This window comes from Methylophaga sulfidovorans, from assembly GCF_900114205.1.
GTDB classification, from domain to species: domain Bacteria; phylum Pseudomonadota; class Gammaproteobacteria; order Nitrosococcales; family Methylophagaceae; genus Methylophaga; species Methylophaga sulfidovorans.
Map to the genome: position 1 here is coordinate 1 of NZ_FOSH01000006.1, position 57,671 is coordinate 57,671.

The 57,671-nt window shown below is 43.5% G+C and carries 45 protein-coding genes and 2 pseudogenes (1 of these 47 running past the window's edge); 37 read left to right on the forward strand and 10 right to left on the reverse strand.

Annotated features, from left to right (window positions below):
• From BM232_RS14880 to BM232_RS06180, 12 genes and pseudogenes are all read left to right on the forward strand, one after another.
• A pseudogene (locus BM232_RS14880) lies at nt 1–307 on the forward strand (hypothetical protein); the annotation flags it as partial.
• A 368-nt stretch (nt 308–675) separates the two neighbouring features.
• Nucleotides 676–2,868, forward strand: coding sequence for an oxidoreductase (locus tag BM232_RS06130; protein ID WP_091712415.1), 2,193 nt, complete (start codon nt 676–678; stop codon nt 2,866–2,868).
• 93 nt (nt 2,869–2,961) lie between these two features.
• Nucleotides 2,962–5,094, forward strand: coding sequence for a heterodisulfide reductase-related iron-sulfur binding cluster (locus BM232_RS06135; protein WP_091712418.1), 2,133 nt, complete (start codon nt 2,962–2,964; stop codon nt 5,092–5,094).
• On the forward strand, nt 5,060–6,460 hold the full coding sequence (locus BM232_RS06140; protein ID WP_143092267.1) for a HEAT repeat domain-containing protein: 1,401 nt from the start codon (nt 5,060–5,062) through the stop codon (nt 6,458–6,460). The genes BM232_RS06135 and BM232_RS06140 overlap by 35 nt, the downstream gene beginning before the upstream one ends.
• Before the next feature lie 48 nt (nt 6,461–6,508).
• Complete coding sequence (locus BM232_RS06145; protein WP_091712423.1) at nt 6,509–7,306, forward strand: electron transfer flavoprotein subunit beta/FixA family protein; 798 nt, start codon at nt 6,509–6,511, stop codon at nt 7,304–7,306.
• Nucleotides 7,306–8,265, forward strand: coding sequence for an electron transfer flavoprotein subunit alpha/FixB family protein (locus BM232_RS06150; protein ID WP_091712425.1), 960 nt, complete (start codon nt 7,306–7,308; stop codon nt 8,263–8,265). Before BM232_RS06145 ends, BM232_RS06150 begins: the two co-directional genes overlap by 1 nt.
• 70 nt (nt 8,266–8,335) lie before the next feature.
• Nucleotides 8,336–8,809: a 6,7-dimethyl-8-ribityllumazine synthase gene (ribH, locus tag BM232_RS06155; protein ID WP_091712837.1), complete on the forward strand. Its 474-nt coding sequence runs from the start codon at nt 8,336–8,338 to the stop codon at nt 8,807–8,809.
• Between the two features lie 165 nt (nt 8,810–8,974).
• Complete coding sequence (locus tag BM232_RS06160) at nt 8,975–10,108, forward strand: aminomethyl transferase family protein (protein ID WP_218153304.1); 1,134 nt, start codon at nt 8,975–8,977, stop codon at nt 10,106–10,108.
• Between the two features lie 57 nt (nt 10,109–10,165).
• Complete coding sequence (locus tag BM232_RS06165) at nt 10,166–10,768, forward strand: dimethylamine monooxygenase subunit DmmA family protein (protein WP_091712427.1); 603 nt, start codon at nt 10,166–10,168, stop codon at nt 10,766–10,768.
• Nucleotides 10,765–11,718 (forward strand): PDR/VanB family oxidoreductase, encoded by a 954-nt coding sequence (locus BM232_RS06170; RefSeq protein ID WP_091712430.1) that lies wholly within the window; start codon nt 10,765–10,767, stop codon nt 11,716–11,718. The genes BM232_RS06165 and BM232_RS06170 overlap by 4 nt, the downstream gene beginning before the upstream one ends.
• Before the next feature lie 9 nt (nt 11,719–11,727).
• Nucleotides 11,728–12,768, forward strand: coding sequence for a heme-dependent oxidative N-demethylase family protein (locus BM232_RS06175; protein ID WP_091712432.1), 1,041 nt, complete (start codon nt 11,728–11,730; stop codon nt 12,766–12,768).
• Nucleotides 12,769–12,809: 41 nt separating this feature from the next.
• Nucleotides 12,810–13,592 (forward strand): TorF family putative porin, encoded by a 783-nt coding sequence (locus tag BM232_RS06180; RefSeq protein ID WP_091712434.1) that lies wholly within the window; start codon nt 12,810–12,812, stop codon nt 13,590–13,592.
• Between the two features lie 45 nt (nt 13,593–13,637).
• Here BM232_RS06180 and BM232_RS06185 read toward each other — a convergent pair whose 3' ends face one another.
• Nucleotides 13,638–15,020 (reverse strand): PAS domain-containing protein, encoded by a 1,383-nt coding sequence (locus BM232_RS06185; protein WP_091712436.1) that lies wholly within the window; start codon nt 15,018–15,020, stop codon nt 13,638–13,640.
• Nucleotides 15,021–15,068: 48 nt separating this feature from the next.
• On the opposite strand from BM232_RS06185, the gene BM232_RS06190 reads away from it, so the two are divergent.
• Together BM232_RS06190 and narL are read left to right on the forward strand one after the other, a co-directional pair.
• Entirely contained in the window at nt 15,069–16,892 is a 1,824-nt protein-coding gene (locus BM232_RS06190) for a histidine kinase (protein ID WP_091712438.1), read from the forward strand.
• A gap of 26 nt (nt 16,893–16,918) precedes the next feature.
• Nucleotides 16,919–17,557, forward strand: coding sequence for a two-component system response regulator NarL (gene narL / locus BM232_RS06195; protein WP_091712440.1), 639 nt, complete (start codon nt 16,919–16,921; stop codon nt 17,555–17,557).
• 52 nt (nt 17,558–17,609) lie between these two features.
• Here narL and BM232_RS06200 read toward each other — a convergent pair whose 3' ends face one another.
• Nucleotides 17,610–17,951 (reverse strand): cupin domain-containing protein, encoded by a 342-nt coding sequence (locus BM232_RS06200; protein ID WP_091712442.1) that lies wholly within the window; start codon nt 17,949–17,951, stop codon nt 17,610–17,612.
• Nucleotides 17,952–18,204: 253 nt separating this feature from the next.
• Here BM232_RS06200 and BM232_RS06205 point away from each other — a divergent pair, with 253 nt between their 5' ends.
• On the forward strand, nt 18,205–18,618 hold the full coding sequence (locus BM232_RS06205; RefSeq protein ID WP_091712444.1) for a hypothetical protein: 414 nt from the start codon (nt 18,205–18,207) through the stop codon (nt 18,616–18,618).
• Between the two features lie 171 nt (nt 18,619–18,789).
• Nucleotides 18,790–20,154 (forward strand): ammonium transporter family protein, encoded by a 1,365-nt coding sequence (locus BM232_RS06210; protein ID WP_091712446.1) that lies wholly within the window; start codon nt 18,790–18,792, stop codon nt 20,152–20,154.
• A 171-nt stretch (nt 20,155–20,325) separates the two neighbouring features.
• On the opposite strand, the gene BM232_RS06215 is transcribed toward BM232_RS06210, so the two are convergent.
• Nucleotides 20,326–20,973 (reverse strand): glutathione S-transferase, encoded by a 648-nt coding sequence (locus BM232_RS06215; protein WP_091712448.1) that lies wholly within the window; start codon nt 20,971–20,973, stop codon nt 20,326–20,328.
• A 95-nt stretch (nt 20,974–21,068) separates the two neighbouring features.
• Between BM232_RS06215 and BM232_RS06220 the strand changes: the two genes are divergently transcribed.
• Together BM232_RS06220 and BM232_RS06225 are read left to right on the forward strand one after the other, a co-directional pair.
• On the forward strand, nt 21,069–22,148 hold the full coding sequence (locus BM232_RS06220; RefSeq protein ID WP_091712450.1) for an efflux RND transporter periplasmic adaptor subunit: 1,080 nt from the start codon (nt 21,069–21,071) through the stop codon (nt 22,146–22,148).
• The gene (locus BM232_RS06225) at nt 22,135–25,323 is read left to right on the forward strand and encodes an efflux RND transporter permease subunit (protein ID WP_245752828.1); all 3,189 of its coding nucleotides are present in this window, start codon (nt 22,135–22,137) and stop codon (nt 25,321–25,323) included. The genes BM232_RS06220 and BM232_RS06225 overlap by 14 nt, the downstream gene beginning before the upstream one ends.
• Here the strand turns inward: BM232_RS06225 and BM232_RS06230 are convergent.
• Both BM232_RS06230 and BM232_RS06235 read right to left on the reverse strand, forming a co-directional pair.
• The gene (locus BM232_RS06230; protein ID WP_245752833.1) at nt 25,310–25,924 is read right to left on the reverse strand and encodes a PilZ domain-containing protein; all 615 of its coding nucleotides are present in this window, start codon (nt 25,922–25,924) and stop codon (nt 25,310–25,312) included. The two genes, BM232_RS06225 and BM232_RS06230, sit on opposite strands and share 14 nt — an antisense overlap.
• 91 nt (nt 25,925–26,015) lie before the next feature.
• A complete protein-coding gene (locus BM232_RS06235; protein WP_091712454.1) occupies nt 26,016–27,425 on the reverse strand; it encodes a PhoH family protein in 1,410 nt (469 codons plus the stop codon).
• A gap of 580 nt (nt 27,426–28,005) precedes the next feature.
• On the opposite strand from BM232_RS06235, the gene BM232_RS06240 reads away from it, so the two are divergent.
• The 3 genes and pseudogenes from BM232_RS06240 (at nt 28,006) to BM232_RS15065 (ending at nt 31,260) form a co-directional block, all read left to right on the forward strand.
• Nucleotides 28,006–28,440: a hypothetical protein gene (locus BM232_RS06240; RefSeq protein WP_091712456.1), complete on the forward strand. Its 435-nt coding sequence runs from the start codon at nt 28,006–28,008 to the stop codon at nt 28,438–28,440.
• A 468-nt stretch (nt 28,441–28,908) separates the two neighbouring features.
• Nucleotides 28,909–29,715: a cache domain-containing protein gene (locus BM232_RS06245; protein ID WP_091712459.1), complete on the forward strand. Its 807-nt coding sequence runs from the start codon at nt 28,909–28,911 to the stop codon at nt 29,713–29,715.
• A gap of 237 nt (nt 29,716–29,952) precedes the next feature.
• Nucleotides 29,953–31,260, forward strand: a pseudogene (locus BM232_RS15065) (putative bifunctional diguanylate cyclase/phosphodiesterase).
• A gap of 69 nt (nt 31,261–31,329) precedes the next feature.
• Here the strand turns inward: BM232_RS15065 and BM232_RS06260 are convergent.
• Entirely contained in the window at nt 31,330–32,028 is a 699-nt protein-coding gene (locus BM232_RS06260) for a matrixin family metalloprotease (RefSeq protein ID WP_177207269.1), read from the reverse strand.
• A 122-nt stretch (nt 32,029–32,150) separates the two neighbouring features.
• On the opposite strand from BM232_RS06260, the gene BM232_RS06265 reads away from it, so the two are divergent.
• From BM232_RS06265 to BM232_RS06300, 8 genes are all read left to right on the forward strand, one after another.
• Nucleotides 32,151–32,459, forward strand: coding sequence for an MGMT family protein (locus BM232_RS06265; RefSeq protein WP_245752829.1), 309 nt, complete (start codon nt 32,151–32,153; stop codon nt 32,457–32,459).
• Nucleotides 32,460–32,565: 106 nt separating this feature from the next.
• Complete coding sequence (gene rarD / locus BM232_RS06270) at nt 32,566–33,456, forward strand: EamA family transporter RarD (RefSeq protein WP_091712466.1); 891 nt, start codon at nt 32,566–32,568, stop codon at nt 33,454–33,456.
• 622 nt (nt 33,457–34,078) lie between these two features.
• Nucleotides 34,079–35,053 carry an AAA family ATPase gene (locus BM232_RS06275; RefSeq protein WP_091712850.1) on the forward strand — a complete coding sequence of 325 codons (975 nt, stop codon included), beginning with the start codon at nt 34,079–34,081 and terminating at the stop codon, nt 35,051–35,053.
• A 9-nt stretch (nt 35,054–35,062) separates the two neighbouring features.
• Nucleotides 35,063–35,968, forward strand: coding sequence for a DUF58 domain-containing protein (locus BM232_RS06280; RefSeq protein ID WP_091712469.1), 906 nt, complete (start codon nt 35,063–35,065; stop codon nt 35,966–35,968).
• A gap of 4 nt (nt 35,969–35,972) precedes the next feature.
• Nucleotides 35,973–36,434 (forward strand): DUF4381 domain-containing protein, encoded by a 462-nt coding sequence (locus BM232_RS06285; protein WP_091712472.1) that lies wholly within the window; start codon nt 35,973–35,975, stop codon nt 36,432–36,434.
• Nucleotides 36,422–37,447: a vWA domain-containing protein gene (locus BM232_RS06290; RefSeq protein WP_091712474.1), complete on the forward strand. Its 1,026-nt coding sequence runs from the start codon at nt 36,422–36,424 to the stop codon at nt 37,445–37,447. The genes BM232_RS06285 and BM232_RS06290 overlap by 13 nt, the downstream gene beginning before the upstream one ends.
• Nucleotides 37,437–39,530: a VWA domain-containing protein gene (locus BM232_RS14885; protein ID WP_091712477.1), complete on the forward strand. Its 2,094-nt coding sequence runs from the start codon at nt 37,437–37,439 to the stop codon at nt 39,528–39,530. Before BM232_RS06290 ends, BM232_RS14885 begins: the two co-directional genes overlap by 11 nt.
• A 38-nt stretch (nt 39,531–39,568) precedes the next feature.
• Nucleotides 39,569–41,341 carry a BatD family protein gene (locus BM232_RS06300; protein WP_177207270.1) on the forward strand — a complete coding sequence of 591 codons (1,773 nt, stop codon included), beginning with the start codon at nt 39,569–39,571 and terminating at the stop codon, nt 41,339–41,341.
• A 320-nt stretch (nt 41,342–41,661) separates the two neighbouring features.
• Here the strand turns inward: BM232_RS06300 and BM232_RS06305 are convergent, their stop codons facing one another.
• Both BM232_RS06305 and BM232_RS06310 read right to left on the reverse strand, forming a co-directional pair.
• The gene (locus tag BM232_RS06305; protein ID WP_091712482.1) at nt 41,662–43,242 is read right to left on the reverse strand and encodes an FMN-binding glutamate synthase family protein; all 1,581 of its coding nucleotides are present in this window, start codon (nt 43,240–43,242) and stop codon (nt 41,662–41,664) included.
• 56 nt (nt 43,243–43,298) lie between these two features.
• Complete coding sequence (locus BM232_RS06310) at nt 43,299–43,769, reverse strand: Lrp/AsnC family transcriptional regulator (protein WP_091712485.1); 471 nt, start codon at nt 43,767–43,769, stop codon at nt 43,299–43,301.
• Nucleotides 43,770–44,082: 313 nt separating this feature from the next.
• Between BM232_RS06310 and leuA the strand changes: the two genes are divergently transcribed.
• The 8 genes from leuA (at nt 44,083) to BM232_RS06350 (ending at nt 57,145) form a co-directional block, all read left to right on the forward strand.
• The gene (gene leuA / locus BM232_RS06315; RefSeq protein WP_091712487.1) at nt 44,083–45,780 is read left to right on the forward strand and encodes a 2-isopropylmalate synthase; all 1,698 of its coding nucleotides are present in this window, start codon (nt 44,083–44,085) and stop codon (nt 45,778–45,780) included.
• Nucleotides 45,781–46,006: 226 nt separating this feature from the next.
• A complete protein-coding gene (locus BM232_RS06320) occupies nt 46,007–46,276 on the forward strand; it encodes a hypothetical protein (RefSeq protein WP_091712489.1) in 270 nt (89 codons plus the stop codon).
• Nucleotides 46,277–46,457: 181 nt separating this feature from the next.
• Nucleotides 46,458–46,934, forward strand: coding sequence for an LEA/WHy family protein (locus BM232_RS06325; protein WP_091712493.1), 477 nt, complete (start codon nt 46,458–46,460; stop codon nt 46,932–46,934).
• 75 nt (nt 46,935–47,009) lie between these two features.
• Nucleotides 47,010–48,719, forward strand: a complete 1,710-nt coding sequence (locus BM232_RS06330; protein ID WP_091712495.1) for a potassium/proton antiporter — start codon at nt 47,010–47,012, stop codon at nt 48,717–48,719.
• Between the two features lie 254 nt (nt 48,720–48,973).
• Nucleotides 48,974–51,082: a methyl-accepting chemotaxis protein gene (locus tag BM232_RS06335; RefSeq protein ID WP_091712498.1), complete on the forward strand. Its 2,109-nt coding sequence runs from the start codon at nt 48,974–48,976 to the stop codon at nt 51,080–51,082.
• Between the two features lie 125 nt (nt 51,083–51,207).
• Nucleotides 51,208–54,906, forward strand: a complete 3,699-nt coding sequence (gene metH, locus BM232_RS06340; protein WP_091712500.1) for a methionine synthase — start codon at nt 51,208–51,210, stop codon at nt 54,904–54,906.
• Complete coding sequence (locus tag BM232_RS06345) at nt 54,906–55,109, forward strand: SlyX family protein (RefSeq protein WP_091712502.1); 204 nt, start codon at nt 54,906–54,908, stop codon at nt 55,107–55,109. The genes metH and BM232_RS06345 overlap by 1 nt, the downstream gene beginning before the upstream one ends.
• Before the next feature lie 17 nt (nt 55,110–55,126).
• The gene (locus BM232_RS06350; protein ID WP_218153305.1) at nt 55,127–57,145 is read left to right on the forward strand and encodes a tRNA(Met) cytidine acetyltransferase TmcA; all 2,019 of its coding nucleotides are present in this window, start codon (nt 55,127–55,129) and stop codon (nt 57,143–57,145) included.
• A gap of 74 nt (nt 57,146–57,219) precedes the next feature.
• Here BM232_RS06350 and BM232_RS06355 read toward each other — a convergent pair whose 3' ends face one another.
• Both BM232_RS06355 and BM232_RS06360 read right to left on the reverse strand, forming a co-directional pair.
• On the reverse strand, nt 57,220–57,567 hold the full coding sequence (locus BM232_RS06355; RefSeq protein ID WP_091712506.1) for a Rieske (2Fe-2S) protein: 348 nt from the start codon (nt 57,565–57,567) through the stop codon (nt 57,220–57,222).
• A protein-coding gene (locus tag BM232_RS06360) for a PfkB family carbohydrate kinase (protein WP_091712509.1) crosses the window boundary here: on the reverse strand, nt 57,564–57,671 show its 3' end. Its footprint extends 753 nt past the window's final position; only the last 108 of its 861 coding nucleotides appear in the window; its start codon lies off the right edge, out of view; the stop codon is at nt 57,564–57,566. The genes BM232_RS06355 and BM232_RS06360 overlap by 4 nt, the downstream gene beginning before the upstream one ends.

Below are 57,671 nucleotides of genomic sequence, written 5' to 3' on the forward strand. Positions count from 1 at the left end.
GAAAAGCCACCGATTTGGACAGGGATTTGAATACAATAAAACGACACATAAAGAGAGATTATCTGTGTTAATCCTGCTGACAACGATTGCCCACTGGATACTGATGGTGATTGGATTAGCTGCCCGGCAAACACAGCATCATCGTCAATATCAAGCTAATAGTTTGAAAACGGATTCGGTTTTATCATTACCTTTTATTGGTTTTAGAGTCATTGCTGATAAATATGCGAAATTGAAGATAAGAGAATTTATGAAGTCTGTCAGGGCACTTCATTTATCAAGTGCTTACTTGTTTGAAACGCTATAATTTTTGTGGGGATCGTACAGGGTTGGAGTGTTTGTATGCTTTTTTTCCTCATTCCCACGGTTTATCGTTCAAATTAAAAAAAGGTATGAGAACCTGTTTACCACCTTTTTTCGCTCATCATCACAACGTTTCTCAATTTAATCAATTTTTTAAATAAAGAAATGGGTCATGTTTGGAGTGGATATTTGGACCAGCATTGATACATTCTCAAATTGTTCGTGGCTAACTTATCGTTGGCTATACTCCCTAAAAAGCAGCTCCCTCTGAGATTCGTACTACCTAGGAAGTAAGTCCTCTTAGTAATTGTTGAGAGGTGCTGTGGAACTGAAAATAGCGTTGCCAATACTCATAAAATAGGGAGAAATATAATGGCACGCGATCCTAAGCACGACATACTCTTTGAGCCAATTCAGATTGGTCCAAAAACATTGCGTAATCGGTTTTATCAGGTTCCCCATTGCATTGGTGCCGGTTCAGATCGACCAGGCTTCCAGGCAGCACATCGTTCGATGAAAGCGGAAGGTGGTTGGGCAGCGATGAATACCGAATACTGTTCAATCCATCCAGAATCAGATGATACGCATCGTCTATCAGCACGTATCTGGGACGAAGGTGACGTTCGTAACTTACGGGCTATGACGGATGAAGTTCACAAATATGGTGCTTTAGCCGGTATCGAAATGTGGTACGGCGCCGCTCATGCACCGAACATGGAAACTAGGGCAACGCCACGTGGCCCCAGCCAGTTTGCCTCAGAATTTGAAACATTAAGCTACTGTAAAGAGATGGATCTTGATGATATCAAGATGGTTCAGCAGTACTACGTGGATGCCGCTTACCGTGCTCGCGATGCCGGCTTTGATATCGTTTATGTCTACGGTGCTCACTCCTATTTGCCTCTGCAATTCCTTAACCCGTATTACAACAAACGCACTGACGGTTATGGTGGTTCATTAGAAAACCGTGCTCGTTTCTGGGTGGAAACACTGGAAAAAGTCCGTAAAGCGGTGGGGGATGATTGTGCGATTGCAACCCGTTTTGCTATCGACACCATTTATGGCCCTGACCAGATTGAAGTAGAAGAAGACGGCATCAAATTTATTGAGCTGGCCGATGACTTTATTGACCTGTGGGATATCACTGTCGGTGATATTGCTGAGTGGGGTGAAGACGCTGGCCCATCACGTTTCTATCAACAAGGTCATACTGTGCCTTGGGTTGAGCATGTGAAACGTGTTTCCAAGAAACCTGTTTTGGGCGTTGGCCGTTATACCGATCCTGAAAAAATGACGGAAATCGTCACCAAGGGTATCGTGGACATTATCGGTGCAGCACGTCCTTCAATTGCCGATCCATTCCTGCCGAAGAAAATCGAGGAAGGTCGTTACGACGATGTCCGTGTCTGTATCGGTTGTAACGTCTGTATTTCGCGTTGGGAAATCGGTGGCCCTCCAATGATTTGTACGCAAAATGCGACAGCCGGTGAAGAGTATCGTCGTGGCTGGCATCCTGAGAAATTTGCCAAAGCGGGTTCAGAAGATTCTGTGCTGGTGGTGGGGGCGGGGCCTTCTGGTTCAGAAGCCGCCCGAGTATTGATGGAACGTGGTTACACCGTTCACTTATACGATAAAGCTGAAAAAGTGGGTGGTCATCTAAATCAGGTTGTCACACTGCCTGGACTAGGGGAGTGGGGTTATCACCGTGATTACCGTGAAACTCAGCTCGATAAGCTGGTTAAGAAAAACAAACACAATGTGATTGCACTGGGTCAGAAATCACTGACCGCTGATGATGTATTGGAATACGGTGCAGATAAAGTGGTTATCGCTACCGGCTCGCATTGGAATAGTGATGGTAATAACTGTCTGACACATGCACCAATTCCAGGTGCGGATGCGTCTCAACCTGAGCAACTGACACCAGAACAAGTGTTATCGGGTGAGAAGAAAATTGGCAAACGTGTGGTTATTTTGAATGCAGACAGCTATTTCATGGCACCAAGTCTGGCTGAAAAACTCGCTACAGAAGGCCATGAAGTGACGGTTGTATCAGGTGTTCATTTGGGCAACTACATGCACTTCACGCTGGAATATCCCAACATGATGCGTCGTCTGCATGAGCTGGGTATTGAAGAAATTGGTGATCACTTCTGCACTCGTATTGAGAAGAATCGCCTGGAAATCTACAACCTGTGGGGTGATGGTTCTAAACGTAGCTATCGTGGTCCTGGTGTTTTCCCACGTGAAGAAAACAAGACTCACCGTTGGTTGGAATTTGATTCTTTAGTGCTGGTGACAGGTCGTTCTTCTGACAATGCCTTGTACAAAGAACTTAAAGAGCGTCAAGCAGAATGGGATGAAAACGGCATCAAAGGTATTTACCTGATTGGTGATGCTGAAGCGCCTCGTCTGATTGCTGATGCGACATTTACTGGTCAGCGTATCGCAAGGGAAATCGAGGAAGAGAATCCTCAATATCCATTGCCGTACAAACGCGAAACGATTTCTTGGGGCACACCGCATATGCCAGGTGGTAACCACGAGATCGAATACAAGATCTAGACCGGAAACAAAGTGTGCTGTCGCTAACGGCAGCACGCTTTTCCAACCTCAGCAATCACTTATTCCTATTCCAAAAAAGCTTGCAGGTGTGTCATGAACGAAGCACAAGAGATTACTCGGATTTTATTTCAAGGTTTTCAGACCTCATCCATTTACCTTTTTTATGCGTTTGGTTATTCCGCTATCGCCGTCTTTCTTTATGGTTGTTACGTTCAGGTAAGAAAATACCGTCGTGGTCAGCCTGATTCGGCCTGGGGCGAGTTTCTTGCACGATTTGGTGACATGGTCAAAACCATGCTGACACACCGCACGATTAAACGTCGTGACAAAGCGGCAGGTAAAGCTCATGCCGCTATCTTTTTTGGCTTTGTATTGCTGTTTTTAGGGACAGCTACCATCACACTTGAATACGATATTACAGAGCCATTATTTGGCTTTAAATTCTGGTATGGCGACTTTTACCTGTGGTTCTCACTGGTACTCGACATTGCTGGAACAGCCGTTATCGCAGGCGTTTTATACATGATGTATCGCCGAAAATGGCTGAAATTACCTAAACTGGATTACAAACGTCCTGATCGTGAACCTACCGATCCTGACTACGACCGCAGTGAATATCGTCGTGAAGACTGGGCATTTTTATGGGGCTTTATCATAATCCTGATCACCGGCTTTTTGCTTGAAGCCTCGCGTCTGATTTGGCTGATGAATGATCCCACTGTCTGGGACTATCGCTGGTGGTCACCCGTGGGTGCTCTTATTGCTAACGTTTTACATGGCCTGGGTATTGGGCCTGAAGCGGCAGGGCATTTCCGTACCGGACTCTGGTGGTTCCACGGCTTTATTGCCCTAACCTTTGTGGCGCTGATCCCTTTTACCAAAGTGAAGCATATCTTTACCGCATCTGCGTCGTTAATGTTTCGCGACCCTATGGCCGGTCGTCGTTTACCTATGGTACCCGAAGATCAGGAAGAGATTGGGGTTAAAACCATTACTGATCTGACTTGGAAAAACTTACTGAATCTGGATGCCTGTACCAAATGTGGCCGCTGCCATGAAGCCTGTCCGGCCAATGCAGTGGGGGCACCATTATCACCACGTGATGTGATTCTGTCATTGCGTGAGTTTGCCAATAACACTTTGCAGAAAAAAGAGTTACCGGACGAAGCCGAGCTGGATGTACATGGTAAAGATATCGGTCAGGTGTTTATGGAAACGCTGTGGTCATGTCGTACCTGTCTGGCCTGTGTGGAAATCTGTCCGGTGGCGGTTGAGCATGTGCCGATTATTGTGCAGATGCGTCGTAAGTTAGTGGATGAAGGCAATATGGAGCCGATTCTGCAAAAAACGCTGCAATCCGTGCATAAAAACGGTAACTCGATGGGCGAGTCCAAACGTAAACGGGCGAAGTGGACTAAAGATTTACCTTTCACCATCAAAGATGCCCGTAAAGAACCAGTGGATGTGATGTGGTTTGTCGGCGATTACGCGTCTTTTGACCCACGCAATCAGGTGGTGACCAAATCGTTTGCAAAACTGATGCGTCAGGCTGGTGTTGATTTTGGTTTGTTATACGAAGCCGAAATGAATGCCGGTAATGATATTCGTCGCGTCGGTGAGGAAGGGCTATATGAGTTTTTGGCTACCTCGAATATCAGCACATTAGAAAAGTGTGATTTCCAATCCATTGTCACCACCGATCCACATTCATTTAACACCATCCGTAATGAATACCCGGACTTTGGTGGCGAGTTTGAAATTAACCACTACACCACGGTGATTAAACAGCTGTTAGAACAAGGAAAATTGAAGCTGAATAAACAGCTGGATCTGACGGTCACTTTCCATGATCCATGCCATTTAGGCCGTTACAACAAAGGCTATGATGCGCCTCGTGACATTATCAAAATGCTCGGTTGTGACCTGGTCGAAATGGCACGTAATCGTGATAACTCCTTCTGCTGTGGTGCCGGTGGTGGACGTATCTGGATTCCTGATCCGGTTGGTATTCAAAAACCATCTGAAAATCGGATACATGAAGCGGGTGAAATTGAGGATTTGGACGTGTTTATTGTGTCATGTCCGAAAGATCTCACCATGTTTGAAGACGCACGTAAAACCGCCGGTTATGAAGGCAAGTTTGAAGTGAAAGAGCTGATTGAGCTTATCACTGAGTGCGTGGAATTTGACGATGAGTCTGTTGATGAAGATGCAGACGCAGCTTAATGATTCGATGCCGGGCTCTGCGGCTGAGTTAATCTCAGTCGCGCTCGACAGCGGCGATATTTATAGCGCTGCAGCAGTGTATGGCCTGGCCGATATTGATGATAAAAAATCACTGGCAAAGCTGTTGACAGCAAAGCGTCGTGATGTACTTAAACTGGCACGTTGGGAACACACGCCTGCTGAAGTGCTGGCCTTGTTTGCTGATGTAGAGGATGAGGCGGTTCGCTTACGTATTGATAAAAACCCGGCGACACAGACTCAGACGCTAAGCAATTTATACCGTGATGAAGCAGATATCAGTTTTATCACCCTGATTGCCAAGCACGCTAATACCAGTGCCGAGGTGTTGTGGCAGATTTTACATAGCAGCACGGCGACAGAGTTAGTGCGTGCGGTAGTGAAAAATCCCAATACCGACGCCGAGACCTTAGCGCTGGTCGCTGAGAAATTTGCCGATCAATTTGATGCAGAGCTTGCCAGTCATCCAGCAACATCCGCTGATTTATTAATGCGTTTGTATGCACGTGGTAATGAGTTTGTTCAGGCCGCTGTGGTGGCCCATGAATCTTGTCCTGACGCTCTTTTTACACTAGCGGCAAAACAACAAAACAGCCTGATTCTTCGCCATTTAGCGAGCAATCCACATATTGATAAACGACTGGCCGCCCGTTTAGCGCTGGATAAGGATTATGTCGTGAGACGAGCAGCAGCCAGTCATAAAAACCTGCCAGCCTGGGTATTGCAAGAGTTGGTTAAAGACAAGTCTGAATATGTCAGACGCGTGGTGGCGGCAAGAGAAGAGCTGACGCCGGAGATGGTGAATTGTCTGATTGCCGATACCGATCATTGGGTCAGACAGCGGGTGGCTTTAAATCCCGCATTGAGTGAATCTCAGCTGTACCGCTTATCTCAGGATGAACATAAAGAAGTTCGCCGTGCTGTCGCCAGAAACCCAAAAACTAATCCCGCTCTGCTTAGCCAACTCGCTAACGATAAAGATAGTTGGGTGCGTGCAGGCGTCGCTAATCAGCCCAATACCCAAGCTAGCACGCTAATCATACTGGCTGAAATGGACGATGTAGATGTGTTGGGTGGCGTTGCTGCTAATCCAAGAACACCTCAGTCAGTTTTGCAGCGTTTGAGTAGCTCAGACAGTGCCGATGTTCGCCGAGCCGTCATTCTTAATACCACAGCGGTTCGGCAGACATTATTACCTTTATTGGACGATCCCTATTACCTGAATCGGATGATGCTGGTGCAAAACAAGGCACTTACTGCAGACGATAAATGGACCTTACATGATGACCCGGACCCGGTGGTTCGGTTCAGCCTTTTTACCTGGTTTTCCAGGCAATACCAGCAGTAACTCACTGCAAATAAAGCTGATGTAGACAGCAAAGTTAGGAGAAATAGCATGAAAATTTTAGTTGCAGTAAAAGAAGTCGCCTCACTTGACGATGACTTTGAAATTCGTGACGACCATTTGGATGTCGATGAGGATTTCCTGCTTTATGACCTGAATGAATGGGATGACTATTCCCTGGAAGAGGCCATGAATATTAAAGAAGCCTCGGATTCAGACGTGGAAGTGGTCGTTGTCTCTGTCGGTCCAGACAGAGTTGAGGAAAGCTTACGCAAATGTCTGGCAAAAGGGGCAGATCGGGCAATACGTGTCTGGTCGGATGAAATGGAAGGGTCAGATTCAATCACCATTGGCCGTGTTCTGGCGGCGGTGGCTGAACAGGAAAAACCGGACATGATTTTTGCGGGTGTGCAGTCATCTGATGATGCCAATGCCTCGACAGGTATTTCTTTATCGTCTTATCTTAACTGGCCTCATGCTGCCGTAGTCGCCGGGCTGGAGTATACACCGGGCAGTAATAAAGCCGTGGTCACTCGTGAACTGGAAGGTGGGATGGCACAGGAGGTGGAAATCAGCTGCCCTGCGGTGCTGACCATTCAACTGGGGATCAATACACCGCGTTATGCCTCTTTACGTGGTATCAAACAAGCTGCAGCCAAACCTATCGAAGAAATCAGCCTGAGCGATTTGGGATTGAGCGCCGAAGATGTGGGCGCTTATGCTAGTTTTGCACGGGTACGTCGTATGTATATTCCTGAAAAAGGTATGGCGACCATGATTGATGGTACACCTGCAGAACAGGCCGCAAAACTGGCAGAGATTATTAAAGAATATAGAGGAGAACTCTAATGAAAACATTTTTAGTCATGGCGGAAACTCGTCAGAATGAACTACGTCCGAATTCTTTGGAAGTGATCTCCGCCGCACAGGAACTTCGTCAGTCTGGTGATAAGGTTATCGTTGCCGTGACGGGGCAAAATGCCGATAACTACACGGGCGCTTTATCCTTAACGGGTGTCGATGAAGTGGTCGCAGTGAAAACAGCAACAGAAGAATTTGATGCCGATATTCAGGAAGCGGTCGTGTCTGAACTGATGGAAAAATACACACCATCTGTGGTATTGATGCCGCATTCTGTCGATAGTCTGGGCTATGCGCCAACACTGGCACGCAAGGGCAATTATGGTTTTGCTAGTGATGTGTTTGGGCTGGCCTATGATGGCGATGACTTAGTTGCGACCCGTGCTGCTTATAATCAAAAGGTGAATGTGGAAGTAGACTTCCCAAGAAAAGATTGTGTCTTGCTGACTATCCGCCCAAGCGTGTTTAAGCAGGCTGAAGAGGCCGGTTCGCCAACGATTTCATCACTGGATATGACTTCGCTGACTAGCCGAAGTCAGAATTTGCGTTATGTTGAACCGGAAGGCGCAGATGATATTGATATTACGGGTGTGGACTTTATTATGTCTATCGGTCGCGGTATCGCAGAAGAAAATAATGTGGATACCTTCCGTGAGTTATCTGAGCTGGCTGGGGCGACTTTATGCTGCTCGCGTCCGATTGCTGACTCAGGTTGGTTGCCAAAGTCACGTCAGGTAGGGCAATCTGGCAAGGTAGTCGGTGCTTGTAAGCTCTATGTGGCGATGGGCATATCTGGCTCAATTCAACATATGGCAGGGATGAAGCATGTGCCGAGCATTGTGGCGGTGAATACCGATCCGGGCGCATCGATATTTAATATTGCCAAGTATGGCATCGTGGCAGATATCTTCGATATTGAAGAAGAATTGCGCACACACTTTGAATAACGTTATTTTATCCGGCATCGGGTAGGTGTTTTATTTACCCGGTGCCTTTTATTTACATGAGGAAACAGATTTGGCAGATATACATGGGGCAGGTGTACGTGACGATATCGATGGCAATGGCTTTCGGGTAGGTATCGTTGTCTCGCGGTTTAATTCTGAGATTTGCACGGCACTGTTAAATGCCTGCGTGGATCAGTTAAAAGCCAGTAATGTTCAGGAACAGGACATTCAAGTGTTGTCTGTGCCGGGAGCATTGGAAATTCCAATGGTCATGCATGAACTGGCATTAAAAGGTAACTGCGATGGTCTGGTTGCATTAGGTTGTATCATTCGTGGCGAGACCTATCACTTTGAGATTGTGGCCAATGAGTCTGCACGTGCTTGTACGGATATCCAGATCGGCACAGGTATTCCGCTGGCGAATGCGATTCTGACCACAGAAAACGAAGAACAAGCGAAAGATAGGATGATCATCAAAGGCCGCGAAGCCGCGTTGGTGATTATTGAAATGATTCAAACATTAAAGTCTTTACATTCAGAATAAATTTTTCTTATACATCTTTTATATCAAGGGATTATTAAAGGTAAGGCGTAGGTATTCCGGTGGTTTTTACCCATTAAGGAGTACTCCATCATGAGAATTTTTATACGCCGCTGATTTCGGTAAGTTTTTTACATTGAATTCGTTCTATGTAACCGGAGTTAGACCATGAATAATCCCTTGCCCAAAGAAAGTATCACACGAAACTCAGTACTCAATGTTCGCCATAAGGAACTGGGGTCAACACTGGATGGCGAAACATGGAATGGCATGCCGATCCCATGGAGCTACCACACCGATGTGAATGATGAGGTCGTTGCAGTCCGCACTCGGGCAGGTTTATATGATGTGACAGGCCTCAACATTGTTAATGTCACAGGGCCTGCTGCATTAAAAATTATCGACAAGTTGGTGACGATTGATGTCACTAAGCTGGAGCCAGGCACTTCTCGACTCGCTGGGGAAGTCAATGAAGAAGGGGCGCTGGTCGATGACATCATGGTTATTTGTGATGATAAAGAACACTATCGTTTATCGCATGGCAGCGGGGCCACTCAGCAAACATTAGCTGAACTTGCCAAAGGCGAAGATGTGACGGTTGAGCAGGACTATGACGTGCACATTCTGTCACTTCAAGGCCCACGTTCTATCGATATTCTCGATCCAGAGCTGGATTTCGAACTGGCCGAGTTACCCTATTTCAAACATATCAACACCACCTTATTTGGTCGTGAAGTCGTTATCGCTCGTGGCGGTTACTCCGGTGAGCGTGGTTACGAAGTCTACTGTTCTGCTGCTGATGCCGTGTATCTGTGGGACATGATTCTGGAAAAAGGTCAGCCGTATGGCTGCATTCCAGCATCATGGGACTCACTCGACCTGACCCGCGTTGAAGCGGCCTTGCTTTTCTTCCCGTTTGATATGCCAGAAGGCGACACCACACCATGGGAAGTGAATATGGACTGGTGTGTTGATCTGGATAAACCCGGTGATTACATCGGTAAAGAAGCTGTTCTCAAGTTAAAAGGCAGAGAGCGTTTCAAACAAATCGGTCTTGAGTGTATGACAAATCAAGCAGTAGATGTCGGCGCTAAATTATTTATTGATGGTAAAGAAGTTGGGTTAGTGACCAGTTCAAGCTACAGCCAATATCTGATGAAGTCGATCGCTATGGCCCACATCAAACCCCAATATTCACAACTGGGAACGGCCGTGACGATTGATTCTGATAAGCCTGTTAAAGCTAACATTGTCAACATGCCTTTTTACGACCCAATGCGTATGCGCACTCATCCTAAATAAGCCGTTCATGTAGAAACAGGCTATACCATTATTCAGATTTAAGAAGAGGAAATGACAATGGAAAGAGGTTACAGAATTAGAAGTAAACCTTTATATGATCCGTTGATTTGGGAAGAGCATGCCACCGATCATGTGGTGATTGCTTATGCAGAAGGGGGCATCGGTGTATTGAAGTTATTCCAGCAAATGACCCCAAAAGAACCAATTAAAGTGTTGTTTGCCGATGATGAGCATGCACAGCGGTCTTACCATGACATTATCAGTAAATTGGTGGATGAAGGTCTACAGATTCTTGATGATAAAGAAGGCGTATTGTCAGCAGTATCGGCTACGCTTGATGAATGTGTTATGGGCACACAGTTTTATATCGCGGGTAATGAGGACTTCATTTGGGCTGCATCTCAGATACTGAAATCAGCAGGTGTGGATGACAAAAATATCATGAAAGAGCAGTGCGGCAGTCTGGCTCGTCCTGTCTACTGCGTACATTGTAAAACGATTGATCCTGAGGTTCATCACAACGTTTATACCTGTCCTGGATGTGGTCGTCATTTATTTGTCAGGGATCATTTTTCCAGACGTTTAGGCGCCTATATGGGGCTGATGGTCGATGCGGAGGAACCAGGCAATATTCCTGATGTTGAGGAGATATACCCATGAGTGTGTTGAATGTGACGGTGGCAAACGTAGAGCAAATCACCGATGTCGTCAAACGGTTTACATTTGTACAGGAGAATGGAGAAGCGTTACCTAAATTCTCTGGTGGTAGTCATGTGGTGGTATCAATGAATATCAATGGCCGCACACACCGTAATCCTTATTCATTAATGAGTTCGCCAGCGAATACGGAGAGTTATCAGATTGCTGTTCGTCGTCAGGACAATTCACGTGGTGGTTCTGTTTTTATGCATGAACAGGTTAAACCTGGCACTAAATTAACCATTACCTATCCAGTTAACTTATTTGCCATCAATCGTCTTGGAAAAAAACATATTTTAGTTGCTGGTGGTATAGGCATCACACCGTTTATGTCTCAGATCGCTGATTTGAACCGTTTAGGTGCAGATTACGAGCTGCATTATGCTTACCGATCAGCCGAGCATGCTGCATTTCGTCAAGAACTTGAAGCGTTATGTGGGGATCGTGTGCATTTTTATGTAGAAGATGATGGCTCACGCATTGACTTTGGTGACTTACTCAGCCATCAACCATTAGGTACACATGCTTATGTGTGTGGCCCTGAACCAATGGTGAAACTGATGTTGTTGACAGCAAAACATTTGGGATGGCCGAGTAATCATGTGCATAGCGAGCAGTTCTCTGCACCACCTATTGGCGATGAGTTCACTGTCATTCTGACCGAGTCAGAGAAAGAGATCGTCGTTCCTGGTGATATGAGTATGTTAGAAGCCATGGAAGAAGCGGGGGTGGATGCGCCTTTCCTATGTCGTGGCGGTGCCTGCGGTCGTTGCGAACTAGAAGTAGTTGAAACGGATGGTGCGCTATTACATCACGACCATTATTTAAGCGATGCTGAAAAAACGGCTGGTAATAAAATCTTACCGTGCGTCTCTCGTGCGAAATGTACCCGGCTTGTAGTGAATTTGTGAGGATAAATTATGAATATGGCATTTAAAAAAGAAACATTTCGGGATGATTATACGTTCACGAATTCGCCCGAAGCTATTCGTCGCTTTCCATTCCCGTTTGATAAAGATGAGTATATGTACAGTGTCAATATCGAACAGCATACAAAGGGCGTACCGGGCTCTGTATTTGAAAATGTGATCGATTTGGATGAGCATTATGTGGCCGAGTGTGAAGACCGCCGGATTACGTTGGAACAAGACCCAGACCGTTGCATTGCGTTACCACACATGATGGATGCACAGTGGGATATGCTGGAATTAGGAATGGAGTCGTTAGCTCAAGATTTCCCTGAACACTTCCAGTTAACTAAAGATGGCGATAAATGGCATTGGATCAATAAACCATTAGGCATCGATCACACGTTTATATTTGGAGATTTATCTACCTTACCGATGGAACCATTTGAGTTTATCGGGCGTCAACTTCAAGGTGATTGGGTCGTCATGGATCAGCGTGATGATGATCTGTTTGCTGATATGGGGATTGTCACTAGTCAGGCAGACTGGTCATTAGCATTTGACGCGGGTATGTCTTTTAAAGAATGGCATGGACCTGTTCCACAAGCGAACGAAATGGGCATTTTTGAACGCGCATTAAAATATTTGCTGCATTTGCAATACGGTAGCCCTGTTCGACGTTTGAACTGGACGATGACGGTAAATCCTCGCCTTGATACTTCACCAGAGAATTATCCAGTTTGGGGACCTGATAACGTGTCGGTCACCGCAGATAATGTGGCAGATAAGGTTTTTTTACGAGTGGAGTTACAGACGTTATTTCGTCTACCAAGAAGTAATGCGATGGCTTTTGGTATTCGTGGTTACCTTATCAGTGTGCGTGATATTGCCACTTATCCTCGTTGGGCAAAACGGCTGCATCGAGTGATGACAAATCTGCATCCTGATTTATCTGAATACAAAGGGTTAACCAATTATCGTCAATTAGTGATTGATTGGCTGGCACCAATGGATGACGGTGCTGATATTGGTGAAGGTACGCATCCGGAATAACAAAGAGATTAGGGGTAATCATTTAGTTAAAGGAAGGAAAGATGAAAAAAACAGTTTTGATGGTGGCAATGGCGGCAGCATCAACGTTCTCAGCAACCAGTACCATCGCAGATGAAGTATCACCACATAGTTTTAGTTCCAACGTGGGAATTTTCAGCCAATATGTATTTCGTGGCATTACTTATAGTGATGAAAGGCCTGCATTACAAGGTGGTTTTGACTATGCTCATGATAATGGACTCTATGCGGGAATATGGGGCTCAACATTAGAAGAGGACGACAATGCAGGTAACAGTCTGGAAGTGGACTTTTATGGTGGTTATTACCATCAATTAACCGACGATATTGGCATTGATGTTGGGTTGCTGCAGTTCTATTACCCTGATCACAAAAAGTATAACGGCGAAAATATTGACACGACTGAAGCCTATCTTGCTGCGAGCTGGAAATGGTTTACAGCAAAATACAGTCGGACTCTAACTGACTGGGGTGGTGTGAATAATAAATCAGCTGGTATTGATGGTTACGCCAATGGGGATACCAAAGGCACTGAATATATCGAGCTGAACTTTGCCTACCAGTTACCCTGGGAAGTGAATCTGAACTTACATGTAGGTCACCTGGATGTGAAAAACTACAGTGATTTCAATTACACGGACTATATGATTGGTTTAAGTAAAGACCTGACCATTGCTCAGTCTGAAGGCTGGACGGTGGGGATTAATTACACCGACACCGATGCAGATAAAGCCTGGTGGACAGGTGTTGATGGTGATAATCGTGGCGATAACCAATTTATCGGCTATATATCACGATCGTTTTAGCAATTTCATAAGCGGCAGCAGAGAGTCATGGATGGCTCTCTCTGTTTATTGCTCTGACGTAATATGCTCCAGCCCAGTCATCATGGCTTGATAATTATCACTACTGATATCAATGATGATGCCTTCCAAAGTTAATAACTCATCCGTTCCAGAAAAGACACCTTTACCCCGTTCCATCACCCATTTGATTTTGTTACTACGGGTCTGGATACGGTAAATGATTTGAAAACTGCGTTGTTGATTAACTTGTTGCTGGACATATTCCCAAACACGCTGCTGATCATCAGGATAAATCAGCTGCATATAGTTGAAATGGAGGGAGTTGGTAATTTCATAAGGCTGGTATTCCGTTACTTCCAGACAGCCTTCACTGACATAGTCAAATGTCCAGTTACGATCATTTTTACAACGATAAAGCATGCAGGGCACATTCGGCATGATCATATCGTTGGCTAATCTGGAACTGGCTTTGAGGTCGGCAGACGTTTGTTTGATACGGCTGATATCGGTCAGTGTGCCCATCACGCTGCTGCGTTCACTTTTGAGACGGGCAGTGGTGGAAGCACGCATTTCAAACCATTGCGAGCGGCCATTTTTTGCAATGAGGCGTAATTCAAACTGACTGTGGTGGCGTTTGCCTTCTGTCAGGGCGTTTATCCGGGCTTCTGCCAGCGGCAGATCTTCCGGGTGAATAAATTGAAATAAGGTTTTTTGCATGCACTCTTGTGGCGTGTAATCGAGCATGCGTTCCCAGGCGGGATTAAGAAAAATGATTTTTTGATCAACATTCATTTGAAACACGATTTGATCAAGGCGATCGATAAGATAACGGTAGGTGTGATCGATATCCAGTTTGGTCGAGGTCGGTTCAGATGAGGTGGTGGTGGTGAACTGCAACAGGAACTGACCATGTTGCTGTAAGGAGTTGAGAGGAGACAGTGATATCTGAGCCGGGATGGTTGTGCCATCCACATACAGCATACGTAACATCATGGTTTCACTGGAACGTTGATTATGCTGACGGCTGATAAAGTCTGTCATTTGTTGGTGTGAGCTGGGATGAATCAGATTGGTAAGAGGCAAGTCGGTAATCATGTCGCGCATGCCATTCATACCCAGTTCTTTTAGAAAGGCATTGTTGGCAAATTTAATGTTATAACCATCAATAACAGCAGCAGGCGTAGAAAGTTTGCTGGAGAGGTCCTGGCCCCAGATAACATCATCAAAGGCGATGGGGGATTGGGATTGAGGACGGCGTTTTAACCGAGGGTAGAGCGTCATGGCTAATATGGCGGATAAAAACATGGCAAGCACAGCAGCGAGCGTGGATATGTGTACTTTAAATGGGGCGCTGCTATCCCACCAGAAACCTAATACCAGTACAAATATACTGCTTAACATGACCAGACTGAACAAGATGATACTCATGTTTATATCCTTATTTAATCACCCACGTTGTTGTGATGTGTTGGCAGCATGTTGACTTTAAAACAGCGCTTCAGCGAAATCTTTCGTATTTTTTCCCGACGTACGCTTTATGCAAAGTGGGTAGTGTTGCTGATATGTATTGCTGCGACTATCTCATTGATGCAGGCAGGTATTTTCTTTCTTCTGGATTATATGCCTTCTGTACAAATAGCTCTAGCCAAGGTCAATGAACAGAAATATTACTGGGAAAATCAATTAGTTCATATTGATGTAAAGGACAGTGAAAAGTCACAAAAACTGTTCAGTGATATGCAGTCTCATTTTTTGAATACGCAGGATCCAGCCGTCATATGGATGCTTCGCCAGAAAAATGATGATATCGCTGAAGCCGTAAAGATAATCGAGTCTGAACAAGCTAATTTTGCTCAGTTAGCATCATTAAATTTACGTGCTGCCGTGCAGTTGCGAGGAGCTGACCGTTTGGCCTCAGCCTATAAAAATCTTGAACAGGCACTGCATAAAGATATTGAGATTAAACGAGCGGTATTAACACTGCTGGAATCTATCAGTCTGGTATTTGTGCTGAGCTGTATTTTGCTATTGGTGCTATCTACCCGGAAATTGCTGGTTGAACGACTTGATCGGCTTATGGCGTTTATCTACACCAAAAACAGTGAAACCAGTGCACTGGATGTCGAAGATGAATTTGCTTTGCTAGAGCATAGAGTGTCAGAGCTGTCTGCCAAGATGGAAAGCTTTGAGACAGAAGTGGCCTGGGCGCACCGAACCAGTGAGCATATTCGTGTATTAACCCGTGCCCAAACCTTTCTATTACGTTTTATTAAAACCGTATCTGAAGATGTATTGAGTGAAAAAACACTGCTCAAGATGCTTTATTCACTTGAACGTACTATGGGCTTTACCAACACGGCATTGATTTATACCGACGATGCCGCAGTGATATCCACTGAGCAGATCCTTTATTCCCACCACCAACCCAATGCTATTTCTGATCAGGTTTTTGATGAATTGATCGCGTCTGGCACGGCATCATTTATAGAGCTGAATGTTGAGGCTGAAGAAGTTGAATGTCTTGGTTTGAGCTTTACAGGCAGTCGTAATGAAGTCGGCGTGTTAGTGGTTGAAATGCAAAAAGGCCGCTTTCTGGAAGACTCTGAGATTAAAGTGCTGGAAATCACTGCCAAACTGCTGAGTATGGTGACCAAGTTTCAAAGCCATGATGAAGAGGGACGTCGTCTGGCGATTCTGGAAGAGCGTGCGGCCATTGCTCGTGAGCTGCATGACTCGCTGGCTCAATCATTGTCCTTTATGAAAATACAGATGGCCAGACTGCAATCGAATGTGATTGATGATAAGCAACGTGAGGTCACCACAGAACTCAGGGAAGGTCTGGACAATGCCTATCGCGAATTAAGAGAGCTGTTGACCACCTTCCGGGTGCATATGGATTTGCGCGGTCTGGGTTATGCGATTCAGGCTACTATCGATGAATTCTCACAACGCTCCAGTCTGGCGATTACTTTAGACAACCGCTTAGTGAACTGTCGACTGACGGTAAATGAAGAGTTTCACATTCTGCATGTGGTCCGTGAAGCCTTATCGAATATCGTGCGTCATTCCGGCGCCAAGCACGTTTCAATTTTGATGTTAGTTAATAACAAGGGGGAATTAGAGTTAACGATTGATGATGATGGGGTGGGCATGAGCAAAGTGTCATCGACCTATGATCATCATGGACAGGCAATAATGAAAGAACGAGCCAAGACCTTAGGTGGTGACATTGATGTCATGGCGAGACGTTATGGAGGAACACGGGTACGGCTGAAATTTGTACCAAAACTTGCGGAATAGCTCGTCATAAAAAATAAGAGAGAGAAATGGAAAATAAAATAAGAATATTAATCATCGATGACCATCCCTTATTTAGAAAAGGGGTGAGTCAGATTATTTCTGATGAACCAAACTTCGAGGTAGTAGGAGAGGCCGCATCTGGTTTGGATGGTATTGAACTGGCAGTGCAGTTAGCCCCGGATCTCGTACTGCTGGACTTGAATATGAAAGGTATTGATGGTCTGGAAACCTTAAGGAGACTCAAACAAACAGACCTGAAATCACGCTATGTTGTGCTCACCGTGTCTGATGCAGAAGAAGATTTGCTGGAAGCGCTGAAGTCTGGTGCCGACGGTTATCTGTTAAAGGATATGGAGCCGGAAGATTTACGCTCTAACCTGGTAAAAGCGGCTTTGGGTGTGACGGTATTACAGGATAGCCTGACAGAAGTACTTACAAAGGCCTTGATCGAGCCGGATACAAAAACGACGGCAGCGGATGTGAATCTGACAGATAGAGAAACAGAAATTCTCGACTGTCTGGCCGAAGGGATGAACAATAAAAATATTGCCAGAAAGCTGGGTATCAGTGACACCACAGTGAAAGTGCATATTAAAAATATTCTTCGTAAACTCAATTTAACCAGCCGGCTTGAAGCGGCTGTATGGCGTCATCAGAATAGATAAAAAAATCGGTAGGCGAAATGCCTACCGATTTTCGAGCCTTTTAACGCTTGGATTAAAGGGGCTTGCGTTGACCCACGAAGAAGCCTACGCCTCTGCTTGGTGTGGTAAAGGTAATGGTTTCGCCATTACCGAAATACAGTACGTCACCCACTTTGGCGTGGACTTGTTTGCCTGACTCGTCGCTGATAATAAATTCACCTTCAGCTACATACTTCATTTCTTCATAATCGTAGGTATAAACCAGCGGTTCATCACTTTTATTTAAATGAAAGAAACCAGCACAAATGGTTTTATCTTTGCTGTCTGAAATCACTGTATCGCCGAATGTGGCATTAACACCGTCAACACCCATAGATGGTTGTGGGTCTTTTACAGCTTGTTGAATATATTTCATATCTTGTCTCCAAATAGTTTTGTGTAAAAACACATAAGCTATTAAATCGACATGATGCAACGGCAACAATTATTAAGAAGGCTTAATCAAAAAGAAGTACAAAGCCATGAGAAAATGTATTTGTGATAAGCCAACACGTATAAATTAAGCTAGCTAGAACAGTAGTAAAAAATCAATTTATACTTTTAGACTAAAAAAATATCTAACGGACCTCGTGTCTGTTAAACAGAGTGTTAGTGATAAAGGAACAGATATGGATATCAAAATTAAGAGAATAATTATTACTGGTTTAGTCGGTTTATTGGTTTTATTAGCATATAGATTGATTGCTTTTGAATACATGTCTTACTCGATTCAGAACATGTCTAAACAGATGCTTGAAAATGCTCAACAAGCCCAAAACAAAATAGTTGAGCAACAATTACAACTCCAGCGTCAAAAGAAACAGGAAGCAGCCGCTAAAGCAATTGCGGAGCAAAGAGCACAAGAGCGAGCATTTAAAATCCAGCAAGAGAAGGCAAGATATGAGCAAGCTTTTGAAGACTGGTACAAGCAGCCGGAAGGTTGTGATAATTGGCGTTCACAAAGCCATATGGTCGAATGTGTAAATCACAAAATGCGTGCAAAGAACGAGTTTAAAGCTATTTACAACAAACCTAAAAAATAACTTTATCTAATCTTATAAATTTGTCGAAAAATAGCAAAATTGCTTAGGTTTAGAGACATATACCACTTAAGTGTTAATGTCTAGGAAGAATAGACGTATAAAAAGGCAGGGAATAGATTCCTCTGTATGTGACTGAATTAACAGGCACATTTACTATGAGGACTGAAAACCATGTCGTTTGATATAACTACACAGTTTGCAGAGCAGGTGTCGCTGGCATCTCTTGTGCAAAACCTTGTTTATGCCTCTGGCACCGTTGGGGCAATTTTTGTCGTAATAGGACTGCTCTTAATTGACGCAGGCGGTGTTAGGAGGCGTAATGCATTTAATGCAACTATAGAAAAATTAGTTGGTTTTTTTATCGGGTTTACCACCTATTTTGTGATTGGCTTTGCGTTCTGGGCTGCCCAGTATTACGTGATGGTCGATTACACATTGACCGATAGTATTAAGGATTGGTGGGCAGGTGGCATTTTAGCCAATCAACTTGCTCAAAATGTGGATCCGGCAGTTTTTCCGGGCCTGAATAACTTCCAGATCTTTATTTTCTTCCTGGCCACATTTGCCGGGATTATCAATGTCTTATTACACTTTGCTGTGTCTGAAAGAATGAAATCTTCGGCGTATTACATTACATCTTGTGTAGCGACGTTGGTGTCTTCTGTCTTGAGCTGGTGGACATGGGGCTCTGTTGGTCCGTTAACTAACCTGGGTTTCCATGATTTCTTCGGTGTCGGCTTTGTCTATTTGTTCCCTGCGGGTATGGCGATGGTATTCGTGAATAAGTTAGGGGCTAGACCGGGTATGTTCTCTGCTCATTCCAAAGTCGAAGAATATCGTGTTCCCAGTCTTGCCTTGGTGACCGTTGGGGTCTTTAGCGTGTTTGGCAGTTTGCCAATGGTGATTCTGTCATGCCTGTTTTTCTTTGATCCGGGTGCGCATGCGGTCAGTGTCACCATGGCTGATACCAGTGTTGGTTTAGCGTTTAACAACTATGCGGCGGCCTGGGCTGGCGGCACTTTGATGGGCGCGATACTGGCTTATTCAAAACGTAAATACAGCTATTTACTGCTAGGCCCATTCGCCGGTTATGTCTCGGGTGCATCAGGTTTTGATGTGTATATTCCCTGGCAGATGTTCTTGGTGGCTTTCGGCTCACCGCTGGTGGCTTATGTTATCTATGAATTCCTGCAAAAACGGGAAATTGATGAGCATAAATTATTGCCATTATTTGCTGGTGTAGGCTCATACGGTTTGATTATGACTGGCTTACTGCATATTGGTACACCACGCGGTGGTTATGTCGGTATCACTGAAGGTGCTTATGCTTTCCAGCACGGTGAAATCGGTGTGCTGATGCAAATCGTCGGGATTGTTGTGTGTCTGGGTACCGGTATTGTGACCGCGTTTATCCTGTCATTTATTCTGGAAAGAACCATAGGTATGCGTATTTCAGATGAAGAACAGGCAATTGGTCTGGATAAAGTCCATTGGGGATTGGATTCAGATGTATCACCTCAGGTAGAAGCAAAATAAAAGTTTTAAGTCTCTTTCGCCTGGCTCGTTAGAGTTTTTAGTGGCTTACTCTCTTGAGTAAGCCATTTTTTTATTTATTGATATTGCTTCTATGCCATAGATAAATATTAAATAGATGTTTCCACTCTTCAAAAGAATGTGTTGCTCTCTTTATGAATGTATTTTTTCAGTTTAAGGAAATAAGACTGTTGGCTGCTCTGCATGCCACTGTTCGTATTTCACCATCACACTGGCAAAGAGATCACTGTGTAAAAATTCACTCAACCAGTCTCTGACCAGTGGATAGGGTGATTGCTGAAACCAGTTCATATCAACCGAGGCAAACTGACGGATAAAGGGCAATAGAGCAATGTCTGCCATCGTCCATTTTTCAGTGAGCAGGCAACCATTTTTTGCTAATAAGGATTCCAATTTTTGTAAGGTCGCCTCACCTTGCTCACGGTAATACAGTTCTGGGTATTCCGGGTAACGATCGGCATATTTATAGCGATCGAGATAATACTTAAACTCACCATCATTATTAGCAATCAGCTCATCACAGTGCTGTTTTTGTTGATGCGTGAGCATTTGATACCAATCTTTGGGATCTCGCTTTTCCAGTGCCCAACGCATAATATCGATACTTTCGTCGATGACTTTTCCTGTTTCGGTCTGTAGAACGGGGACAGTCCCTTTTGGTGAGATAGCTAATAATTCTGCAGGTTTATCTTTTAATACCACTTCGCGAAGTTCGGTTTTGATTCCACTGGCGGCGAGTGCTAGCCTGGCTCGCATGGCATAAGGACAACGACGGAAACTATATAAAGTCGGGTACCGCATTGGGTGTGAATTCCAGTTTGAACAAAAAGCCAGTATAGACAATCAAAGCAGATGATTTTAAATTAGTAAACGCTAATATAGGTATTGAGAACACCATGGAACAGTCATTATTAAGATGGATCGCTTTTATTACATTGCTGTTGTCAGCCAGTTTTACTGTTAACGCGGAGGGGCTGCCTCATACTGAAGCGGTTTACAAAAACTACGCTCGTCAGTGGACTTATGATGGCAATGTTGAAGCCGTCAATCAGGCAACTGTTTCGTCACATGTTTCTGCGCAAGTGGCTGAGATTTTTTATGACGTCAATGACCGAGTAGAAAAGGGCGCGCTGATTTTACGTTTTAACGACGAAGAAATTAAAACCCGTTTATGGCAAGCAGAAGCGAATCTGCTGGCTGAACAAGCCCAGTTAAAAGAAGTACAGGCAAGATATAAGGAAGCTGCAGCAGAAGCCAAACGAATCAGTGATTTATACCAACGCAAACAAGTGACACGCTCCGCGCTGGATAAAGCCGTAGCAGATAAATCAGCCACGGCGGCGCGGGTCAATGTATTAAATGCCCAAATCAAAGCCCGCCAAGCGGAAGTGAAGCAAGCCAAGGTGGAGCTTTCCTATACCGAAGTTCGGGCACCTTATGCCGGTGTAATGACTAAGCGTTGGATTGAAGTTGGCGAAATGGCAACACCAGGTCAGCGCTTAATGTCTGGCCTGTCACTGGATGATTTGCGCGTGGTATTTTCAGTGCCGCAAAAACAGTTAAACGAAGTGATGGCTGCCAAACTGGACGTGATATTACCTTCAGGCAAACATCTATCGCATTTGAAGAAAACCCTGATCCCGGCGGCAGATAGGCTGTCACACAGTTTTATTATTCGCTTGGATCTGCCACAGAAGCTCGATGCTGTTTATCCCGGAATGACAACAAAAGTCACTGTATTTGGCCGTGAACAATCGCTGCTGGTTATTCCGAAACAGGCGTTAGTCAGTCGTGCAGAAGTAGATGGCGTTTATATTTTTAACCAAGAAAACGTACAGTTCAGACAAGTCAGAATCGGCGAGGAGTTTGATGATGGCTGGGTAGAAGTATTATCAGGTATCGATGCTGGTGAGCAGGTAATAACGGAACCTGATAGGGCATTACCTTATTTAAAGAAACAGCATGATGCATCCTGACACATTAGGTTTATCTGGTCGTATTGCCAGGTTCTTTCAGGATAATGCCCTTACTCCGTTAATTGCGCTGTTAGCGCTGTTATTAGGATTGTTTGCGCTGATGGTCACCCCGCGTGAAGAGGAACCGCAGATTGATGTAACGATGGCAGATATTTATATTGCCTATTCTGGTGCATCAGCGAAAGAAATAGAAAATCTGATCTCGACGCCGGCAGAGCAGGTTGTCAGTGAAATTTCTGGCTTGAAGCATGTGTATTCGGTATCCAAACCGGGACTCGCTATTATCACTGCACAGTTTGAAGTGGGCGAGAACCGTACAGACGCGATTGTGCGTTTATACAATAAAATCTATTCCAATATGGATTGGCTGCCAAAAAACTTAGGTGTGTCCCAACCCATTATTAAACCAAAAGGCATTGATGATGTGCCGATTCTGACACTGACTTTATGGCATGAAGGCCAGCAGGATTCCAGTCAGTTAAAACAGTTAGCACAGTCCCTGGAAGTTGAACTGAAGCGGATTCAGGGAACGCGGGATATTTATACTGTTGGCGGCGCTGATACGGTGGTTAATATCACCTTAGATCCTGAGGCAATGGCGGCCTATCATATGGATAGTCATAGCTTGGGTTTGGCATTGCAAGCAGCTAACCAATCTGCTGAATCTGGTGTAACAATCAAAAATAATCAAACAACAGAGATTCAGGCTGGTGAGTTTATCGTAGACGTGGATACGCTGAAGTCGCTGATAGTCGGTGTATTTGATCAAAAACCAGTCTATCTCAGTGATGTGGCTACTATTTCACTCGGGCCTGAACAACCGCGTCAATATGTCTGGTTTGGCACTGGGCCTGCGGCTGCAGACAAACAACTTAATACACAAGGTGAGTATGATGCAGTAACGCTCGCCATTGCCAAGCAGCCCGGAACCAATGCAGCCGATATCGCTGATGCGGTTTTAACACAGGTGGATGCTCTGAAAGGGGTGATGATTCCGCATGATGTAAATGTAACGGTGACACGGAATTATGGTGAAACGGCTAATCAGAAAGCCGATACGTTGATCCACAAACTGATTTTTGTCACGGTGGCTGTTGTGTTGCTGGTGCTATTTGCACTGGGCTGGCGTGAAGCCCTTATTGTTGGCACTGCCGTTATTATTACCTTGTTATTGATGTTGTTTGCCTCATGGGCGTGGGGTTTTACCTTAAACCGGGTGTCGCTGTTCGCCTTAATTTTTTCTATTGGTATTCTGGTCGATGATGCGATTGTGGTGGTGGAGAATATCCACCGCCATATTCAGAAGGGGAAGTTGACTTTAAAACAGGCTATTCCACTTGCTGTGGATGAGGTCGGTCAGCCAACCATATTGGCGACACTGGCGGTGATTGCTGCCTTATTACCAATGGCCTTTGTCAGTGGCTTAATGGGCCCTTATATGAGCCCGATTCCCATCAATGCCAGTATGGGCATGCTGCTGTCATTATTGGTGGCTTATATTGTGACACCATGGATGGTGTTGAAAATACTCTCGGACTCACGTTCGACCAAGCATGAGCATGCTGCAGAATCACGATATCTCAGTTTTTTTCAGCGGGTATTGGGGCCATTTTTATTAAATGAACATGCTGCTCGTCGACGAAAACTTCTGTGGGCAATACTTGTTGGGCTAGTCATCCTCTCCGTTGGTCTTGCTGCAATGAAACTGGTTATTCTGAAAATGCTGCCCTTCGATAATAAATCTGAAGTGCAGATTGTGATTGATATGCCAGAAGGCTCACCATTAGAAAAAACAGCAGCGGTAACGCGGGCCTTAACAAATTACCTTGCCAGCGTGCCGGATGTGACCGATTATCAGGCTTATGTCGGCACAGCTCCACCGATAAATTTTAATGGGCTGGTCAGGCAATATTATTTACGTGAAGGCTGGTATCAGGCAGATATTCAAATCAATCTCAGAGATAAACATCTGCGAAACCAACATAGTCACGAGATAGCCTTGCAGTTACGCGAGCCACTGACAGCGATTGCCGAGAAATGGCATGCACGCATTAAAGTGGTGGAAGTGCCTGCCGGACCACCTGTGTTATCCCCGATTGTGGCTGAACTCTATGGCCTGACGGAGTCACAGCGACAGGATCTGGCTAGACAAATGATGGATGTATTGCAGCAAACTGATGGTATCGTCGATATCGATAGCAGCGTTGAGGCCAAAGCCGCCAGACAGGTCATTACGGTGGATAGAAATAAAGCCATGCTGTTTGGTTTGAATCAGCAGCAAATTGTTGATGCTATTCAGTTGGCCTTGGCTGGTCAGGATGTGACGTATCTGCATGATGAGCAGGTGAAATATGCCATACCACTGCGTCTGCAATGGCCAATCAAGGATAAAGCCAATCTTGATGCTTTATTGAATATCAAACTGACCAACCAACAGGGCACGATGATTCCTTTAGCTGATGTGGTCACTGTCGTTAACTCAGAGCATCAGCAAACCCTTTACCACAAAGATTTGCAGGCGGTGACATATGTGACCGCAGATATGGCAGGGAAGGTGGATAGTCCCTTGTACGGGATGTTTTCAGCTTACCAGCAATTAGCATCGGTGCCGGTGCAGCAATATTTGATTTCAGCCCCCCGGTTAGCCACCGAGGATTCAGTGAAATGGGATGGAGAATGGCAAATCACCTACGAAACATTTCGTGATATGGGCTTAGCTTATGCGGTGGGGATTATTCTGATCTATCTGCTTATCGTGGCGCAGTTCCGATCTTATTTGCTGCCATTAATCATTATGGTACCGATTCCATTAACGGTGATTGGTGTTATGCCCGGACATGCTCTATTTGGCGCGGCATTCACAGCAACATCGATGATTGGCATGATTGCGATGGCGGGTATTATCGTGCGTAATTCTATTTTATTGGTCGACTTTATTCGTCATGCCATGGCAGAGGGAATGTCTGCAGAAAACGCTGTGATTGCCGCCGCTGCAACTCGTGCAAAACCTATTCTGCTAACAGCACTTGCGGCGATGGTAGGGGCAGTATTTATTCTGGATGATCCGATATTTAATGGACTGGCTATTGCCTTATTATTCGGGATTCTGGTATCGACCTTATTGACCTTGCTGGTTATTCCATTGCTGTATTACAGCTATATCAAGACTCGATAAGTGTCATGCCGCCTGTCAGTTCACCTTCACGTAAACGTTCAGCCTGACGTTTTAATGTATGACGAATCAGTATATTACGATCCATTTCATCCATATGGGTGAAGGCCATACGTAGTAAATAAGGTGTTTCAGCCGGAGCTTGTTCGATTTTGTCACAACCAATCACGGTTGCCAGTGTATGAATCGTACTAGCCGATGGCACTAACTGCATAAAGAGTTCGACATAATCTCTAGGCATAATAGGGGTGGCAACCAATAAGGCAATGCCACCCCCACTCAAGTTTACGTCGGTCAGTTTTTCAGGATTGATAGGGTTATTGTGGCGCTCGATACGCTGAGCAATCAGATTGACCTTATCATCTAATAAACGCAGAGCACGTGCGATTTCACGATCATGCTGGCTGATTTGATCCAGTAAGTGTGAAAACACATTTTGCATGGTACGAAGCTGAGCACGTTCAGAATCACCGTCATTGTCTGATGATTGTGAAATACGTTTTGCGACTTCACCAACGTGCGTTTTTTCCACAGGTTTGAACTCAATCACTACCGAGTCATTGATTCGAAAAAACTCACGTCTGTCTGAACCTGAATGCTGCATCACTCTCTACCGTTATCCTTAAAAGCTTAATGTCACTTAATCGGCCTGAATATAAGATTCTTTATATCATGTTCCGACTAAGTTGCCAGCATTAAAGGTTTTCGGATGCGTAATCAGCCAGTCTTGAACGCTCACCTCGTAGCAGCGTAATGTGACCACTGTGCTGCCAATATTTAAAGTGATCAACCACATAGGTCAGGCCCGATGTGGTCTCACTCAAATAAGGAGTATCAATTTGAGCGATATTACCGAGGCAGACAATTTTCGTGCCTGGACCTGCGCGGGTAATCAGGGTTTTCATCTGTTTTGAGGTTAAGTTTTGTGCCTCATCAATAATTAAAAAGCGATTCAGGAATGTGCGACCGCGCATAAAGTTGAGTGAACGGATTTTGATCCAGCGTTGTAATAGATCATTAGTAGCCTGGCGACCCCATTCACCACCTTCCGTTTTATTTAATACCTCAAGGTTATCCATCAAGGCGCCCATCCAGGGTGTCATTTTCTCTTCTTCGGTGCCTGGTAAGAAACCGATATCTTCACCCACAGGTACCGTGACACGGGTCATGATAATTTCACTGTAGCGCTTGTGTTCGACCGTTTGTGTTAACGCTGCCGCTAAGGTTAATAAAGTTTTACCGGTACCTGCCTGGCCCAGTAAGCTGACAAAATCAACATCCGGGTCCATTAATAAATTAAGTGCGAAATTCTGTTCGCGATTGCGTGCTGTGATTCCCCAGATTGCATGATTGTCTTTACGGTAATCGTTAATAAGTTGGATATCTGCACTGGTCTCAGTAACCGAGCGCACCACAGCTTCAATATTATGATCTTCACCTGGCGAATAAATGAGCTGATTGGGATACCAGTCTTTGACAACATCGCCCTCGACTTCATAAAAAGTCTGACCATCGGCTGTCCATGATTCCAGGCGATTCAAATCATCCCAGAAATCAGCATTAAGCTCGCTGGCACCGCGATAAAGCAGATCCACATCATCCAGCACTTTATCGTTGTAATAATCTTCAGCGCAGATGCCTAATACAGTGGCTTTGATACGTAAGTTGATATCTTTTGAGACCAGAATAATGGTGTGATCTTTAATCGCTGCCTGTAGTGCAATCGCCACACTTAAAATGGCATTGTCACCTTGATGACTCGGTAACTCTTTAGGTAATTCCTGTTCCATTTGTGTGGTCTGAAAAAACAGACGACCACTGGCATTAGGCATATCACCACTATTTACACTGGGTAAGGGAATACCATTGGTGATCGCTTCATTATCTTCCGCCTGCAACAATAAATCATCGAGGAACCGGCTGACCTGACGTACATTACGGGACACCTCAGATAAGCCTTTTTTACCGCGGTCGAGTTCTTCTAATACAACCATGGGCAAGTAGATATCATGCTCATCAAAACGGAATAAAGCCGTTGGGTCATGCATCAATACATTAGTATCCAGAATAAACAGACGTTTACCTTCGGCGGGACGTTTGATCATTGGTTCGAGATCCTCTTTGGTTAGTTGGAGACCTGTGATTGATTATGGTGCAAGAAATCATTACTGCAAAGGGTGAACAACAATTATTTTATTGCTCAGGTTTATATAAATTTCCAAGCCCTTCACAAGTGGATATTTAGTGTTAATATGAAAAGCCTTCCCCGGACGATTCATCTTCGAATTTTTAACTATCATTCTGCTTTTATAGTTTGGTGTTTCTTGTAGATATTTCCCCCTATCTTATTGATTAATAAGTTCCAGAAACCTTCTTTATCTGATGTGACTAAATTGCTGAGCCCATAATGATTGACCGCTTTGCTCTGACTTAAAGTGAGTTTTCTTAGCTTAAAACGACGCGAAAGTTTTTCTGTTTTCAAAGCAAGCTGATATCAAAAACAGAGGCTTTTGCGATATCACTGCATAACCGTACTAGGATTCAGTCACAATTATCACTAGGACATCTTGTTCTGTATTCCGAGCAAGATTAGTGTTGTCGGACGAATTAGGTGGGTGTTATGAATCTTGTTTGAAAAATGAATCCTCCTATATCTATGTAGACATCTAAGGAGGTTGATTCCCCATGAAATTAAAAACAGTGTTGTGTGCAGTATTGGCTGGTCTATCGGTATCAAGTGTGGCTGTCGCGGACGTTACATTCGATGATTTAGTTGGCACCTGGTATGCCGAAACCCAGCATGATGGTGAAACCATGAAATGGTTAGTTAAACGTGAGGCTGATCAAAGTTATGCTGCTTTATTTTTAGTTTGTGACGGTGAAAACTTGTCATGGGTACAAAAAGAAAGAGGTCAGTGGAAGATAGAAGGTAAAGAATTACATACAGTCATTGCTGCTTTCCAGGACATGAATGGTAATCAGCCTGATCAGTTAGGCAAACAAATGCATTACGAAAAACTGGAATTAGATAATGACGAATTAAACTATGAGCAAAAAGATAACGATAATGTCTATAGCTTCAAACGCGTCAACGACGGCTATCAAATAAGCTGCCAATAATCGAAAAAAGTCAGCCTGCTCCAGGCTGACTTTTTAAATCAACTAACTCACTTGTTTTATGCAAAGCTTAAATAAGCTTCTGAAAAAATATGACTCATAACAACAGCTCAGCCGAAGGTATTTCTATTGTCTTGTTGGAAGATGTACCTGATTCAATGCGCAGTGAAATGAAGAAAGTGAACTAGACATTTATTATCGTTCCAGCATTACCAAAAAGAGGCAGAAATACTGCCCCTTTTTTATGTTGAAATGAATGAGTGCAATACCTATGCATTAAAGGCTTGTCTGTATCAGAGTGCCTTTTTAAGTCAATATGATGTACTTGTTCGCAGTGATAGTTCGGCGTTTACATTAAAATCACTTACATAATTAAATTACTACATAAGCTAAGTAACGCAGTAATATGAACTAGGGTATTCACAAATCAGCTTAAGGATGGGACTTTGTTTGTAGATGGGGTAAACAGCGATGTTTGTAAGACCATTTAAATTAAGCAGGAGGCTAAGAGCGCTAACAGCAAGAACACGTTTGGAATTGTTTTTGTTTACTCTGCTGATTTCTATTGGTATTGGTACCAGTCTGATTTTCTTTAAACATCATCTTGAGCACATTAATACTGAAGTATCTGAAACGCATGAGACGACGGTTAAACTGTTTAGACAATTCCTCAAGGCTGACGCTGCAGGGCTAGCAAGAGCGATTACTGCACTTTCCAGTAACGAAAAATTACTCAAGAATATGCAGTCTGGTCAACGCGATAAGATGTATGCTGAATTTGCAGACGATTTTGAACGCTTAAAAAAACAAACAAAAATTACCCACGCCTATTTTATTGACCCCAATGGCAATGTGACGTTGAGAGCACATAAGCCTGAACAGTTTGGGGACAATTTATCTCGCACTACCTATCTTAAATCGGCCTCGACACAGAAACTTGCCTGCGGTATTGAAATGGGCAAGAATTTTTACTCTCTCAGGTGTGTTCAACCAGTTTATCTCGGAAAGCAGCAGGAATTCATTGGTTATATTGAGCTAGCCGAAGAAATAGACCATATCTTTGAGCAATTAAAGGAAGCCACGGGAAATGACTTTGCCATTTTATTAGTGGATGGCTTTATTACATTCAGCGAGGCTACTGTTACAGGTCAGGAGTTTGGTCATTACCAGCTACTATATTCCACCAATACCGTTCTGATGGACACTCTTTTGCCCAAAGTGAATCTGGATGCTGGGTTTATATCTACAACGAATAATTTCATTACATTTCAAAACTAGAACTACGGTGTTGGTGTCAGCCCGTTTGAAGATATTACCGGGCAGATATCCGGAGTATTAGTATCGGTAGAGAATATTAGCCAGATCTATAAAAGTGCTGTACATGAGTTATGGATCAATATAGTGGGTGCATTGCTTATTATTTTGGTTACAGTTGTCTTGTTTACCATAGCTATTAAACGTGCTTTTAGTGCTATGGAATATGCCTTGGATGAACGTACTCGTCAGATTGAGTTTATGGCGCTACATGATGATCTTACCCAACTCCCTAATCGTGCCATGTTCTGCAAAATGGTTCAGCAACAGATTAGAGAATGTAAACGCTATCAACGCATTTTTTCGATGTTATTTATCGACCTCGACGGGTTTAAAGCGGTAAACGATAATTTAGGTCATGATGCTGGGGATGAGTTACTCAAGCAAGTGGCCAAGCGAATAAATACAAGCATTCGAGACAGTGACATTGCCAGTCGATTAGGTGGCGATGAATTTGTTGTTTTGCTGCCAGAAGTCTCTGGCGTCGAAGAGCATAAACATGTTGATGTGATTGCAGGACGTATTTTAAATACGATTGCCGAAGCCTTTGAGATCAATGGGCAAGTTATACATATTACTGCCAGCATTGGTATCAGTTGTTATCCGGAACATGGTGATAACGAAGATGAGCTTACTAAACATGCTGATGCCGCCATGTATGCAGCAAAAGAGTCAGGCAAAAATAGTATTCAACGCTATTCAGCAGAGCTCCACAGACAGTCTTTTGAGCGCAGAGTGCTGGAAGCAGACTTAAATAATGCATTACATAACCATGAATTTGAGATGTTCTACCAGGCCAAACTGGATTCACAGAGTGTTGAAGTTATCGGTATGGAAGCGTTAATTCGCTGGCATCATCCTAATTTGGGATTGGTTGAACCGAATGATTTTATAGGTATCGCAGAAGATACCGGGCTGATTATTCCCATCGGCAAGTGGGTAATGGAAACGGCTTGTCGCCAGAATATGCAATGATGGGAAAACGGTAATAAATTATTACCGATTGCGGTTAACTTATCACCTAAACAATTTAAAGATGAACATCTATTGGAAGATATTCTTAGAATACTGTCCGAAACCGGCATGCCTGCTCAGTATTTAGTTATTGAAATTACTGAACGCGTAGTGGTTGAAGATGCTGTGGAAGCTAATAGGGTTCTCAGGGCATTGAAAGAACTTGGTGTCGGATTAGCAATTGATGATTTAGGTGTGGGCTATTCATCATTTAGTAGTTTAGAAATTTTTCCGGTAGACAGTATCAAGATTGATCGTTCATTCATTCATGGGCTGCCTGAAAATCAGAGCAATAGTGCAATCACCGAAGCGATCCTTAACATGGCCGACCGGTTAGGATTTAATGTCATTGCTGAAGGTGTTGAAACCAGTGGGCAACTTGAGTTTTTAAGAAAATATCAATGTCCTCAACTCCAAGGACTTTATTTTAATAAACCTATGCCAGCAGAAGAGTTTGAGAAATACCTGAATGACAAAAAACAGATATCAGATTGATGACTGTGATTTTTGCAAATAAAGATATTGGGCCTCTCACCAAAATTGTGATGAGAGGCCGATTTAGACTTAATTGTAATGAGGTGTTTTTCTTCTTATTCCACACAAGCCAATCAAGGCTGAGCCTAATAACCAGAATGCAGCAGGAACAGGTACTGCGGAAATATTAGCACCATAGAGGTATTGAATACCGGCGATATCATCAGGCTGGAGACCACTTAATGAAGGATTGTAATAAGGTCCCATTACGGATTTAGATGCATCGGAGTGGCCCAAACCTAGTGAATGACCAATTTCATGTAAGGCCACCCAGAAAATACTGATTCCATCGACCAGGTTATCGATAGCCCATGTTTCTGATGTATCAAAATGGATGTCACCGGCGGCAGAATAGTTGTTGCTTGGATAATAAGCATGTGCTAATACATGACTTTTACCATCAATGGATTCACCACCAATTCGGATATCACCTGAGTTGGTTGTTGCATTAAACTCTGCGCCATCATCCGCTACTTCTTCAAAGTGAAGGTTAGCGACACTGCTCCATGCATTAAAGGCTTTTTTGATTTGCTCTTGAAAGCCTGAGGGCATAAAACTATCGAGTGAGCTGCATGTAGCTGTATCACATGTCTGACCACCTGTCATAAAGCTATAACTGACTGTGGCTCCGGTGCCAAATGTAGGGTCACCCCATTTTTTACCGTGGACCGTATATGCATGCGCAGTTGAGAAGAAAAATAAACAGAGTATAAAAGAAAAAGTTTTCACTGAAGTCATCCTTGTCTTAAGTTATCTATTACATTAGCTTGTTTAGCTAATGTGAAATTTATCACATTTTAGTCCCATTAGGATGTAAAAAACGGCAGATTAATGAATAAATATTCACAGTTATGACCAGTAATGAACTCGATAAAATGATATGGCAAACCGTTGCCAGCATCCCTTTTGGTAAAGTCATGACCTATGGGCAAATTGCGCTTAGCTGTGGTTACCCCGGCTATGCGCGCTATGTGGGAACCGTGCTAAAGAAATTACCTGCTGACACAGAATTACCCTGGCATCGCGTTATTAATGCACAAGGCCGATCTTCCTTTCCTGAGGGTAGCGATAAATATCAGGACCAGCTACAAAGGCTGAGGGCAGAAGCTATTGTGATAAATAATGGAAAAATAGCCTTATCGATTTATCAGCATCAGTAGTCAATAGTTCTTATCTGGGGATTGGCATGCCAGATATTTATTGATAAGACTATTTATGGCGTGAAGTGTCACTGATACCATATGTGTTTAAATTTCTGAGAACACCATGCAAGGTCTAATCTTAGCCATTCTGGCTTATACCATCTGGGGTCTTTTTCCACTCTTTTTCAGCTACCTGAGCCATGTGTCACCTATTGAAGTCACGGCGCACCGGATTATCTGGTCATTGGTAGCAACCTTAACCGTGGGCCTGGCTTTAAAACGTGGTAAGCATTTATGGGAAGCCTTACATAATAAAACGACCTTACTATGGCTTGGTGCCTCAGCGGTGTTCATTGCAATTAACTGGCTGGTATATATCTGGGCCGTTGGACAACACCGTGTGCTCGAGGCCAGTTTAGGCTACTTCATCATGCCTTTGGTCAGCTTGTTGATGGGAAGGTTATTATTAAAAGAGTCGCTGCATCCATTGCAGGCCATTGCTGGTGGTATTGCCTTCCTGGCAGTGCTTTGGGAGCTATGGTCGTTTGGCAGCTTACCGTGGGTTGGTGTTGTGCTGTCATTTGCCTTTGCCTTCTATGGTCTTATCCGCAAAATTCATCCGATTGATGGTATTAACGGACTGACAATAGAAGCCTTGTGGTTAATGCCTTTTGTTATATTGTGGATTGGCTGGCAGGCAAATTCTGGCGAGTCAATATTACAATTCGGTCATGACACAACGACAACTGTCTTGTTAATTAGCTCTGGTTTTCTGACGGCATTACCTTTGGTTTTATTTGCCATGGCAACACGACGTATCAACTTGTCGATTGTTGGTTTTATTATGTATCTCAATCCGACCATACAATTTCTGATCGGTGTGTATGTCCTCGATGAGCATTTTCCTCAAGCCCGCCTGGTCACGTTTATTCTTGTCTGGTTAGCAATGCTGTTGTTTATGCTCGGCATGTGGCAGCAACAAAAACAGAAGCAAGCTGCGATTAAAACTGACTAACACGGTTTTTTTCTCTGGTTTTTTCCTGCTCCACTAGACACTCTTTACTCAAAGCTGACTGGATTTGCTATAACTCACTGTCAAGTACAGCCATGACACGATGTTATATCGTTTGTGGCCCTTTCTGATGCTCAGCTGACGTATCTTTACCTAGAGTATTTTTTCATTTCAAGTCTCTCATAGCTTCATTGATAGAAAGCGTCATCATTGCCATGATTTTAATTTCAGTACAAAGCTCAGGCATATTTATTCAACTGTGCAAGTCGACATCTATCAACAGGTAATTTGCCAGCCTGACTGCCAAAATCTGCGTCTTAATTATTGCCTGCGGACCGACTTTTTTCTTGAAAAAGTCAGTCTTAACAATACTTTACACTTTAATTGGGTAATGATGTGGCTTTATTAATCAAAGGCTTACATTGACGCTGTCAGGACTTTTTAATGCCTTCCTCATTCTTTGCAACATTGCTTATTTTGCCATTGTCGTAGCTTTAACCGCACAAGCAATGTGATTAATTTGCCTGAGCATAACTTCTAGCTTGAGTTAATTTTAACGCTATAGGACGCAATCAAGACCATAAGCGTGATGGAGAAAAAAATGAATAATACGTTGATGAAACCAATGGGTATCGCCAATGCGGGTGATGAAATGTTCCAAATGATAGAACAGAATGTGTCCTCTCAGCTTATAGGTCAGAAAGAGTTAGTTCGATCCATGATGATTTGCTTGTTGTGTGATGGTCATTTATTGATTGAAGGTTTACCCGGATTAGCTAAAACAACAGCAGCAAAAACGTTTGCATCGGCTTTTGAAGGCGAGTTTATGAGAATTCAGTTCACACCGGATTTATTGCCTTCCGATCTCATTGGTACAGATATCTTTTTACAGGAGCAGGGGCGGTTTGAATTTCGAAAAGGGCCTCTTTTCAATCATATTGTATTAGCTGATGAAATTAATCGTGCACCGGCAAAAGTACAATCTGCTTTATTAGAAGCCATGGGTGAAAAACAAATCTCAATTGGTTTGGAAAGACACGAGTTACCCGATCTGTTTATGGTGATGGCAACTCAAAACCCCATTGAGCAGGAAGGCACTTATCGTTTACCAGAAGCACAACTCGATCGTTTTTTACTGCACGTTAATGTGGGATATCCCAGCCATAATGAAGAACTGCAGATTATTGAACTCGACGAAAAGCGTCACCAGCCCACAAGTGCTGATAAACCTTTGCCACATATTAATCAGGAGGCGATTTTTGCGGCACGGCAGAGAGTTAAACAAACTTATATAGACGAAAAGCTCAAGCATTATATTGTTTCACTGATTAATGCGACACGTGAGCCACAGAAGTACAGTGACAAGCTGGCTTCCTGGTTACATGTGGGAGCCTCACCAAGGGCAACATTAGGTGTGGTTAATGTTGCAAAGGCAATTGCTTATTTAGAAGGGGATGACTATGTGACGCCGTCTCATATTCAAGAAGCTGTGCCAAATGTATTACGCCACCGGATTGTTGAAGCTTTTGAAGCAGAAGCGGAGGGCATTTCACGGGATCAGATCATTCGTCATCTTCTTGAAGTGGTTGCATTACCGTAAGGGCTCATCATGTTGTATCCGGATTTTAATGAATTATTACAGTACGGAAATCGTACTGATAAATGGGATATCAATTCAAAGCGGCCGGTACTTTCTAATGTGGCTGGTCAGTCTCATTCACCTTTTCGAGGTCAGGGGCTGGAATTTGAAGAAGTCCGTGAATATGTTCATGGTGATGATATTAGAAACATAGACTGGCGTGTTACAGCACGAACAGGAAAACCGCATTTAAAACTGTTTTCTGAAGAGCGTGAGCGTAGCGTGATGGTCTGTGTTGATGTTAATCACACGATGAAGTTTGGTACTAAAAATACCTTTAAATCAATTCAGGCTGCCCGTGCTGCAGCATTATTAACATGGTCAGCCATTGCCAGTCACAATCGGGTTGGCAGTGCTTTCTTTGGCAATGTTCCTGGCGGAATGGCATTTGTAGATCCATCACGCTCTCGCCGCGCCTTATGGCGAACACTAAAGCAACTTTGTGATCACACCATTTATTATCAGGAGTCGGTATCGTTATCAAATCACCTGCAATACCTAAATAAGGCCGTTCCTTCAGGTGCATTAGTTTTTATCATCAGTGATTTTATGACGATTGATGACTCGTTAAAAAAACGATTGGCAAATCTTCATCGTCATGCTGATGTTGTGCTGATTTCAATTAATGATCCTGCAGAAGCATGGTTACCCTCAATTGGCGATATCAAACTCAGTGATGATCATCAATCCACAAAAATTGATAGTCATGATGCCACGGGAGGGGAGCGTTACCATCAACACTGGCAGCAAAATAGACAAGCCTTGAAAACGATTGTTCAAAGCCTTGGTTTAAGCTGGATAAAGTTATTCACTCCTGATGATGTACGTTCTGTATTACGTCAAGAAATCAAACGGTTAGCTAGAAAACGAGCTTAACATTATGCAAAACGATCTACTCTCCCAACTTCATGATATTCATGCAATTGATACGGTTGACTGGTGGCCTCTGGCAATCGGCTGGTGGTTACTCATCGCTTTGATTATGGCAACACTTGTGTGTGTGTACGGGATCGCTATTTATAAAAAACGTCAGGCTCAACGCTGGCAAAAACAGGCTGATGCCATTTTACAAGATGTAGAAAATGAGGCTGATCCCCAAAAAAAAGCACAAGCGTTATCAGAATTATTACGCCGCTTGGCCATTCAGAAATACGGTCGAGAAAGCTGTGCTGGATTATACGGGGAAAAGTGGTTGCAGTGGTTAAGCGAACATGACCCGGCTAATTTTGATTGGCAAGCACATGGTCAATTGTTACTAAACGCTCTCTATGCTCCCCAAACGAGTCTAGTTGAAAATGAATTTACTCCAATGCTTAAAGCGACAAAAAAATGGATCAAGTGAATTTTATTTTTGATTGGCCGTGGATGTTATTGCTGTTACCGCTGCCACTGTTGTTTCGTTGGTTAATGCCAGCGAAACATGTTGAACACACAGTGCCAACCGTACATTTCCCTTATATATCACGTATCCGGGAGGCATTTTCATCGGCACCAGGCGGACACGATAATCGCCAAAAACGTTTACCCATGATCATGCTGGGTTTGTTATGGCTGTGTCTTGTATTGGCAATGATGCGTCCTCAATGGGTACATCAGATAGTCAGTATCGACAATAAAGGTTATGACATTATGTTAGCTGTTGATTTATCCGGTTCAATGAGAGCGTTGGATTTCTCAACAGCAACTGAGCGACTGAATCGACTGGATGTTGCCAAGCAAGTAGTACAGGCTTTTGTTAAGGATCGACAGTCAGATCGTGTTGGATTAGTTCTGTTTGGTGATCATGCTTATCAATACTCACCTTTGACCAAAGATACTCAATCCGTTAGCCAAATGTTGAATGAAACCGTAGTAAGTATGGCTGGAGATGGTACTGCAATTGGTGATGCGCTAGGAATTGCAGTGAAAGGATTACGTCATCGTCCAGAAAATTCTCGCATCATTATCTTACTAACGGATGGTGAGGATACAGCCAGTTCTCTTCCTCCTAAACAAGCGATTGATTTAGCTAAACAATATAACATCAAGATCTACACCATCGGCATTGGTCATAATGGCCTTGTGCCCTATCCAGACCAATACGGTCGAATTATCAATGTACAAATGTCATTAGATGAAAAACTGCTGAAGCAAATAGCCAGTGAAACGGGTGGACACTATTTCCATGCGGATAACCGTGAAAAACTACAACAGGTTTACCATGACATCGATCAGCTCGAAAAAACGAAAGCAGAATCCCGCCATTTTTTGATTGAAAAACCACTTTATCGTTACCCCTTATTCCTGGCTTTAATGTGTTTGTTGATCTTGTTAGTTATGCCAATGATGGTAAGAAGGAAAGTCGATGCTATCTAATATTTTTCAGCAATTTCATTTTGAACAACCACTATGGTTATGGGCATTAGTGGCAGTGCCTGTTATCTGGGTGTTATATCGACTGTTTTACAGCCAGTCCAATGCAAATATCAAGCTGACTCAATTTGCTGATTCACACTTATTGCCACACTTGCTTAAGGATGAGCAAAGTGTGGGACAACAGCGTAGAACCCCGATCTTTTGGACTTTGCTCACAGCCTCAATAATATGGTGTCTCGGAGTAATGGCAATGGCTGGTCCAATGTGGGACTTTAAAGAAGCTGCGGTGTTTAAACCAACGGATAGCTTGTTGGTGTTATTAGATTTATCAAAATCAATGGATGCTCAGGATGTTAAGCCTTCGCGCTTGATACGGGCACAACAAGAAATCCAGGACATCGAACAAACTGCAGATGGTGTCAATATTGGATTAATTGCATTTGCCAGTGTTCCTCATGTTATTACCCCATTAACAGATGACAAAGAAGCGTTATTGCGATTACTTCCGTCATTGAAAACAAACTTAGTTTATAGCCAAGGCTCAAACCTGGTACCCGCATTAAAACGGGCTGGAGAAATACTATCGTCCCAGGAGGGTAATGAAAAACATATTCTGGTGATCAGCGATGGTGACTTTAGTGATAGTGATGCAAGCATCTTTCAGGCTGAGAATGAGCTTAAAAAGCAAGGAGTAAAAATCCATTTTATGGGGGTAGGGACTGAGCAAGGTGCGCCTATACCCGATGAAGAAAATGGGTATATTAAAGATCAAGGCAAAACCGTTATTTCTGAACTGGAACAGCATCGTTTACAAACCTTGAGCCAGGATATTGGTGGTCAATATTTGCGTGCAGATTATCTGGATAACGATACTGCACAGCTGCTTGCTCAAATCACACCTTCGGCAGATACGGTTGCTCAACAAAAAATTCGTACCTGGCAGCAACGGTTTTATATTTTCTTACTGCCATTAATGGTGCTTGCTCTATTCTGGTTTCGTCGAGGAGCCGCTATTACTACATTGTTAATCTGTATCAGTGTGTTTCATCCGTATCAGCAGGCACAAGCAGCAGACTTGCAAAACTTGTTTTTAAATTCTGCACAGCAAGGCAAAAAGGCACTGGAAGATAAAGATTATCAATCAGCTATTAATCAGTTTAGTGACCCGTACCGGCGTGGTGTGGCTGAATATAAAGCTGGCCAGTATAAACAAGCCGCCGCTTCCTTTTCTCAGGCCCAGCGTGAATCCGTACAACAAGATGCAAAATACAATTTAGGTAATGCGCAGCTTATGTCTGGTCAAATAGATGCAGCCATCAACACGTATGAATCCTTGTTAAAACAAACACCCAACAATAAAGATGCTCAATATAATCTTGAGATCGCAAAAAAATTACGCCAGCAGCAGCAATCTCAACAAAATAAATCTCAGCAAGATAAATCACAGCAAAATAAATCACAACAAGATAAATCACAGCAAGATAAATCACAACAAGATAAATCACAGCAAGATAAATCACAGCAAGATAAATCACAGCAAGATAAATCACAGCAAGATAAATCACAGCAAGATAAATCACAGCAGGATAAATCTCAGCAAGATAAATCACAGCAAGATAAGTCTCAGCAGGATAAATCACAGCAAGACAAGTCACAGCAAGACAAGTCACAGCAAGATAAGTCACAGCAGGATAAGTCGCAGCAGGACAAGTCGCAGCAGGACAAGTCACAGCAGGACAAGTCACAGCAGGACAAGTCACAGCAAGACAAGTCACAGCAGGACAAGTCACAGCAGGACAAGTCACAGCAGGACAAGTCACAGCAGGACAAGTCACAGCAGGACAAGTCACAGCAAGACAAGTCACAGCAGGATAAGCAACAGCAACAATCGGCAGAGATGAATAAGTCTCAGCAGGAGCAATCACAAAAAAGCAGCGCTCAGCAAAAACAACGCAGTGAAAAAGATATTAATGCTGATCAATGGCTAAATCGTATTAAGGATGATCCCGAGCAATTTCTTAAAAATAAGTTTTATATTGAATCTCAACGTCAAGGGGCAGAGGCGTCAGTAAAACCATGGTAAATAAAGTTAAGCAATTTTGTTTAATGACTTGCTTAGTCATGTTGTTCAACATTCATTCGGTACTGGCAGCTGATTTTACGGCAACAGTGGATAATTCGGTCGTCAATCTTGGGCAAGGTTTTCAATTAAATCTGAGCCTTAAAGATGCTAAAGCAAAAGGGCGACCAGATTTTTCTGTGCTGGAAAAAGATTTCACCATTTATAACAGCTCGGAATCGAGCCAAATGATGATAGTCAATGGCGATATAACTTCACAGAAAAGCTGGACGCTTGTCTTGATGCCTAAGCAACAAGGTAAGTTGACTCTACCATCACTAAATATAGAAACAGATCATGGCGTATTACAATCAAAGCCGATTGTTATTCAAGCTAAGGCATCATCATCAGTACAAAACTCCCCAGACGCGACTCAGCAAAAAGCCGTTTATACAGAAACTAAATTAAACAAAGAGACGGTATATAAAAATGAACCTGTGTTGATGACAAGCCGTTTAATTGCTTATCAGAATATTAGCGATATTAGTCTTGAAGACCCGGTGATAGATGGTGCGATCGTTGAACGTTTAGCTGAACCCACTGTGCAGGAGATGATGCTTCAGGGGAGAGCTGCCAAAGTTCTTCAGGTTCAGTATTTATTGACACCCATCAAAGCCGGCAAGCTGGCCATTCATGGTCCAGTATTTAACGGAAAAGTACAGTTAAATTCACCACAGCCCGAATCGATGGATCCATTTGAGATGATGCGAAATTTTGACCACTTTGGCTTTTCAGGTTTTGCTGACTTCCGGCCATTTTCCCTTACGGATTCAACAAAAACTATCAATATCAAACCAGCTGTCAATCAATTACAGCCATGGTTGCCAGCTGAAAATATGACATTATCTGAGGACTGGCAAGGATTACAGTCAGCAAAAGTGGCTGAGCCAATAACCTGGAAATTAACCATCTCTGCAAAAGGCTTAGCTAGTGCTGCTTTACCAAGCCTAAAACAACAAATAGAAAAAAGTGCAAATGTGAAGGTCTATGCAGATAAACCTGTGTTGAATGATGCGTTGGATTCAGATGCACAAACGATCAGTTCAACACGTCAGGAAAGCTATACTTTAATTCCTCAAAGCTCAGGGGAGCTTGCGTTACCAGAAATCAAAATCGCTTGGTGGAATGTGAAAAAAGATAAAATAATGTATGCCACCATTCCAGCCAGAACGATTCATGTTGCCGCAGGAGCCGTTAATCAGAATAATGCGGCATCATCACTGTCGACAGAACCAGCAAAAACACAAACAGCATCAAACAATACAGATTTAACAAAATCTGCTGGTTCTGCCACTCTGCCAAGCTGGGTTATACCTGTCGTCGCCACTTTGGCGGGTATTCTTATCTCAATGTTTATCTCTTTAATTTTGTTATGGAAAAAGTCAAAAAACCTTAACAATACGCCCACTAAAACAACAGACAAACATAGAGAGGATAGCATTGAGAAACACAGCACTTTAACTATTGAGACTGCTGCCACGCTAGACGATTTGCAAAAGGTCATACAGCAATTTGCTCAGGATAAATTAGCGATGCCTGCTACCTCTTCATTAAAGAGCATTCATAGCGTTATGAAACAACGCTATGACATGATCAATTGCCAAGTGTTAGCTGAAATAGAAGCGGGTTTATATCAAAAAGAGACGAAACAAATCGTGATAGCTGACTTTAAAGTGGAAGTAGCCAATATGTTTAATGCTGTAAATAAACAACTTAAAAGAACCAAAAAACAGACAAAAATGACAGAATCATTCCAACCGTTGAATCCAAACTAACACTAGGATAATGGGCCTCAATCTAAGCCATTTGAACAGGCAGTATCTAGCATAGAAATCAATTATTGCTGGCGCCACTCGTGAGTCCTGTTGTTAGCGGAGTACTTACACAAAACCTAAAGCCAGTTTGCTAAAGCCAATTATTGTCTGAACTTATCGCTTGACTTAAATCCGCTTCGTTTCAGGAACTGTGGCTTTAGCTTTAAAACCTGGTAAGTGCCTTTGGATGAGCTTTGCACAATAAAACAACGTTGTGAGGCTGAGTGCTTCGTTGTTTATAGTCAGTATGCGGCTGCTATAAAAATAGCAGCCGCTAATGATTAAAACTGAGTAGCACTGGCTTTATCCCATAGTTTCTGCCAATGAGTAGGAACGTTTTGTTGATCGACTAAACAGCCCTTTGTCAAACCAGGAAAATATAATTCCTTATAAGTCACTGTTGGTGCATCAACCACACGGTGCTCTATATGTTCCGGTGTTAATTCATCTGGAGATGTCAGCCCCATTGCGGCCGTCAAATCTAAAAAAGAGCTAAGTGTGGCATCGTGGTATCTATGAACACGCTGTGCTTTTTCTGTGACATTGATGGCTCTGGAACGTCGTTCATCTTGTGTGGCAATACCGGTTGGGCAATTATTGGTATGGCAGCGACGTGATTGAATACAACCGATAGCAAACATATAGGGACGCGCAGCATGGAAAAGATCGGCTCCTAAGGCTTTTTTGACGATCATGTCATAGCCCATGGCGACTTTTCCACTGACGATAAGTTTGATATCTTCACGTAAACCCACACCAAGTAAGGCGTTATGAACAAAATTCAGCGCCTCATTAATATATAAACCCAGACGATCTGAAAACTCTGTAGGTGCAGCACCGGTTCCGCCTTCAGCCCCATCGATCGTAATAAAGTCGGGCAGAATCTTTGTTTCCAGCATTGCTTTACAAATACCTAAGAACTCATGTTTGTAACCAATACAGAGTTTAAACCCAACTGGCTTACCTCCAGACATCTCACGTAATTGCTGGATAAACTGCAGTAAACCTTCTGGTGTGGAGAATGTTTTATGGGCAGGTGGAGACAGACAATCTTCTCCCATTGGTACATCACGTGTTTCAGCAATTTCCTGGGTAATTTTTGAGGCGGGTAATAAACCGCCATGAGCGGGTTTGGCGCCTTGTGATAATTTCAGTTCAATCATTTTTACCTGATCGGACTTGGCTGAATGCTCAAATTTAGCAGCATCAAAGCCACCATCTTTTGTTCGACAACCAAAATAACCGGTACCAATCTGCCAGACAAGATCACCGCCATGTTGCTTATGATACGGACTGATACCGCCTTCACCTGTGACTTGAGCAAAACCACCTTGTTTTGCACCCAAATTAAGCGCCTGAATGGCTTTGCCTGAGATAGCACCAAAACTCATTGAGGAAATATTAAAACGTGATGAACGATATGGCTGACTACATTGAGGGCCACTGATAGTGACATAACGGTAGCTTTCATCGACTTGCTTGGGAGAGAGTGAGTGGTAGCTCAGATCATAGCCGGCATTTTCAATATCATTCACGGTACCAAACGGCATTGCATCACTTACTCCATCAGCACGTTTGTTGATGATTTCTCGCTGCTCACGATTAAACGGTCTGCCACTGGACTCAGATTCAAAGAAGTATTGGCGTAATTCCGGGCGGATAAATTCGAGTAAATAGCGAAGATGACCAATGACCGGATAGTTATTTAAAACGTTATGGCGGCAGTGTAAATCGTAGATCCCCAGACCTGTTAGCATCACCCATACAACCAATAACCAACTGCTTGAGGGTATGAGCCAACTAAGGAAAATGAAAAAAAACAGACTGAGAACAACAAACAGAAAGAAATGGCGACGATACATAGAACCTCACTGTGAATATTTTTATATCTGACTTAACGAGCGCTTAATTGGTTGCGTCAGCCAACGGGTAAAGCCGTAGTTTTAATTGGAGACTTCATCACAAATGAGGTATGAACTCCAGTCACACCATCAATACGTGTCAGTTTATTAAGCAGAAATTGTTGATAGGCATCCATATCTTTCACAATCACTTTTAATAAATAATCTGCTGATTGTCCAGTAATCAGATGACACTCGAGTACTTCAGGGTAACTGGCAAGCGTGGTTTCTAAAGCTTCAAAACGTTCAGGTGTATGTTTATCCATGCTGATACCAATAAAAGCCATCAAGGTCAGGCCTAATTTTTTGGCGTTGAGTAAAGCCACATAACCATCAATTAAGCCTTTTTCTTCCATTTGTTTAACGCGGCGCAGACAGGGCGAGGGTGAAAGCTTGATAGCTTCTGCTAATTCCTGGTTGGTGATGCGTCCGTCAGTCTGTAATTTTTGCAAGATCATGACGTCATATTTATCAATAGTCTCAGACATGGGATATCCTCATAAAAATATATTGTGGTTATATATTTCAATATTTATTAATTTTAAGCAATATTATTCTTTATTAAGTAGATTTCATGCAAACTTAGCAATTTAATTCCATTGCTACTTCTTTATACTATTTCACATGGCTGGAACTGATAGCTAATGCGCCAAAAGCGCGGCTGGCACGATGCACTGACATGATCAAAAGTCATGAACGGCACATCGTAAAAAGTATGAATCAACCCGATTGATATGGTGAGTCAGGCAAATTTGTTTCAGCAACCCTTGTGTTATTTATATGTATTGTCAGGAGTCAGACATGATTAGTCAGCCCGCCCAAAAATATCGTCGCTTTGATGCTATCCAGTTGCCTGATCGGCAGTGGCCTAATGTGGTACTGGATAAAGCCCCAATCTGGATGAGCACGGATTTACGTGACGGTAATCAGGCGCTGATCGATCCGATGTCTGTTGAAACCAAAATGCGCTTTTTTCTGGCACTGGTCGATATGGGCTTTAAAGAAATTGAGGTCGGTTTTCCTTCTGCCTCGGACACGGACTTTAATTTTGTACGCCGTTTGATTGAAGAAAAACGTATTCCCGATGATGTCACCATCGAAGTGTTGACGCAGGCCAGAGAGGATTTAATTGCACGAACGGTGGAATCCTTAAAAGGAGCTAAACGCGCTATCTTGCATGTGTATAACCCCATTGCTTCGGCGTTCCGTGAGATCGTCTATCGTACAGATAAGGCTGGAGTCAAAGAGATTGCTGTGCGTGGTACACGCTGGGTGAAAGAAATGACGGCAAAACAGCCGGAAACTGAGTGGATTTATCAATATTCACCAGAGACATTTTCCAGTGCAGAAATTGAGTTTGCGAAAGAAGTCTGTGATGCGGTGACGGCCATTTGGCAGCCGACGCCTGACCATAAGATGATCATTAACTTACCGGCAACGGTGGAAATGGCTACACCGAACACTTATGCGGATCAGGTGGAGTGGATGCATCGTCATTTAAATAAACGTGACAGTATTATTTTGAGTGTGCATCCACATAATGACCGTGGCACGGCGGTCGCAGCAGCTGAATTAGCTGTAATGGCAGGTGCTGATCGTGTGGAAGGTTGTTTATTTGGTAACGGTGAACGCACCGGTAATGTGGATTTAATCACCTTGGCGATGAATTTGTATTCGCAGGGAATTCATCCTGGTGTCGATTTCACTCAGATGGATCAGATCCGCCAGTTGTTTGAAGAAGCCACGCAATTGCCTGTACATCCTCGTCATCCTTATGCGGGTGAATTAGTGTTTACTGCGTTTTCAGGCTCTCATCAGGATGCGATTAAAAAAGGCTTGGCCGTACAAAAAGCCGATGACTATTGGCAAGTGCCTTATTTGCCTATCGATCCGGCAGATGTGAACCGTAGTTATGATGCAGTGGTTCGAGTGAATAGTCAGTCGGGTAAAGGTGGTGTGAGTTTCTTGTTACAGCAACATGCTGGTTTTGAATTGCCACGTCGTTTGCAGATTGAGTTCAGTAAAGTGGTGCAGAAAGTGAGCGATAGTAGTGGCCGTGAAATCAATGCTGACAATATCGTGACCTTATTTGATAAAGAATATGTGCAGGTGAATAGCCCATATCAATATATGGGAAGCCATATTGTCGATGAAGAAAGCCATCAGGTATTGAGCCATGTGGTGGTGAAATATCAGCAACAACGTATCGAATTAAAAGGTCAGGGAAATGGCCCATTGGATGCGGTGGCAAAAGCGATATCTGAGCATATTGGTGAAACTGTTACTGTTGCTGATTATCACGAGCACGGTATGAGTGCAGGATCAGACGCGACGGCGGTCAGTTATGTTGAAGTTAAGGTCGGTGAACATGCAACAGTGTTTGGTGTAGGTCAGGATAAAAATATCACCACCTCGGCAATAAAAGCGTTGTTGAATGGTGTGAATCGGTTTATCAATGATGTTAATCCTCAGATCACTGAAGCTATGGCGGCAGGATAGTCAGTCATTTCCCGAGCGGGAGTTAAGGATTCCCTGACTTGTTGCTCGGGATTGTTCTTTTTCCGTTCTTAAGTTTCTTAGTTATTGATTTTTAAGGTGAAAATATTTCCCCATGATTTGAATTCTATCCAATAATTCGTTAGGGTAGGAAACAGTCCTGAACACATAGTTATATGTTCAGGTTCTTCTCACCGATGTTTGATGGAATCAAACAAAGGAGAAAATCATGTTAAAAACACAACTAACGACTTTGTTATCAGTTGTCATGGCGATTTTATTTAGCTCAAGCGTAGCGTTCGCGAATGAACATGAGACGTCCCATGAGGGAGCAAAACACCCAGCCCATGAAATGGGAGAGGAGCTGGATACCGTTAAAGATAAGAAACTCAGTGAAGACTATAAGGACAATATGGAAGAAGCTGAGGATTCTGCTAACTCTCCACATCCGGCACATGAAATGGGTGAGAATGAAGAGCTTCAGGAAAGGGGTCAATAAACTCAGTTTCTGAGTGGACAATGTGTCCACAAGCTTAATAAGCGCCGCACTTTTTCAACAAAAAGTGCGGCGTTTTTTTATATGACCTTTTAATTTAATTTGTCTGATAAGCTAGAATTAAGTCTTTCAGGCCATCATTTGTACTGAGTTACTCGATTCTAAATCCTCACAGGAGCATTTAATGCGACATTTTCGATATACCATCTTATTGGTGTTTGTTTATATCTTATCGGCATGTGCAACCCTGTCTCCTGAGTTTGAACAGCCACAGGTTAATATCACCTCATTTAATCTGGCTCCTCAATCAACAGCTTCAACACCGACATTTCTTATTGGACTACAAGTGATAAACCCAAACCGAAGTGCACTGCCGTTAAAAGGCATGAGCTATTCGGTTGAAGTCGATGGTTATCGTATTTTAAGTGGCGCTGAACCTGATTTACCTCGCGTCGCGGACTATGACACTGAAGAGTTTACAATCAGGGCTGTGCCAGATTTACTTGGCAGTGCGAAATTAATCAGTCAATTAATGAGTAATAATAAAGACTCGTTTGATTATCGATTTAAGGCGCGTCTTGATGTCGGCAGCCTGTTGCCTTTTATTGATATTGAAGAGGCCGGGACATTTAATTTAAAAAAACCTGCTTCATCACGATAAAACATCTGTAAATCCGTGCTCTTATGAGCATTTGTTGCTATGTTTATGACATAGCTCATATTTAAAAGCGCCCCTATGAATTCGATAAGTATGTTGTTCCTGTTAAGTGGTTCGCTGATTGCCCTCAGCATTTTGGCTAGCCGCTTATCATCATTATTTGGCCTGCCTTTGCTGATTATCTTCCTGGCTTTAGGCATGTTAGCCGGCGAAGACGGCATTTTAGGTATTCAGTTTAATAATTATTCTCTGGCCTTTGTTATTGGTCATTTAGCTTTAGCCATGATCTTGCTTGATGGTGGTATGCGTACTCGCCTGAAAACATTCCGTGTGGGTTTCAAGCCAGCCCTGTCGATGGCGACCATCGGTGTGTTTATCACCAGTGGTGTGGTTGGTTTAATTGCTATGTGGGTGTTTAATCTGACTCTGGTAGAAGGCTTATTGATCGGGGCTATTGTCGGGTCGACGGATGCTGCAGCAGTATTCTCGATGCTGCGTGGTCAAGGTATCAATATCAACGAACGGGTTAGCGCTACCCTCGAAATCGAATCGGGAACCAATGATCCGATGGCGATTTTCCTGACTTTGATGTTCATTCAGTTATTAATTAGTGATGACAATACCGTTTTAGGTAATGTTGAATTTTTTCTACAACAATTTGGCTTCGGTATTGCCATAGGTTTGGCGGGTGGTTGGTTAGTTAAGCGTTTGCTGAGCCGCTTGGAGTTAATGCCAGGCTTATATTCTTTGCTGGCGCTGGCTTTGGGCTTTAGTATTTTTGGGCTGGCTTCCTGGGCTGGCGGCAGTGGTTTCCTGGCAATCTATCTGTGTGGTTTGATGATAGGTAGTGAAAATACACGCCAGTTACAACATATTTTGCCAGTCTATGACGGCTTAGCCTGGTTAAGCCAAATTGGCTTATTCCTGGTATTGGGCATGTTAGTTACACCGACAGAATTAATGAAATATGCTTTACCGTCACTGGTGATTGCCTTAGCGTTAATTTTTGTAGCAAGGCCATTGGCTGTGTTGCTGTCTGTAAAACCTTTTTTCAAATTTCGCTGGCGTGAAATCGGCTTTATTTCCTGGGTTGGTTTGCGTGGCGCTGTACCTATCGTATTAGCGATTTTCCCGGTTATTGGTGGTGTAGATAATGCGTCAATGTACTTCAATGTGGCATTTGCTGTGGTCCTGTTATCTCTGCTGATTCAGGGCGGAACATTATTACCGATGGCAAAATGGATGCGGGTACAAGTCCCTAAAAGAGCGAGTCCTAGACAGCGTGGCTCTTTGGGAATTCTGCCAGAGCGTGATTATGAAATGTTTGTCTATAAGGTAGAAAATCATCGTCTCGATGAGCAGCCTATCCGTTTATTACGCTTTCCATCAGGCGCAATGATTTCCGCCTTGTTTCGCAATGATGAAATGATTCATCCGAAAGGTAGCACCCGCTTAAAACTGGGCGATATTTTATGTGTGATTAGTCGTGAAGAAGATTTAGATAATTTGAATGAGTTATTTAATGGCGACAATCAGCTTAACCAGAAACAATTGGCCTTTTTTGGTTCATTTGTACTCAATGGCGATGCGATGTTGGTAGATGTTGCTAAGGCATATGGTTTAACCATCAGTCCTCAGGAAGTGGGTGTCAGTCTGGGCGAATTTATTGCGCGGCGTGTTGGTGGCCACCCTGTTGTGGGAGATGATATTGATTGGCATGGCATTCATTGGGTAGTGAATGAAGTCGATGGCGATACCGTGAAAAAAGTGGGGATGAGACTTTATTGAGCAGGCGATATGTGACTGAATCCATGTTTCCTCTCATTAAACATTGTTTTACATTTCGCTTTCTGTCATATTTTCCACATCATCATTTTTTGGTGGCCTGTCATAACTTATAGAACACATTCTGGGCACTGTTTAATGCAGAACAGTGGGACGTACTGATGTCTGTTTGAATATTTTCATAGTGAAGGTTTGCTTCATATGAGCTAGCAAACACGATGCGGTTTTGACGGGTGGCTGTTTTCTATGGAGTTACTATGAATTTATCAATTCAGCAGCGTTTTAGCTTCTGGGCCGGACTGAGTCTGTTATCCATTGTGCTCGTGACGGTATTAGTCTCGATGTATAACTTTGGAAAAATTAATCGCTCACTTTCTGAGTACAGTAGTGAATTGACAAAAAAACAGGCGGAATCCTATCTCGAATTACTGGCTAGTGATACCAGTGCCAGTCTGCTTGTTCCTCTTGAAAAAGCATTGAATGTTGCCACCTCCACAGCCATGTCTATGCAGTCTATTGCTGATGGTTCAAACACTATTGATAAGCGTGAATTAACCTTAGATATTTTAAAAAAGACGTTAAACCTGAGTCCGAATTTCTTAGGAACGTACGTCGCATTTGAACCTAATCAACTCGATTTTTCTGATGGCTTATATCAATCAACAACAGGTAGTGATGATAAAGGTCGTTTTTTACCGTATGTGATTCACGGTGATAATGATGGTTTCATTATTGAGAATCTGGTTGGACTTGAAGACCAGAGCCTTGACGAAAATGGTGTCAGAGCCGGCGAATATTATCTATGCCCGAAAGATTCCAACAAAAGCTGTGTCATTGATCCTTATATTTATCCTATTAATGGTAAGGATGTCTTATTGACCAGTATGGTCGTGCCAGTGGATAGAAACGGGAAATTCATTGGTATGACCGGGATAGATATCAGTGCCGACTTTTTACAGTCCAAAGTGATTGAAGTCGACAAACAGCTTTATGATGGTGCAGGCCAGATGCTGTTATTAAGTCCAAAGGGGGTGATCGTTGCTGATAGCGAGCATCCGGAATTAGTGGGCAAAAACCTGAAGTCTATTGACGCTGGTCTGGTTGAAAAAATCAAAGCGGTATCTGTTTCAGGGGAAGACAGTATTTTTGCTGATAATAAAACCCTGAACGTACTAAAACCTTTTACCTTGGCTCAGGCTGATAAGCCATGGATTGTCTATATTTCAGTGCCAGAAGCCGTTATCTATGCTGATATCAGGCAGCAGCAAGAATTTATGGATAATCAGCAATCTCGTTTCATCAGTCTAACAACACTACTCGGCATATTATTTGCGGTTATTGGTGTGCTTGTTGTTTGGTTCGTCGCCAAAAGTAGTGTGAAGCCTTTACATGATATGACCGGCATTGTTGGCAAACTGGCCGGTGGAGAAGGTGATCTGACACAACGGATTAGTGTTACTCGTCAGGATGAAACCAGTAAGCTGGCAAACCTGTTAAACACTTTTATTCAGAAGTTGCAGACTCTAATTAAAAATATGCTGCCTATTGGTAATCGCATAAGTGATTTGTCAGCTCAGGGTAAGCAGATTAGTCAGCAAACCAGTGAACAGATGAATGAGCAAAGTAGTTTACTGGATCAGATGGTGTCTGCGGTTACTGAAATGTCTGCCTCTGCTCAGCAAATTGCCGGTAATGCTGAACGTACGGCAACACTGGTGAGTGATGCGCATCAATCAACAGAAGCCGGTGCCGATCTTGTTAGTCAGAATGCACAGTCAATCAGTGATGTAAAAAACAGTGTTCAACTCTCTGAAGTGGCGCTGGAACAATTGGTCAAAAACAGTGGTGCGATTGCAGAGATTCTGGTTGAAATTCAGGGCATCGCCGAGCAAACCAATTTGTTGGCCTTAAACGCAGCGATTGAAGCAGCCAGAGCGGGTGAAAAGGGACGCGGCTTTGCTGTCGTAGCAGACGAAGTGCGTGCGTTGGCTAATCGTTCGCAGTCAGCGACGGTCGAGATCCAGAGTCGTCTTTCTCTATTGAACCAGGGCAATAAAGAAGCCTCTGAAGCGATGAAAAAAAGCGGTGAGCAGGTGGAACATAGCGTGGAATTAGCGCATTCAGCTGCCAGTGCCTTAATGAAAATCAAAACTGCTATTGATGAAGTATCTGAAATGACCTTACAGATAGCTTCAGCAACTGAAGAGCAGAGTAATGTCTGTGAAAATGTCAGTGAGAACTTAACACGCATTTCTGATCTGGTTCAGCAAACGGCAGAAGGCGCAAAACAACTCAGTCAGGTCGGTAGCGATTTGGATGCCACAGCCAATGAGTTACAAACTGGCTTATCGTCATTCAAGGTGTAAATCAGTTATCAGCCAGCAGCAATGCTGGCTGTGCTACATCTATCAGAGTTAAAAAGTCACGGTAAGTATCTGGTATAATCGTGCGGTTTTTATAATCGCTTTACCAGATGGGAAATCTGCTTTAAATGACTGTGCTTCAACAAATTAAATCCTTACTCGAACAACGTATCCTGATTCTTGATGGTGGTATGGGTACCTTGATTCAAAGTTATAAGTTGGAAGAGAAAGATTTCCGTGGCGCACGGTTTGCTGACCATCCTTGTGATGTTAAAGGCAATAACGATCTTTTGTCTTTGACCCAACCACAGATTATTCGTGATATCCACCGCGCCTATTTTGAAGCGGGTGCTGATATTGTCGAAACCAATACCTTTAACGGCACCTCTATTGCTATGGCTGATTACCAGATGGAAGATCTGGTCTATGAGTTAAACAAAGTCTCAGCAGAATTAGCCAAAGAAGTGGCTGATGAGTTTACGGCTAAGAACCCAGATAAACCGCGCTTTGTCACCGGCGTGTTAGGTCCAACTAACCGCACAGCCAGTATCTCTCCGGATGTTAATAATCCAGGCTTTCGTAATGTCAGTTTTGATGAACTGGTTGAAGCCTATCTGGAAGCCATTCGTGGTTTGCTTGACGGTGGTGCAGATTTATTACTGGTAGAAACCGTTTTTGACACATTGAATGCGAAAGCTGCGTTGTTTGCCATTGATCAATTCTGCGAACAAAATGCTGTGCATATTCCGGTCATGATTTCCGGTACCATCACCGATGCCAGTGGACGTACACTCTCTGGCCAAACGGCTGAAGCCTTCTGGAACTCCTTGTCCCATATTCAACCGCTGAGTATTGGTCTGAACTGTGCGCTCGGTGCCGAACAATTACGTCAGTACGTAGAAGAATTATCTAATGTGGTGACCTGCCATATCAGTGCTCACCCCAATGCGGGTTTACCTAATGAGTTTGGTGAGTACGATGAATCACCTGAAGTCATGGCGGCACAGATTAAAGAATGGGCTGAGTCAGGTTTTTTAAATATTGTCGGGGGGTGTTGTGGTACCGCGCCTGCACATATTAAAGCCATTGCCGATGCCGTTGCCGGGATTAAGCCGCGTCAACCTAAAGCTAACCTACACCATTGTCGCTTAAGTGGTTTAGAGCCGTTAAATATTACCCCAGACAGTCTCTTCGTGAATGTGGGTGAACGTACTAATGTGACTGGCTCTGCCCGTTTTGCCAAGCTGATTAAAGAAGGTGATTACGACACGGCTTTAGATGTAGCTCGTCAGCAGGTGGAGAATGGTGCCCAAATCATCGATATCAATATGGATGAAGGCATGTTGGACTCGAAAGAAGCCATGGTCATCTTCCTCAATTTACTGGCAGCTGAACCGGATATCAGCCGCGTTCCGGTGATGATTGACTCATCCAAATGGGAAGTTATCGAGGCTGGTCTGAAATGTATTCAGGGTAAAGGCATTGTTAACTCCATCAGCCTGAAAGAAGGCGAAGAGAAATTCATCGAACAGGCAAAACTCGTTCGTCGTTACGGCGCTGCAGTGATTGTGATGGCCTTTGACGAAGTTGGTCAGGCCGATACCCGTCAGCGTAAGCTGGAGATTTGTAGACGTTCATATGAAGTGCTGACAGAAAAAGTCCATTTCCCGCCTGAAGATATTATCTTTGACCCGAATATCTTTGCCGTCGCCACGGGTATTGAAGAACATAATAATTATGCCGTCGATTTTATTGAGGCTGTGCATGATATTAAACAAAGCCTGCCACATGCGTTGATCAGTGGTGGTGTTTCCAATGTCTCGTTCTCATTCCGTGGTAATAATCCGGTGCGTGAAGCCATTCATGCTGTTTTCCTTTATCACGCGATTAAAGCGGGCATGGATATGGGTATTGTCAACGCCGGACAATTAGCTATCTATGATGATTTGCCGGAAGAATTACGTGAAGCAGTAGAAGACGTCGTGCAGAACCGCCGTGAAGATTCTACTGATCGATTGCTGGAACTCGCAGAAAAATACAAAGGCGAAGGCGGCAGTGTGGCTAAACAGGAAGACTTGGCCTGGCGTGAACTGCCGGTAGTCAAACGCCTGGAACATGCCTTAGTCAAAGGTATTGCCGATTATGTTGAAGATGATACTGAAGAAGCACGCCAACAATTTGCCAAACCACTCGAAGTGATCGAAGGGCCGTTGATGGATGGTATGAACGTGGTTGGTGACTTATTCGGTGAAGGTAAAATGTTTTTACCTCAGGTGGTCAAGTCTGCCCGCGTAATGAAAAAAGCGGTCGCTTATCTGATGCCCTTTATCGAAGCGGCTAAAGAAGAAGGTGATACCAGCAAAAATAACGGCAAGATCTTAATGGCGACTGTTAAAGGCGACGTGCATGATATCGGTAAAAATATCGTCGGCGTGGTGCTGCAATGTAATAACTTCGAAGTGATTGATCTCGGTGTAATGGTGCCTGCACAGAAAATCCTGGACACAGCACGCGAAGAAAAAGTCGATATTATCGGCCTGTCTGGTCTGATTACACCATCACTGGATGAAATGGTCCATGTCGCTAAAGAAATGGAGCGACTGGGCATGGAAACACCATTAATGATTGGTGGCGCTACTACTTCATTAATTCATACGGCCGTTAAAATCGAACCGAATTATCATGGCTGCAGTATTTATGTAAAAGATGCCTCTCGTGCCGTTGGTGTTGCCCAGCGTTTGGTGACCAAAGACACACGTGATGCCTTTATTGCTGATCTGAAAAAAGATTATGAAGAGAAGCGCTCAAGACATAAAGGACGTAAGAGTAGCCGCCGTCAATTAAGTATCACGGAAGCACGTGCCAATAAAACCAAGATTGACTGGGCAGCCTATAAACCAACCAAACCGGTGAAATTAGGTCTGGAAGTGTTTGATGACTATCCATTGGCTGAGTTAGTTGAGCGTATTGACTGGACACCTTTTTTCCAATCATGGGAACTGGCGGGTAAATTCCCACGTATCCTGACTGACGAAGTGGTGGGTGAACATGCCACACACTTATTCGAAGATGCGAAAAAAATGTTGCAGCAAATCGTTGATGAGAAATGGCTGACAGCGAAAGCAGTGATAGGTCTGTTCGCAGCCAACAGCATTCATGACGATGATATTGAAGTCTATCGCGATGATAACCGTGATGAGGTGTTGATGACGCTGCATAGCTTACGTCAACAAACCGAACGTCCACCTGGTCGCCCTAATGCCGCTTTAGCCGATTTTATCGCGCCAAAAGAAAGTGGCGTCAATGATTATATCGGTGCTTTTGCGGTGACAGCCGGTATAGGTATTGATGAGCACGTTGCACGTTTTGAAGAAGATCATGATGACTATCACAGTATTATGCTGAAAGCATTGGCGGATCGCCTGGCAGAAGCGTTTGCTGAGCGTATGCATGAACGGGTTCGTAAAGAATTCTGGGGTTATGCTAAAGAAGAGCAATTAGATAACGATGCCTTGATTGATGAGAAGTATCAGGGGATTCGTCCTGCGCCTGGTTATCCGGCCTGTCCGGACCATACCGAAAAAGGCCTGTTATGGGAGCTGATTGACCCCGTTACACATGCAGATATGACTATCACAGAAAGTTATGCCATGTTGCCAACAGCAGCAGTCAGTGGTTTCTATTTTGCCCATCCCGAATCACGCTATTTTGGTCTGGGTAAAATCGATTTGGATCAGGTGGAAGATTATGCCGAGCGTAAAGGCTGGGATAAACAAACAGCTGAACGTTGGTTAGGTCCGGCTTTATCCTATGATGGAGATGATTAATGAATAATGACATTATTGATCTTCAAACCCGCTTAGCTTTTCAGGACGGCTTGCTGGAAGAGTTAAATCAGGTAGTCATCGATCAGCAAAAACAGCTTGATCGTCTGGAACAGCGTATGGTTGCCTTCAAAGCTCAAATAGAAAGCATGCAGCAGATGCAACTCATGCGTCCGGGCGATGAGCCACCGCCACCGCATTATTAAGCTTTAAATGATCAATGATGTCTTTGCCACAACGTCACTGCTGGATATTACAAGGCGATTTTGATTGGCTTAATCAACAGGCACAGAATTTTTATCAATCTGTGCCGTCATCTACTCGTTTTTGGGTAAGCGACCATATTGCTCCAGATGAGGCAATACCAGTTAAAAAGGCGCACCAGCATCTAGGGCAAGAGTGTGACCTGCTAATTTTTCAGGTAACAACAGAGTTTGACGCTGATGCATTTGGTGCTCTGATCGGCTGTGTCAAAGCCGGTGGTACGGTATTGGTTTTGCTCAATACAGCTTTACAACCGACACACTGGTTGAAACGGTTTCTGAATATCGCCACTGCTTTTCCAGCGATTCAATCTTTCAACCAGCAGCAATCGTTACCTGATTTAGTTCTTCCTGGCACAGAAAATTCGCTATCTCCTGTTATCCCGACTGAGGAGCAAAGTAAGGCTATTGCCAGTGTGATGAAAGTCGTTAGCGGACATCGTCGCCGGCCATTAGTCTTGACTGCAGATAGAGGGCGGGGGAAAAGTGCTTTATTAGGGATGGCTGCTGCTGAACTTCTGAAATCAGGTAAGCAACATATTCTGGTGACGGCTCCCAGTCCGGCAAATATCCAAACTTTACTGTTACATGCACATCAGCAATTAGCAGAAAGTAAGCTGGGTAAGACATCTGTTCAATGGCATGATGCCATCGTGGAATTTATGGCGCCCGATGCCATTTTGCAGAGCCAGCCAGCGACTGATTTATTGATCGTCGATGAAGCAGCGGCTATCCCGGCAAATATGCTGGAGCAATATCTGCTCAACTATTCCCGCTTAGTATTCAGCTCAACTATTCACGGTTATGAAGGGACCGGACGCGGTTTTGCTCTGCGTTTTTATAAAACCTTGGATAGATTGGCCCCAGGCTGGCGAGCTTGTGCATTAGAACGTCCTGTTCGCTGGGCTGAGAATGATATTGTTGAGCAGTTTAGTTTTGCAGCTTTGTTGTTAGATGCCGAGCCTGTGGATGGCGAAGTAATATCTGCTGCTGAACAAAACGAGCTGATATTTGAAACGCTTGAACAGCAGCAATTATTGAGCAATGAACGTTTACTCAGACAGGTGTTTGGTTTGATGGCACTTGCGCATTACCGAACACGTCCTGCTGATTTACAGATGTTATTGGATCATCCTGATATGCGTGTCAGTGTCTTACGTTATCAGGGTAATGTCGTCGCCACATTGTGGACAATTGATGAGCCAGCTCTCGATAGTGAGTTAGCACAGCAAGTCTATGATGGCATACGCCGTCTAAAAGGACATTTATTACCGCAATCTTTATTAGTGCACGCCGGAATTGAGGATGCTGCACAATATCATTATCAGCGAATCAGTCGTATCGCCGTGCATCCTGACTGTCAGCAACGAGGCTGGGGGCAGCTTTTATTACAGCAGTATTTTTCTACAACAGGTAATGCGGATGTGGTTGGAGTCAGCTTTGCTTTATCAGTCGAGCTGCTCAACTTCTGGTCAAAAGCAGGTTTTAAAATCGTGCGTATTGGTCATCATAGTGATGAGGTTTCTGGCAGCTTATCGGTGATGATGTTAAAAGCCATCAATGCTGATGGGGAAAAACTGGTTAAAAGAGCGCAACAAACGCTGGCTCAGCAGTGGTTTTTTTTATTAGGCAGACAATGGCATGAACTTGATGCAACTGTGGTCATCCACATTAGCCAGTCACTTAATTATGATGAATCGTCGAAAATAGATTACCAGCAGCAAGTTAGAAGTTTTGCATATCAACAGCGGCCGTTTGAATCTTCGGAATGGGCGCTATGGCAGTGGCTTCGTTTCAGTGTCATTAGTCAGAGTTTTGAACAATTAACTGAGGTGCAGCAACACTTATTAATTATGCTGGTTTTGCAGGGCAGACGATGGGATACGGTGGCTAAAGAGCTTAATCTGACAGGACGCAAACAGATCCTTGCTGAGTTAAGACAAGCTATAAAACAGATACTCACGTCAGAAACTCACTGACAGCTAACCACAACTGTTTGTTGAATAAATAAGTCATTGATTCAGTTATTACCACGCTGAATCAACAATATTATTTATGAGGATGAAATAAGGTAAACCTCGCCTGATGGCAGAACCTTAGTATTCAGCGGTGTTAAACTTTCGCCCCGGCATGGGCCTGAAAAGCAGTAACCATCTTCCAGTTGAAATAGTGCACCGTGGGTTGAACATTGAATATGCGTGCCTTCCAGCGACATAAACTGATCAGGTTGCCAATTAAGCGGAATCCCCAGGTGAGGGCAGAAGTTTAAATAGGCCCGAACTTCACCATCTTGTTTTAATAGAAAACAGTCCAGCGTTTTATCATCGTCTAATTCAACTTCAAAGCCTCGAGTTTTATATTCCTCAAGCTCGTTTTGATTGCAAAGATAGATTTCTGTCATGGTAGCGTTAAATTTTTAAGTCCATCCTGACCGCATTTTTGTCCAGCCAGGCGACAGGCATATTCAAGTGTCTTTTCGAGCGAATATTGCTGAGCCAGTCCTGA

What these genes read in the sequence shown, in the direction of transcription:
- BM232_RS06280 (WP_091712469.1), top strand. Translation starts at nt 35,063, where the DNA reads ATGTTGTATCCGGATTTTAATGAATTATTACAGTACGGAAATCGTACT.
- BM232_RS06305 (WP_091712482.1), bottom strand. Translation starts at nt 43,242, where the DNA reads ATGTATCGTCGCCATTTCTTTCTGTTTGTTGTTCTCAGTCTGTTTTTT.
- BM232_RS06130 (WP_091712415.1), top strand. Translation starts at nt 676, where the DNA reads ATGGCACGCGATCCTAAGCACGACATACTCTTTGAGCCAATTCAGATT.
- BM232_RS06165 (WP_091712427.1), top strand. Translation starts at nt 10,166, where the DNA reads ATGGAAAGAGGTTACAGAATTAGAAGTAAACCTTTATATGATCCGTTG.
- BM232_RS06300 (WP_177207270.1), top strand. Translation starts at nt 39,569, where the DNA reads ATGTTGTTCAACATTCATTCGGTACTGGCAGCTGATTTTACGGCAACA.
- BM232_RS06325 (WP_091712493.1), top strand. Translation starts at nt 46,458, where the DNA reads ATGCGACATTTTCGATATACCATCTTATTGGTGTTTGTTTATATCTTA.
- BM232_RS06190 (WP_091712438.1), top strand. Translation starts at nt 15,069, where the DNA reads ATGTTGACTTTAAAACAGCGCTTCAGCGAAATCTTTCGTATTTTTTCC.
- BM232_RS06240 (WP_091712456.1), top strand. Translation starts at nt 28,006, where the DNA reads ATGAAATTAAAAACAGTGTTGTGTGCAGTATTGGCTGGTCTATCGGTA.
- BM232_RS06210 (WP_091712446.1), top strand. Translation starts at nt 18,790, where the DNA reads ATGTCGTTTGATATAACTACACAGTTTGCAGAGCAGGTGTCGCTGGCA.
- metH (WP_091712500.1), top strand. Translation starts at nt 51,208, where the DNA reads ATGACTGTGCTTCAACAAATTAAATCCTTACTCGAACAACGTATCCTG.
- narL (WP_091712440.1), top strand. Translation starts at nt 16,919, where the DNA reads ATGGAAAATAAAATAAGAATATTAATCATCGATGACCATCCCTTATTT.
- BM232_RS06140 (WP_143092267.1), top strand. Translation starts at nt 5,060, where the DNA reads ATGAGTCTGTTGATGAAGATGCAGACGCAGCTTAATGATTCGATGCCG.
- BM232_RS06245 (WP_091712459.1), top strand. Translation starts at nt 28,909, where the DNA reads ATGTTTGTAAGACCATTTAAATTAAGCAGGAGGCTAAGAGCGCTAACA.
- BM232_RS06220 (WP_091712450.1), top strand. Translation starts at nt 21,069, where the DNA reads ATGGAACAGTCATTATTAAGATGGATCGCTTTTATTACATTGCTGTTG.
- BM232_RS06160 (WP_218153304.1), top strand. Translation starts at nt 8,975, where the DNA reads ATGAATAATCCCTTGCCCAAAGAAAGTATCACACGAAACTCAGTACTC.
- BM232_RS06135 (WP_091712418.1), top strand. Translation starts at nt 2,962, where the DNA reads ATGAACGAAGCACAAGAGATTACTCGGATTTTATTTCAAGGTTTTCAG.
- BM232_RS06200 (WP_091712442.1), bottom strand. Translation starts at nt 17,951, where the DNA reads ATGAAATATATTCAACAAGCTGTAAAAGACCCACAACCATCTATGGGT.
- BM232_RS06230 (WP_245752833.1), bottom strand. Translation starts at nt 25,924, where the DNA reads ATGCAGCATTCAGGTTCAGACAGACGTGAGTTTTTTCGAATCAATGAC.
- BM232_RS06265 (WP_245752829.1), top strand. Translation starts at nt 32,151, where the DNA reads ATGACCAGTAATGAACTCGATAAAATGATATGGCAAACCGTTGCCAGC.
- leuA (WP_091712487.1), top strand. Translation starts at nt 44,083, where the DNA reads ATGATTAGTCAGCCCGCCCAAAAATATCGTCGCTTTGATGCTATCCAG.
- BM232_RS06345 (WP_091712502.1), top strand. Translation starts at nt 54,906, where the DNA reads ATGAATAATGACATTATTGATCTTCAAACCCGCTTAGCTTTTCAGGAC.
- BM232_RS06185 (WP_091712436.1), bottom strand. Translation starts at nt 15,020, where the DNA reads ATGAGTATCATCTTGTTCAGTCTGGTCATGTTAAGCAGTATATTTGTA.
- BM232_RS06225 (WP_245752828.1), top strand. Translation starts at nt 22,135, where the DNA reads ATGATGCATCCTGACACATTAGGTTTATCTGGTCGTATTGCCAGGTTC.
- rarD (WP_091712466.1), top strand. Translation starts at nt 32,566, where the DNA reads ATGCAAGGTCTAATCTTAGCCATTCTGGCTTATACCATCTGGGGTCTT.
- BM232_RS06290 (WP_091712474.1), top strand. Translation starts at nt 36,422, where the DNA reads ATGGATCAAGTGAATTTTATTTTTGATTGGCCGTGGATGTTATTGCTG.
- BM232_RS06335 (WP_091712498.1), top strand. Translation starts at nt 48,974, where the DNA reads ATGAATTTATCAATTCAGCAGCGTTTTAGCTTCTGGGCCGGACTGAGT.
- BM232_RS06235 (WP_091712454.1), bottom strand. Translation starts at nt 27,425, where the DNA reads ATGATCAAACGTCCCGCCGAAGGTAAACGTCTGTTTATTCTGGATACT.
- BM232_RS06170 (WP_091712430.1), top strand. Translation starts at nt 10,765, where the DNA reads ATGAGTGTGTTGAATGTGACGGTGGCAAACGTAGAGCAAATCACCGAT.
- BM232_RS06320 (WP_091712489.1), top strand. Translation starts at nt 46,007, where the DNA reads ATGTTAAAAACACAACTAACGACTTTGTTATCAGTTGTCATGGCGATT.
- BM232_RS06330 (WP_091712495.1), top strand. Translation starts at nt 47,010, where the DNA reads ATGAATTCGATAAGTATGTTGTTCCTGTTAAGTGGTTCGCTGATTGCC.
- BM232_RS06310 (WP_091712485.1), bottom strand. Translation starts at nt 43,769, where the DNA reads ATGTCTGAGACTATTGATAAATATGACGTCATGATCTTGCAAAAATTA.
- BM232_RS06215 (WP_091712448.1), bottom strand. Translation starts at nt 20,973, where the DNA reads ATGCGGTACCCGACTTTATATAGTTTCCGTCGTTGTCCTTATGCCATG.
- BM232_RS06205 (WP_091712444.1), top strand. Translation starts at nt 18,205, where the DNA reads ATGGATATCAAAATTAAGAGAATAATTATTACTGGTTTAGTCGGTTTA.
- BM232_RS06275 (WP_091712850.1), top strand. Translation starts at nt 34,079, where the DNA reads ATGGGTATCGCCAATGCGGGTGATGAAATGTTCCAAATGATAGAACAG.
- BM232_RS06350 (WP_218153305.1), top strand. Translation starts at nt 55,127, where the DNA reads ATGTCTTTGCCACAACGTCACTGCTGGATATTACAAGGCGATTTTGAT.
- BM232_RS06175 (WP_091712432.1), top strand. Translation starts at nt 11,728, where the DNA reads ATGAATATGGCATTTAAAAAAGAAACATTTCGGGATGATTATACGTTC.
- BM232_RS14885 (WP_091712477.1), top strand. Translation starts at nt 37,437, where the DNA reads ATGCTATCTAATATTTTTCAGCAATTTCATTTTGAACAACCACTATGG.
- BM232_RS06180 (WP_091712434.1), top strand. Translation starts at nt 12,810, where the DNA reads ATGAAAAAAACAGTTTTGATGGTGGCAATGGCGGCAGCATCAACGTTC.
- BM232_RS06150 (WP_091712425.1), top strand. Translation starts at nt 7,306, where the DNA reads ATGAAAACATTTTTAGTCATGGCGGAAACTCGTCAGAATGAACTACGT.
- BM232_RS06285 (WP_091712472.1), top strand. Translation starts at nt 35,973, where the DNA reads ATGCAAAACGATCTACTCTCCCAACTTCATGATATTCATGCAATTGAT.
- BM232_RS06145 (WP_091712423.1), top strand. Translation starts at nt 6,509, where the DNA reads ATGAAAATTTTAGTTGCAGTAAAAGAAGTCGCCTCACTTGACGATGAC.
- BM232_RS06355 (WP_091712506.1), bottom strand. Translation starts at nt 57,567, where the DNA reads ATGACAGAAATCTATCTTTGCAATCAAAACGAGCTTGAGGAATATAAA.